Source organism: Arthrobacter sp. efr-133-R2A-120 (assembly GCF_030209835.1).
Lineage (GTDB): Bacteria > Actinomycetota > Actinomycetes > Actinomycetales > Micrococcaceae > Arthrobacter.
Map to the genome: position 1 here is coordinate 56660 of NZ_JARVRF010000003.1, position 57671 is coordinate 114330.

A 57671-nucleotide genomic window follows, 5' to 3' on the forward strand; every position below is an offset into this window, starting at 1 on the left:
GGCGCGGGCGGGCTTCACGAAGACAGGAAAGCCGAGGCGGTCCACGCGCTTGCGCACGGCTTCGGCGTCGTTGATCCATTCACGATCAGTGACGGCGACATACGGTCCCACGGTGAGCCCTGCGGCCTCGAAAACAACTTTCATGTAATGCTTGTCCATGCCGACGGCGGATGCGAGGACCCCGGCTCCCACATAAAGGGTGTCCGAGAGCTCCAGTAGGCCCTGGATGGTGCCGTCTTCGCCCCAAGGGCCGTGCAGGAGCGGAAACACGACGTCCACGGAGCCCAGTTCCTCGGGCACCGCATTCGGTGCCGTGACGATCAGCTGGTGGGCTCCCCCCACCTCAGCGAGGGTTACGGTCTTCCCGGAAGGCGCCACCTCAGGCAAGGCCGAGGCGCTCAGCGACCATTGGCTGATGTCAGCGGACGGGATCACCCACTGGCCAGACTTGGCAATCCCGATGGGGACGACGTCGTACTTGCTCTTGTCGATGGCGCCCATGACGCCGGCCGCCGTCACGCAGCTGACCGCGTGCTCGCTGGATCGGCCGCCAAAGAGCACGGCGACGCGCGGGCGCCGATGTTCGGCCGGCTTCGCGGACTCGGCAGTTCCGGCGGACTCAGCAGTTCCGGCGGACAGGGATTCTTCGGTCACAGTCAGTAATCGCCTTCGGACTTCAGGGAGCGGGCCAGGAGTCTGGGCCCAAGTTCATCAACGGACAGTTTGCCTTCGAGGACGGCTACCACGGCCGCGGTGATCGGCATGTCGACACCGAGTTTTCCGGCTAGTTCGTAGACAGCGTACCCGGATTTGATGCCTTCCGCCGTCTGCGTCATGTGCTCGGTGACCTGTTCAAGGGTCAAGCCTTCGCCGAGCAACCGCCCCGCGGTGTGGTTCCGGGACAGGGGCGAAGAACAGGTGGCCACGAGGTCTCCCAGTCCGGCAAGACCCGCCATCGTGCGCGCTTCGCCACCCAAAGCAAGGGCCAGCCGCGAGGTCTCCGCAAGCCCGCGCGTGATCACCGATGCTTTGGTGTTGTCGCCCATTTGCTTGCCTTCGCAGATTCCGACGGCAAGGGCAATCACGTTTTTCACGATTCCCCCGATTTCGACGCCGACCACGTCGTTGCTCGTGTAGGGGCGGAAGTACGGTGCGGTGCAGTAGAGCGCGAACGATGCGGCGGTGGCTTCGTCGCTGCATGCCACCACGGAAGCCGTCGGTTCCTGGCGCGCGATCTCCATTGCCAGGTTGGGTCCCGAAACAACGGCCACGCGTTCCTGCGGAATATCGAGTTCCTCGGAGATGACCTGGCTCATGCGGGAATCGGTGCCGAGTTCAAGGCCCTTCATGAGGGAAACGACCACGGCGCCCGGGGCCACGAGCGGTTTCCATTTGCGCAGTTGAAGCCGAAGGGACTGCGCCGGCACGGCGAGGATCACGATTCCCGCGCCCGCAAGGACCTCGGCCACATCTGTCGAGGCCGTGATGGAATCGGGCAGCGCGATGTCCTTCAAGTACTGGGGGTTGCGGTGCTCCGCGTTGATCTGGGCGACCACTTCGTCCCGACGGCCCCAAATGCGGATACTGCGCTCCGCACCGGTGGCGATTGCAGCATCCGCCAGGACCTTTGCGAACGTCGTGCCCCAGGATCCCGCGCCAAGTACGGCGACAACAGCTGTGTCGGCCACGAGTTCATCCCCCGAGGTCACTGCTGTCCGTCCGTGCCATTGGTGCCGGACGTTTCTTCAGTCGCTTGGAAGCGACCGTGCTTCGACTGGTTGTGGGCAACAGGGTCCCAGCGTTCCTTGGGCGGTTCTTCCCCGCGCAAGGTAGCAAGAAGCTCCGTGATGGCGTCCATGATGATGTCCGTCGCCTCAACCAGGGTGGCCCGGTCCAGCGGCCGGCCTTGGAAAGCACTGAGGTCCACGGGTTCGCCTACCAGGATGCGGGATGTCTTGCGTGGGAAGACATGCAGGCGTTTGGCATAGCGGGGGAACACCTCCTGGGCACCCCAATGGGCAATGGGAACCACGGGAGCTCCGGTCTGGATTGCCAGGCGTGCGGCTCCCGTGTGGCCCTTCATCGGCCACAAATCCGGATCACGGGTCAGGGTGCCCTCCGGATAGATGATGATGGCGCCGCCGGCATCCACCACTTCCTGGGCGGCTTGCAACGAACGGTTCGCCCCCGTCGTCGAGCGCTCCACTGGAATCTGGTTCGTGGCGCGCAACAGGCTACCCAGGACGGGGGCCTTGAAGAGGCCCGCTTTCGCGAGGAAGTGCGGAGGACGCTTCATGTTGTAGAGCATGTGGCCCACGACAATGGGGTCGATCTCGGTGCAGTGGTTCGGAGCAGCGATGAAGCCACCCGCGGGGAGCTTTTCGGTCCCCTCCCACTTCTTTGCCATGAGGATGTTCATGAGCGGTCGCGCCACTCCCGCAAGAACAGCGAACATGGCACGGCTCTGGGCCGATTCCTTCAAGGTGTTCCCCCGTTACTTGGATTCGGTGAGGTCGAAATCGGCGCCCAGGCCAGCGAGCTTTTCAGTGAAGCGCTCGTAGCCGCGGTTGATGATGTCGATCCCGGTCACCCTGGATGTGCCGGTCGCGGCGAGCGCCGCAATAAGGTGGCTGAATCCGCCACGGAGGTCGGGAATGTCGATATCGGTGCCCCTCAGCGGGGTGGGTCCTGAGACGACGGCGGAATGCAGGAAATTGCGCTGGCCGAAGCGGCATGGCACGCTTCCGAGGCATTCGCGGTGGACCTGGATGGTTGCGCCCATGCGGGTCAGGGCATCGGTGAAGCCGAAGCGGTTCTCGTACACGGTTTCGTGGACGATCGACACGCCTTCCGCCTGCGTCAGGGCGACCACCAGGGGCTGTTGCCAATCGGTCATGAAGCCCGGGTGCACATCCGTTTCAAGGACGAGCGGGCTCAGCTTTCCGCCGGGGTGGTAGAAACGGATGCCGTCCTCGCGGATATCCATGCCGCCGCCCACCTTGCGGTAGGTGTTAAGGAAAGTCATCATGTCCCGCTGGGAAGCGCCCTCTACGAAGATGTCCCCGCGGGTCACCAAGGCGGCCGAAGCCCACGACGCCGATTCATTGCGGTCCGCCAGTGCGCGGTGGTCGTAGCCACCCAAGTCCCGGACGCCCTCGATCCGGATGGTGCGATCGGTCTGGACGCTTATGATGGCACCCATCTTCTGCAGCACAGCGATCAGGTCGATGATTTCGGGTTCGGTGGCGGCACCGCTGAGTTCGGTGATGCCCTCGGCGCGCGTGGCGCTCAGCAGGACTTGCTCGGTGGCTCCCACCGACGGGTACGGGAGCGAGATCTTTGCGCCGTGGAGTCCCTTGGGAGCGGAGATGTGGATGCCGCCCGGGCGCTTTTCGACGACGGCGCCAAACTGGCGGAGCACGTTCAAGTGGTAGTCGATCGGCCGGTCGCCGATCTTGCAGCCGCCGAGATCGGGAATGAAGGCTTCGCCGATGGCATGGATCAACGGACCGCACAGCAGGATCGGGATACGGGAGTCCCCGGCGTGGGCATCGATCGCCGTGCTGGATGCCGTCTTCGCATTCTTGGGATCCAGGGTGAGATCGCCGGTGACGGGATCCTTCTCGACAGTTACGCCATGGAGCTGCAACAGGCTGGTGACCACCTCCACGTCCTTGATTTCCGGGACGTTCCGCAACACCGAAGGTTCGTTGCCGAGGAGGGAAGCCACCATGGCCTTGGGAACAAGGTTCTTGGCACCTCTGACGGTGACGCGGCCGGTCAAAGGGACGCCGCCGCGGATTGTCAGAACACTACTCATCTATACCGGTTTCCTCACGAGTTGATGCCCCCACACTTACGAAGGCTCCAGCTAAGCATAAAAGCTGGCGTTACCGATTCGAAATGCCGGGGCGCGGCGAAGGCTGGCTTTCAGCGACGCGGGGTCACTTACGGCCCATGTTGCCGCCGGCATGGGCCGTAAGTGACCCCGCGTTCGTGCCCGATCCATGGATAACCCCTCATTCCAACCCCAACGACGACCATGGAGGGCGCACAACGCCGGGATCAGGCCATGAAAATATCCCGCGAAATGCGCACGCACACGAAAAGGACCGGCGCACCCGTTCCATCGGGTGCGCCGGTCCTTTCAAGGTGCAGAAGCTACTCAGGCAGCCTCCGGCCGTGTGCCGCCGCCCTACTGGGTGCGCGCCGGCAAGGTTTTCGGCTTGAATGAAGGCCTTGTGGCCTCGTAGGCCGTGATGTCTTCCTCGTGCTGGAGCGTCAGGCCGATGTCATCCAGGCCTTCCAGGAGGCGCCAACGGGTGTAGTCATCGATCTCGAAGGGTGCCACGACGTTACCGCACTCAACGGTCTTGGACACGAGGTCCACTTTGACTTCGGTGCCGGGCGCGTTTTCGAGCACTTTCCAGATGAGCTCGATGTCGTCCTGGGCAAGCTCGGCCGCCAGGAGGCCTTGCTTTCCCGAGTTGCCGCGGAAAATATCGGCGAACCGGGAGGAGAGTACGGCCTTGAACCCATAGTCCTTCAATGCCCAGACTGCGTGCTCGCGGGAGGAACCGGTACCAAAATCGGGTCCTGCTACAAGTACGGAGCCGGTGCTGAAGGGCTCTTGGTTCAGGATGAACGATGCGTCCTTGCGCCATGCGGCGAACAGGGCGTCTTCAAAACCGGTGCGGGTAATCCGCTTCAGGTAGACCGCCGGAATGATCTGGTCCGTGTCCACATTGCTCTGGCGCAGCGGGACACCGATGCCGGTGTGGGTGGTGAACTTTTCCATGGGGATCCTCCTAGGCGGCGTCGGTGGTGGTGGATGCGGAAACAGAGGCAGGCTCCAGGTCCGAAGGCGAGCTCAGCGTTCCGCGTACTGCCGTGGCTGCAGCGACTACCGGCGACACCAAGTGGGTGCGGCCGCCCTTGCCCTGGCGACCCTCGAAGTTGCGGTTCGAGGTGGATGCGCAGCGCTCCCCCGGTTCCAGCTGGTCCGGGTTCATGCCCAGGCACATGGAGCAGCCGGCGAAACGCCATTCAGCGCCGAATTCCTTGAACACCTTGTCCAGGCCCTCGGCTTCGGCCTCAAGGCGGACGCGTGCCGAGCCGGGGACCACGAGCATCCGGACCTTGGGGTCCTTTTCGCGCCCTCGGATGACATCGGCGGCGGCACGGAGGTCCTCGATGCGGGAGTTGGTGCAGGATCCGAGGAAGACCGTGTCCACCCGGATGTCCTTCATGGGCGTGCCGGCTTCGAGGCCCATGTACTGCAGTGCGCGCTCGGCAGCCAGCTTGGCGTTCTCGTCACCGAAGTCCCCGGGGAACGGTACTGCTTCGTTGAGCGAAATGCCCTGGCCGGGGTTGGTCCCCCAGGTCACGAACGGCTCCAAGGTATCGGCGTCGAGATCAACCTCGACGTCGAAAGCGGCGTCGTCGTCGGTGTGCAGCGTGTTCCAGTATTCGACGGCGGCGTCCCACTCCTCGCCCTGCGGGGCGTGCGGGCGGCCGTACATGTAGTCGTAGGTCGTCTGGTCCGGAGCCACCAAGCCAGCGCGGGCACCGGCTTCGATGGACATGTTGCAGATGGTCATGCGGGCATCCATGGAGAGCGCCCGGATGGCCGAGCCACGGTACTCCAGGACGTAGCCCTGGCCGCCGCCGGTACCGATCTTGGCGATGACGGCCAGGATGATGTCCTTCGCCGAAACGCCCGGGCGCAGGGTGCCTTCAACGTTGATGGCCATGGTCTTGAAAGGCTTGAGGGACAGCGTTTGGGTGGCCATGACGTGTTCCACCTCGGAAGTGCCAATGCCCATGGCCAGCGCGCCGAACGCTCCGTGGGTTGAGGTGTGGGAATCGCCGCAGACCACCGTCATGCCGGGCTGGGTGAGGCCCAGCTGCGGGCCGACGACGTGCACAATGCCTTGCTCGGCGTCGCCGAGCGAGTGCAGGCGAACCCCGAACTCCTTGCAGTTGTTGCGCAGGGTCTGGATCTGCGTGCGGCTGGTCAGATCGGCAATCGGCTTGTCGATGTCCAGCGTCGGCGTGTTGTGGTCCTCCGTGGCTATGGTGAGGTCGGGGCGGCGCAAGGGGCGTCCGGCCAGGCGCAAGCCCTCAAAGGCCTGCGGCGAGGTCACCTCGTGCACGAGGTGCAGGTCGATGAACAGAAGATCGGGCTGGGCGTTGGCTCCTTCGCCTTCGCCCTTGCGCACCACGTGCGCATCCCAAACTTTCTCGGCCAGTGTCTTTCCCACGGCCTGCTCCCTTCACTGCGGTTGGCTTGACTACTTCCACTGAACATCAGCGATCCAAACTGCGCCAGTGAAACAACTTGCATCTCAGATATTGAGACGGCAATATCATTACATGGACAATTCTAGTGGAGTCGGCGTCATCGATAAAGCGGCCCAAGTGCTCGACGCACTTGAGGCGGGGCCAACCACCTTGGCCCAACTTGTGGCAGCAACAGGGCTGGCCCGTCCCACCGTTCACCGGCTGGCGCTGGCGCTCGTCCATCACCGCCTCGTGAGCCGGGACATCCAAGGCCGCTTTGTCCTCGGCAGCCGCCTTGTCGAGCTCGCTTCGGCGGCCGGGGAAGACCGGCTCATCGCTTCTGCGGGCCCGGTCTTGATCCAGTTGCGCGACGCCACCGGAGAGAGTGCTCAAATCTTCCGGCGCCAGGGCGACTGGCGCGTCTGCGTTGCCTCGGCCGAACGCCCGATCGGCCTGCGCGACACCATTCCCGTGGGCACCCAGCTTTCCATGAAGGCCGGCTCCGCCGCCCAGATCCTGCTGGCGTGGGAAGACCACGACCGCCTCCTGGACGGACTTCAGAACGCCCGCTTCACGCCGACGGTCCTGGCAGGAGTACGACGCCGGGGCTGGGCCCAGAGCCTCGGCGAACGCGAGCCTGGAGTCGCCTCGGTTTCCGCACCCGTGCGCGGCCCTTCCGGCCGGGTCATTGCTGCGGTGTCCATCTCGGGCCCCATTGAGCGCCTGACCCGCCAGCCGGGACGCCTCCACGCCGAAGTCGTCTGCAACGCCGCCCGGGTACTGACCGAGGCCCTGCGCAAGAACAACGACTAGGCGCTTCCCATTTCCCGCCTGCTTAGCAGTGGCACCCCTCCTGTAGACGGGCGCATGTAGGGTGGGCGCATGAACAGCTTTGCCGTATTCCTGCGCGGGATCAACGTGGGCGGGATCAACATCAAGATGGCCGACCTTAAAGCAGCCCTCAAGGCGTACCCCTTCACCGACGTCAAGACCCTGCTGGCCAGTGGCAACGTGGTGCTCCAAAGCGAGCTCGATTCGGCGGGAGTCAAGGAGCAGTTCGAGAAATGCTTGAGGGAAGCATTTGGCTATGACGCCTGGGTGGTGGTCCTGACCGCGGAACGCGTTGCCGAACTGGTGGAAGCCTGCCCCTATCCCGCCGACGACAAAACCACGCACAGCTACATCACCCTCGCCTCGGACACTGCCATGTTGGACGAGCTATTCGACGCCGGCACAGCCCTCGGCCCCCCAGGGCAGGGCGGCGTCGAGCACGTCCGGCTGGGTCCCGAGGCCTCGGCATGGCTCGCCCCGGCGGGAGGCACGTTGGACAGCCCCTTCAGCAAGCTCTCCGCAAAGACCCGCTACAAGGCGAGCACTACCACACGGAACCTGCGCACGCTCATCAAGGTCAGGGACGCCGCAGAAGCCCTCCAGAAGACCACCTGAGCTGCCCCGGTACCGTCCTCCCCCCTTTTGACACGGGGAACCGCCTTCGACACGGCAAGTCGCGTCATTGCTTAGCTTTCACGCTGCAAACAAGGGGAGAAAGGTACGCGGTCCGACGTCTCACCCGCACCTTGGGAAAGAAAAATCCCCCGGAACCTGGTGGTTCCGGAGGATTCATTTTGTGACCCCAGCGGGATTCGAACCCGCGTTACCGCCGTGAGAGGGCGGCGTACTAGGCCGCTATACGATGGGGCCTTGTACTTTGTTTTACTGCTTTATTGAATACCGCTTCCGGCATTCAAGCTGAATGAGTATTTCATACATTCAGCATTGTTTCAAATCGGCGAACCGTTTCGAAACTCCAAATTCCCGCACATATATGCGGATTATTCAGAGCTGGGATACCAGGACTCGAACCTAGAATGACGGTACCAGAAACCGTAGTGTTGCCAATTACACCATATCCCATTGGCACTTTTAGGCCGGATTCGAAGGCCTAAACCTTCGCTCCGTGCCCCTCAGCACGAGTAATTACTTTACCCGAGACTTTCGATGCACACAAATCGGCCGCGCACGCCCTCATCGCCCTGGCCGGCACCCCCGGCGATCGGCCGGCGTGGACAAAAAAACCCTTGCAATCGGCAGGGCCTTAGCTTTACTCTCGGTAAGTTACCAATCGGTAACCAACGTCACGCACTTGTTTCGTGGCGCAGCTGCAGGCCAAACCGCCTGTTAGCTGCGTCACATGGGGGGATCCCTGGCAGCAGCGCCGCTGCCGGGAAGTCATCGAGAGGAATTGCCCATGACACCGAACCCTGCCATTTCGACCAGTACACGAAGCCGTGCCCAGATAATCGCTATTGCCGTACTCGCACTCCTGCTGATCGCGCTCCTCGGTTTCTACACCTTGGTCATTGGGAAGATCGCGGCAGGGTCGGCGCAACTGGATGACGGCGCAGGTCAGGCATCCGCGGGCGCGGGCCAGCTCAGGGACGGCGCGGCGAGGCTTGCAGGCGGAGCCGCTGAAGCCGGGACGGGCGCGGCCAAGCTGGCTGATGGCGCGTCAAAGGTCCAAAACGGAATCCAAGGCAAACTTGCCCCGGGAGCCCAGCAGTTGAAGGACGGCGCCGACAAACTCGCTACGGGGGCCGTGAAGATCCAGAATGACGTCAACGCCAAGCTTGCGCCGGGAGTCTACAAAGTGGACGACGGCGCGCAGAAGCTCGCGGCAGGTGCCCTGCAACTTTCCGCAGCACTGACTCCGACGCCGGGCGGAGACGCCGAAAACAATCTCGGCGACGGCGCCACCCAACTAAACAACGGCGCGAACCAGCTCAACAACGGAGCCGCCCAGCTCGACGCCGGTGCTGCGCAACTCGACGCGGGCGCCGCCAGGCTCGCGGCAGGCACCGATCAGCTCAAGGGGTATCCGGGAGCCGGAGACGATCCCACCAAAGGAACAGGCTCGGCTGCGTTGGCCCAAGGGCTCCAGCAGCTCGCCGACGCCGCCAACGGCGTCCAGGGCGTGGTGCCCCTGGCGGCGCTGAAGGCGCAGATCAATGCCCTCAACGACGGCGCGCATCGCCTCGACGCCGGAGCCTCGCAATTGCAAGCCGGGGCGGGCCAGCTTTCGGCCGGAGCGGCGCAACTGCACGGCGGCACCGAACGGCTCGCCGATGGCACCGGGAAGCTGGCTGCAGGCACCGGGAAGCTGACGGCAGGTTTCGCCACTCTCGCCCAGAAACTCAACAGCCAGGATCCAGCGTCCCCGGGCGTGGTTCTGGGAACCCAAATGCTCGCCGATGGAACAGCAAAGATCCGCGTGGGCATGGACGGCGTACCGGGCGACCCTGAGCACCCAGGTCTCCTCAAGGCCACTGCCAGCATGACAGACGGAACGTCGCGCTTGGCGGCGGGCACGGACTCGTTGATGACGGGAATCAAGGGCAGCCCCGCTGATCCTTACTCCCCCGGCCTCTTGGACGGTTCCACTGCATTGGCAGCCGGTGCCTCCAAGTTGTCCGATGGAAATGCCAAACTGGCCGCCGGCTCGGCCCAGTTGTCCACCGGTGCCGACAAACTCGCGGACGGAAATGCGCGAATCGCCGCGGGCACCGCGGAACTGCATCAGGGTGCTGCGGCGGTGTCGCCGTCGAGCATAACCGAAAAGTCGGATACTGGCACGGCGATCGGAATTGTGGGCGTCCTTGGCGCCGGTTCCGTCGGAGCGTTCTTTTTCCTGCGGAAGTTCCGGCTGGAGGCGTAGCTGCGGCTCAGGCGAGCAGTCGCGTCAAGGAGTCTATTTGCCGGCCGGAAAAGTCGGAGGCGAGCTCGCCGGCGCGGTTCAGCCAGACGCCCAGCAACCCGGCGGCGTTAGCGCCGTCGGCATCGAGAAGGCGGTTGTCTCCCACGAAAAGGGTCTCAGCCGGAGTAGTGCCCAGGCGGCGGACCCCTTCCAGGTAAATGGCGGGGTCCGGCTTGGGCACGCCCACGGTGTCCGTGCCGACGAGGACCGAGACCCGTGCGAGTCCAGCACTGTCGAGCTTCACCCGCTGGTAGTCATGGACATTGTTGCTCACGGCGCCATACGGGATGCCCGCGGCGTCCAGGGCGTCGAGGACGGGCAGGACATCGCTGAAGGCCCTGACATAACTGGGCTGCAGGCGCGAATAGTCATTGAGCCAGGTATGGGAGTCCTCTCCCCCGAGTTCCACGCCGAAATGCCCCAGGGCCGCGCGGCCACGCAGGAGGCGCTGCTCGTTGAACGTCAATTCACCGGCGAGGTACCGGTCATAGAAATGCGTGGTTTCGTGCGTGAAGATCCGTCCGAACTTCTCCCACCCGGCCTGGTCCAGTCCGGGCAGGAGGTGTTCGCTCACGTCACGCAAAGCCGTGGTCATGGCGTACTCAAGGTCCACCAGGGTGTCGTCGATGTCGAACAGGACACCCCGGACCGTGCCGAATGACTCATGAAGTGCGTTGATCACGGCGTGCCTGAACTAGCCGCGGAAAGAGCGCAGGCGGGTGAGCGAGGAGTCCTTGCCCAGGATGACCATCGATTCGAACAACGGCGGCGAGATGCGGCGGCCGGAGATTGCCGTCCGCACGGGGCCGAACGCAAGGCGCGGCTTGATGCCGAGGTCCTCCACCAAGGCCTGCTTGAGCGCTGTCTGGATGCTTTCTGCCGTCCAGTCCGCGAGCGGTTCCAGCGCTGCCAGCGCAGCGTCCAGCACCTCGCCCAGGTTCTCCGGGAGACCCTTGCGGGCGTCGTCGGCAACGTCGATCGCGTCGTCGTTCTTGAACAGGAAGGCAAGCATCTCCGGAGCCTCGCCCAGCAGGGCGATCCGTTCCTGGACCAGCGGTGCGGCCTCGGCAAGGATCTCTTCCTGGCGCGGAGTCAGGATCTCCCCCACGAAGCCGGCAGCACGCAGGTAGGGAACGAGCCGCTGACGGAAATCCTCCGGCGTGAGCATCCGCACGTGCGTTCCGTTGATGGCTTCGGCCTTCTTGATATCGAAGCGCGCAGGGTTGCCCAGGACATCGTGGATATCGAAGTTCGCAACGAGCTGCTCCACGCTGAAGATGTCCTCATCGGCGCTCAGGGACCAGCCCAGGAGGGACAGGTAATTGAGCAAACCCTCACGGATGAAGCCGCGTTCACGGTGCAGGAACAGGCTGGATTCCGGATCGCGCTTGGAAAGCTTCTTGTTGCCCTGGCCCATGACGTAGGGAAGGTGGCCGAACTCCGGCATGTACTCGGCCACGCCGATCGCGTACAGGGCGCGGTAAAGGGCGATCTGCCGCGGAGTGGAGCTGAGCAGGTCTTCGCCGCGAAGGACGTGCGTGATACCCATGAGTGCGTCGTCAACGGGGTTCACCAGTGTGTACAGCGGGGCGCCGTTGGCACGGACCACGGCGAAGTCGGGCACGGATCCCGCCTTGAACGTGATCTCCCCCCGCACGAGGTCGTTGAAGGTCAGGTCTTCGTCCGGCATGCGCAGGCGCAACACGGCATTGCGGCCCTCGGCCTTGTACTGGGCGAGCTGCTCTTCGGTGACGTGGCGGTCAAAGCCGTCGTAACCGAGCTTGGGGTCCCGGCCGGCGGCGCGGTGCCGCGCCTCGATCTCCTCCGGAGTGGAGTACGACTCGTAGATGTGACCGCCGGCCTTGAGCTTGGCGATGACGTCCTGGTACATGTCGCTGCGCTGCGACTGGCGGTACGGTTCGTGCGGCCCGCCAACCTCGACGCCCTCGTCCCAGTCGATCCCGAGCCACTTCAGCGCGTCAAGCAGCTGGTGGTAGCTTTCCTCGCTGTCGCGGGCCGAGTCGGTGTCCTCGATCCGGAAAATCAGCTTGCCACCGGTGTGCCGCGCATAGGCCCAGTTGAAGAGGGCCGTACGGATCAACCCAACGTGCGGAGTTCCCGTGGGTGAGGGGCAGAACCGGACGCGGACCGGGGTTTCGGCGGTCACGGCAGGAATGGCGGCAGAGTTCGACGCAGCAACAGTAGTCATAGTGGTTCCAACTTTACCGCGTGGCGCTAGACGAAACGGCCAGTGCCGCTTGACCGGAAGCGGCCTGCGGGGCGGACCGCCAGACCTCTACCGGCGGACTACCGGGTTGGACAAGCGGCCGATGCCTTCGATCTCGATCTCGTAGCGGTCGCCCTCCTGGACCAGGCCGACACCGGCCGGAGTTCCGGTCATGATGACATCACCAGGAAGCAGGGTGAACGCCTGCGAAACGATCGATACCAGCTCGCGCACGCTGCGAATCATTTGGTTCGTGCTGCCGTCCTGGCGGAGTTCACCATTGAGCCAGCCCTTGATGGCAAGGTCCTCGGGGTCGAGTTCCGTCTCGATCCACGGGCCGAGCGGCGCGGAGGTGTCAAAGCCCTTGGCACGCGCCCACTGCAGGTCCGTCTTCTGGACGTCGCGGGCCGTGAGGTCGTTTCCGCAGGTGTAACCGAAAATGACATCGTCCACGCGGTCTTCGGGCACGTCCTTGCAAATACGGCCAATGACAACGCAGAGTTCCGCTTCAAAGGAAACTTCCTCCGAGAACTCAGGCAACACGATCGGATCGTTGGGGCCGACGACGGCGGTGTTCGGCTTCAGGAACAGCAGGGGATGCTGCGGTACCTCATTACCGAGTTCCCGGGCGTGCTCGGCGAAGTTCCGTCCCACGCCGATGACCTTGCTGCGCGGAATGATCGGTGCCAGCAGGCGCACGTCTTCCAGCTTGTGGCGGACCGAGGTCCGCTCGACGCCGTTGAAGAAAGGGTCGCCGTGGATGACAGTGATGACTTCACTGCCGGGCTCACCTTCGACGACGCCGTAGACGGGATCAGAATCAACAACAAACCGGGCGATACGCATGGGTTCTAGCGTACCGTCCGCCGGCGGGCACTATGCGCGCACTCCGGACGGGTCCGCTAGCCGCGCAGATAGTCCAATTGCGCCGCCACCGAAGTTTCAGCTGCCCACCGCACGGAAGGATCGACGTCGGGATACACCGCATCGGTGACAGCCTGGACCTCGGCCTGGGCGCCGAGCCGCGCCAAGGCTTCACGGATCTGATCCAGCCGCATCTCCCGGTGAGCCCTGTACTCGCGGCACACGGCGTCCACAGCCGGCAGGACGGGCCCGTGCGCGGGCAACAGCGTTGCCGGACCAAGGCTTTCGAGTGTGTCGAGGCTGGAAAGGTAGTCCCCCAGCCTTCCATCGGGATAGTCCAGGACGGTGGTGCCCCGCCCCAGGATGGTATCGCCCGTCAGCACCGAGCCATCCGGTCCGTCGCCCGGAAGGTGGAAGCAGACTGAATCCGAGGTGTGGCCCGGCGTGGCAAGCACGCGGATCTCAACGCCTGCAGCCTCGATGACCTCGCCACCGCGCAACGGTTCGCCGCCGTGGCAGTGCGCCGGATCCGCCGCGCGGACGGGCGCGCCGGTGAGTTCGTGGAAGCGCGCAGAGGCCTCGGTGTGGTCCTTGTGCCGATGGGTGATGAGAACGAGCTCCACCGTTCCGCTCGTGGCCAAGGCCGCGAGGTGCGATTCGACGCGCGGCCCGGGATCGACGACGACAACTCCGGCAGCGTCCGGGGCGGCAATGACGTACGAGTTGGTGCCGTCGAGGCTCATCGGACCCGGATTGGGCGCGAGCCGCGAGCGGGTGAATGGACTGGTGTTCTGGAAAGAGGCGTCATTGACCGGATTCACGTCTCCATCTTGGCACACGCCAAGGGGCCGGACCCGGGAACGGACCCCGGATGCCAAGAGTCAAAGAGGGCGCACGACGTAGCATGGTGCCAAGGCACTGGGACGGATGCATGTGGACAGTTGCGGAGGAGTGATCGGATTGCTGCGGAGTCAAACCCGGGGAAATGGACTTCTCCGGACGACGACGGCGATCGCCACCGTTTGCCTTTCCGTCCTTGCCGTCCTCAGCGCCTCTTCCTCCGACACTGGAGCACGGGCCGCGGGACCGGTCCAGCCCGCCGTGGTGATCATCGGAGACTCCCTCAGCACGGGACACGGCACCTCCCCTGCCGATGCCTGGCCCAATCTGGTGGAGAACGATCCCGGTTTTCAACAGTTCCACGCGACCATCGTCAATGCCGCGCATGATGGCAGCGGCTATGTCAGCGTCGGCGACAACGGATCGACTTTCGGTTCCCAAGTGGAAACGTCGGTAACGGACGGGACGCGCTTGGTGCTGTTCTTTGGTTCCGAAAATGACATGGGCACCACTCCCGGAGAAACCGAGCTTGCGGCCGCACGGGCGTTTGCCTCAGTCAAGTCCCGCGCTCCCGACGCCGACATCGTGGTGGTCGGGCCGCCGTCGTACACGAGCACCCCCGAGGCGGAAAGGCTCAACATCCGCGACCAGGACAGGGCCGCTGCCCAGAAAGCCGGCGCCGACTTCGTTGATCCGATCGACCTCGGCTGGATCATGGACGACGCCGCGGACCTCATTGGTCCAGATGGCGATCACCCGTCCGTCGCGGGCCAGCAGTATCTGCAGGCCAAGATGGAAGCGCTCATCGAACCGCGGATCCGGCAAGCCAGCCCCGGTAACACCCCGTTCGCGGGTTGAGTTCGCGGGTTAAACAGCGACGGCGACCCGCCCACCAAAGTGGGGGGCCGCCGTCGGGCGCTCTCAAAGACAGGGCCCACGCCGGCGAGGGACCCGAGCCGAGCTTGCGAGGCTTGGGAGGCGGTGGGGACTTAGGCCAGGCGGGTGAGCCAGCCGTGCTTGTCCTCGACCGTTCCGGTCTGGATGCCGAGCAACTGCTCGCGGATGGCCATGGTGGTTTTGCCTGCCTTGGCGTCCTCGGAGCCGATGAACTCGGTCTTGTCCTTGAGTACTCCGATGGGCGTGATGACGGCCGCGGTTCCGCAGGCAAAGACCTCGGCGATTTCGCCGGAGGCCACGCCGTCGCGCCACTCGGCGAGGGTGATCTTGCGCTCGGAAACCTCGCGGCCCATGTCCTTCGCCACCTGGATGACGGAAGAACGGGTCACGCCTTCAAGGATGGTTCCGGTAAGCGCCGGAGTGGCGAGTGAGCCATCCTTCATGACGAAGAAGACGTTCATGCCCCCGAGTTCCTCGACGGCGTCGTCGTTGAAGTGGTCCAGGAAGAGGACCTGCTTGCAGCCGTTCTCCTCGGCTTCCATCTGGGCAATCAAGGAAGCTGCGTAGTTTCCGCCGCACTTTGCCGCACCCGTTCCGCCTCGGCCGGCGCGCGCGTATTCACGGGAGATCCAGATGGATACCGGCTTGAGTTCGCCGCCGAAGTAGTTGCCTGCCGGAGAAGCGATGACCCGGAAGGAGACCTCGCGGGCTGCGCGGACACCCAGGAACGCCTCCGTGGCGATCATGAACGGGCGCAAGTACAGGGCTTCGCCGTCGCCGGACGGAACCCATTCCTTGTCTGCCTGCACGAGTTCGCGGATGGCGCCGAGGAAGTACTCCTCGGGCAGTTCCGGGAGGGCCAAGCGGCGGGCCGACTTGTTCAGGCGGGCGGCGTTGGCCTCGGGACGGAATGTCCAAACGGAGCCGTCAGCGTGGCGGTATGCCTTGAGGCCTTCGAAGATCTCCTGGCCGTAGTGCAGCACTGCCGCCGAAGGATCCAAGGAAATCGGTCCGTAGGCCTCGACGCGGGCACTGTGCCAACCGCCCTTGCCCTCTGTGTCAACGCTGTAGTCGACAATGACGGTGTTGTCGGTGAAGTAGTCGCCAAATCCCGGGTTTGCCAGGATAGCTGCACGCTCCTCAGCAGACTTCGGGGTCTCCGAGAGCTGCTGGCTGAATTCGACGCCGTGGGCAGTCTGAGTCATGTTTCCTCCAGTCGGCTACCTGGCAGAGCGAACCATCTCTTGGAGGATATGGTTCAGCGACGGACCACGGCAGCAGTAAATAATTCAAGTAAAGCTTACGCCCGGGCACAGGCCCTAAAGTGCCAGCACAGGCCCTAAAGTGCGGCAGCGATGGCGTCGCCGATGGCCGCGGTACTGCGGCTCTCGCCATTGCGGCTTTCGATATCGGCGACGACGGCGGCTTCGATCCTGCGGGCGGCGGTCGTGTAGCCGAGGTGGTCAAGCAGCAGGGCCGCGGACAGGATGGCGGCAGTTGGATCCGCTTTCTGCTGTCCGGCGATGTCCGGGGCGGAGCCGTGGACGGGTTCGAACATGGAGGGGGCTGTGCGGTCCATGTTGATGTTGCCCGAGGCCGCGAGACCGATGCCGCCGGTGATGGCCGCGGCAAGGTCAGTGATGATGTCGCCGAAGAGGTTGTCGGTGACAATCACGTCGAAGCGGGAGGGGTCGGTCACCATGAAGATGGTGGCAGCGTCGATGTGCAGGTAGTCATGGGTGACCTCGGGGAATTCCTTGGCCACGGCCTCGACAGTGCGCTTCCACAAGTGGCCTGCGAAGACCAGGACATTGTGCTTGTGGACGAGGGTGACATGCTTGCGGGGACGCTCGCTGGCGCGGCGGAACGCGTCACGGACAACGCGCTCGACGCCGTGGGCCGTGTTGAGCGACACCTCGGTGGCAACTTCATGGGGGGTCCCTCCGCGGAGCGTACCGCCGTTGCCGACGTACGGACCCTCGGTGCCTTCGCGGACCACGATGAAATCGATGGTGCCGGGGTTGGCCAGCGGGCTGCCTACTGTGCCGTAAAGCCGCGAGGGCCGTAGGTTCACGAAGTGGTCAAGGCTGAAGCGGAGCTTGAGCAGCATTTCGCGTTCGATGATGCCTGACGGAATGCGGGTGTCTCCCGGCGCCGCACCGACGGCGCCGAACAGGATGGCATCGCGGGTACGCAGATCGGCCAGGACCTCGTCCGGGAGTGTTTCGCCGGTTTCAAGCCAGTGCTGGGCCCCGAGCTTGTATTCGGTCTGCTCCAGGGTGACGCCTTCTTCGGCGACAATCTTTTCCAGGACCTTGAGGGCTTCGGCAATGACTTCGGGGCCAATGCCGTCGCCGGGGATGACAGCCAGGTTGATCGTTGCGGCGGGGTGCGTTGCGCTCATGTTTTCAGACTGCCAATGCATCCACATTCTGGTCAAAATCGTCTCACCATTTGGGCGGTCGAGGGTCTTCCCTCCGCGGGCAGCTACTTGCCGGAAACAGGTGAAGCGACCACGGCGACATTTTTGCCCCAGAGATCCTGGGTGTAGCAACTGATCAGGACCAGTCGGTTGGGCACCGCCGCCCAGACGGGACTGTCTTTCAAAGTCGATTTTGTGTACGTCGTAACGGATTCGACTTTGTATGTCATCGTTCCCCTTGCCGTGACGACTTTGAGCTCATCCCCGGGGGCCGCCGCATAGCTGAGATGGTTGAAGGGCGCATCGAGGCCCTCCCAACTGTGCCCGATCACGTAGGTGGTATTCGTCGAGCCCGCTCCGGGGGTTCCGAACGTACTGAGCCAATATGCATCCATCGTCTCCGGCGGCTCAATGCTCTGCCCGCCAGCGGGGTCCGGTCGCAGCGGGTGAACCGCCACATCCAGGCCGACGGCCGGGTACGTAATCTGCAATGGGGCCGACGCCGCAGGAAGAGGCGGCGTTCCAGGCGCAGTCGCAGGAGCGCCAACTGCCGCCCTGTTCCCCCCGGGCTTGTTCGCAGGAGCAGGCGACGAAGGCGCCCGGCTCCCCGGAACGGAATCGGGCGCGGAACTCCGGGGCGAAGCCGAGGGGACGGCCGGCGCGGCTACGAGGGATGTCCCTGCCGTTGGCCCCGCGCCGAACGCGGCCGGGTTCCCGGGCCCGGAGACGCCGTAGACCAGCCAGGACGCAAGCAGCCCCCCGACGCAGACCGCCAACACCAGAAGATCTCTGGAACTGATGAGCAGGCCACGGATACCGACTGCGCGGGACTGCCGCGCGTAGCGGTGACTGGCCATGATCACTCCTGGAGATAGTGGAGCAAGTGGCTGGGTGCCGCCCATCAGATTGCGGCACCCAGCCGGGTTTGCCTAGCGGTCTGCCTTGCGGGCCCGAACCCCGCTCCTCACGACGACAAACGCGGCCACTGCGCTGAAGAGAGCAGTCAGGCCGGCAAGCCATCCGGGGATACCTGCGTCCGCCTTACCGCCAACGGCCGTCTGGACGTTGTAGCCCACGTTGGTTACTGCGGGGTCCGGCGCGGTCGCGGCCGTGACCGGAGTGACGGCTGCAGGCACAGGCGCTGCCGGCACAGCGACGGGTGGAACCACAGGCGTGACGACCGGCGGCGTCACGGGCCCCACCTGCTCCACCGGCGGGTCGGTCACCGGCGGGCTCGTCACCGGGTCCGTCGGCGGGCTCGTCACCGGGTCCGTCGGCGGACTCGTCACCGGGTCCGTCGGCGGACTCGTCACCGGGTCCGTCGGCGGGGTGGTCACCGGCGGGCTCGCCACCGGCGGGGCCGCCACGACGCAGCCAGCGTTAAGGATGGCGATGTTCTCCGGAGTGAGGTTTTGCCCGTTGGGCATAAAGCTGCCGGCGTTTGCGGGAATGATGTCGGCGGTGTCTGCGATATGACCGGACAGCGCCGACAAGCTGAGGGTCACTGCTACATAAGGGTGCGACGCCGAATGGGTGGCGTGGCAGATGGTGATCTTGTCCGAGGGTGCGGCATTCGCCGACACTGTGGCACCTAGCAATCCCAGGCCCACAACCCCCATGGTGGCAATAGTTCGTTTCATTTCGGTCCCTCCAACCACAATCAGGTTCGAGCTGACCAGACTTTGCGGAGTAACCGTCTTCGAGACCCAGGAAAGACAAGTACGGGAGACCTCAACCAGCGAGATGAATCTTGACAGTTACTCCCCAGAAAGTGTCATCAGTTCGCTTGCCTTTCAGGCTAGGTTTCCGTCTCCTGATTAACGCGAGTGGCAGGTACGCGTTTGCAGGCGGCAAGCTGTGAGCCTTGTACCGGCCGCTACCTGCTCCGGATGGATCTCCACTCGCTGGCGGGAGGGCACCACTTGGAACTCATGTGACCGGCCGAACCCGCCTCCGGACACCGACCGGTCGTGGGACGGTAAAAGGAACACCCCCTCACCCGGCGGGGTGAGGGGGTGTCACGCACCGCAAAAGTGAGCGGGCGTTGGCCAAAAAGGCGGTGTAAGTGAGCGAGCGTCTAGGACTCGGCGGGCTCCTCGTAACGCGGAAAGACCGGGGCCGGGGCCGGGAGCTCCGTGCCGGGGACGATCGGAGCAGCGATGGCCGCGAACTGGCGGGCCTCGCCTTCCGGCTGTCCCAGCCCCTCAAGCAGCTTGGCGGCCGACGTCGGCATGACCGGCTGGGCGAGGATCGCCACGATCCGGACAACCTCCAGCGTGACGTAGAGGACGGTGTTCATGCGCTCGACGTCGGTCTTGCGAAGCACCCACGGGGCCTGCTCGGCGAAGTACGCGTTGGTGTCACCCAGCACGGCCCAGATCGCCTCGAGGGCACGGTTGAATTCCTGCTTCTCGAAAGCGGCCCGGGCCACGTCCAGCAGTTCGCCGGCCTGGGCCAGCAGCGCGGAGTCCTCAGCTGAGAATTCGCCGGGCACCGGCACCTTGCCTTCGCAGTTCTTGGCCACCATGGACAGCGAACGCTGTGCCAGGTTGCCGAAGTTGTTGGCGAGGTCTGCGTTCATGCGGCCCACGATCGCCTCGTGGTTGTAGCTGCCGTCGGCGCCGAAGGGCACTTCGCGGAGGAAGAAGAAACGCACCTGGTCCAGGCCGTACTGCTCGACGAAATCCTTGGGGGCCACCACGTTGCCGAGGGACTTTGACATCTTGACCCCATTGTTGGTCAGGAAGCCGTGGATCATGACGCGCTTGGGCAATTCCAGGCCGGCGCTCATCAGGAAGGCGGGCCAGAAGATCGCATGGAACCGGGAGATGTCCTTGCCAATGATGTGGACGTCCGCGGGCCAGAACTTACGGAACGCCTCCGAATCGGCATCCGGGTAGCCGACCCCCGTCAGGTAATTGGTCAGGGCGTCAACCCACACGTACATGACGTGCTTGTCGTTCCCCGGCACCGGGACGCCCCAGTCGAACGTCGTCCGGCTGATGGACAAGTCCTGCAGGCCCTGCTTGACGAAGCTGATGACCTCGTTGAAGCGGTACTGGGGGGCGCCGAATTCCGGCTGCTCCTCGTACAAGGCGAGCAACTTGTCCTGGTAGGCGGACAAGCGGAAGAAGTAGCTCTCCTCCGCGGTCCACGTCACTTCGGTGTCGGTACCGCGCGAGTAGCGGACGCCGTCGTCCTTCAGTACGGTCTCGTCCTCGGTGTAGTAGGCCTCGTCGCGGACCGAGTACCAGCCCTCGTACTTGGACAGGTAGATGTCCCCCTTGGCTTCCATCTTCTTCCAGATGGCCTGCGAAGCGGCGTAGTGATCGGCGTCCGTGGTGCGGATGAAGCGGTCGTACGAGATGCCCAAGGCAGCGTGGGCCGCCTTGTAGATTTCGGCATTCCGGTCCACGAGTTCCTTGGGCGTGATGCCTTCCTTCTCCGCGGCCTGGGCAATCTTCATGCCGTGTTCGTCCGTACCGGTCAGGAACATCACGTCGTAGCCGTCGAGGCGCTTGAACCGGGCCATCGCGTCGGTGGCGATGTACTCGTAGGCATGCCCGATATGCGGCTCGCCGTTCGGGTACGTAATGGCGGTGGTGATGTAGAACGGGGGTTTATCTGGAGACGTCACTCTACGAAGTTACCTTCTCTTGGAGATGGAAAGACCGGACCGGCCGCATATGACGGCCGGTCCGGAGGCATCGGCGGGGTCCACGCCGCCAGGGTTCCCTGGCCGTGGGCCCACAGCCGCCGGGTTCCCTGGCTGAGCTTGCGAAGCTAGGGGGCGGCTGGGGACTTGCGAGGCGAGGGTGGCGGGTGGGGACTAGTTCAATTCAGTCAGCGTATCGCTGAGCCTGACAAGCTCGTGGTCGTGCGAGGCCACCAACACGGCAATCCCGTCACTGGTGGTGTCCTTCAGGATGCTGATGATGCGGTTTGCCGAGGTGCGGTCGAGGCTGGCCGTTGGCTCATCCACCACGAGGACACGGGTGCCCAGGATCAGGGCGCGGGCGATGGCGACACGCTGGCGCTCACCGCCGGAAAGCTGCGCCGGACGGTGGCGCATGCGCCGGCCCAGCCCCACCAGGTCCAGCAGGTCCTTCGCCATTTCAGTGCGCTGCTCCACTTCGCCGTCGGGAACAGCCGGCAACAGCACGTTCTCCAAGGCGCTCATGCCGTCGATCAAGGCACCGCCCTGGTCCACATACCCGATCAGCGCGCGGCGGCGGTCGGCGATTTCGTCGTCGCCCATTTTCTCGAGGGAGTCGCCCTCCCAGAGGACACGGCCCGACGTCGGAAGCGTGAGTCCCGCGCCCACCGTCAGGATGCTGGTCTTGCCTGAGCCGCTTCGCCCGGCGACGCAGTGCATCTCACCGGCGTGCAGGGTCAGGTTGAAATCCTCGACGACGGTCACCGGCTCTGCGCCACCCTTGTCACCGCCGTAGCGGATGGTGATGTTGCTCAACTGGAGGGGCATACCGTGGTCCGCTGCCCGGACGATGGTGTTGGCGCGGGTCTGGAACGACTCGTCGGTGGATTCCGTGGTCGCGGTCAGATCGGGTTCGAGATTGTCAGTCATTTGACCACTTTCGTTGCAATGGGAATCCAGCAAATTACGGCCAACACTCCGGCCAAGGCGGCCCAAAGTGCGGCATAAGGAGCGAGCAACAGGCCCAGGCCCAGCGCCCCCAGGACGCCCAGGATCAGGGCCACGGCTCCGACCAAGGCATTTTCGAAGAATCTGACCTGCCCCAGCATGTCCGGGTTCCAGCCCATGGCCCGCAGCGTGCCGAGCTGCTCGCGCCTGGCCTGGAGTTCGAAGCGACCGGTGACCAAGGTCAGCACGAGGCCCACGAGCACCCCGGAGACCGCCAGGATGACGCTTGGCAGCGCGATGGTGGCGGAGGCGAGCCCGCTGAGGGCACTCGCTCCAGCCGCGCGCGGGATGTCGATGAGCAAGGCGATCAGGGCACCAACGGCCGCCCCGAAGACGCCCACGGCCACGGCCAGCGCCACTGAGCTGAAACGGTGCGTGACCAGTTGGCGGTACGCGAACGTCAGCGGCGAATCCACCGCGATCAGGCGTTCATCGTGTTGGGGTTCCTGGTCGACGACGTCCCGGTGCCGCAATTGCTGGGCCGCGATGTAGGCGGCAGCGCAGTAGATGAACAGCACGGATGCGGAAACAATGACCGTAGCCAGGTTCCAGCTCAGGAGGCTCAGCGCAATGCCTGCCACGGCAACGATCCCCGCACCGATACCGAACTCCTCAAGGACCCAACTGCGGATCTTCCTTTGGGTCCAGCCCATAGCGCGGAGGATCCCCGCCTCGCTGCGTCGCTGGCGGATATAGCTGACGGTGGAAGCGCCTGTCAGGAGTGTGGCCCCGCACAGCGTCAGGAAGAGGAGGGTGATGTTGGTGCCTGTCAGGGAGCCGGAAACGGCATCGGCGGCATCCTGCCGAACCCAGGACTGCTGGACGGTGCCCAGCGCGGATTCCTTGCCGGCGTCGTCCTTCGAGTATCCGGGCACGAAGATGTTGGCGTCTTCACGCGCGGAGCCGGCCACCACTGTGGCTTCGAGCCCCATGTCGCGGATCTGGGCCGCGAGCTTGTCGACCTCCGGTTGGGCTTGCTTCCAGTTGCCTGGCGCGCTGGCGCGGACCCGGATGGCATCGATCACGTTGGCGTTGGAATCGTAACCGCGCGCTGCGGCAAGGCCGTAGTAGTCGGTAATGGCACCGGCAGACTGGCTGACCAAGCCCGTGGCGCTCAGCGAGGGCTTGAGGCCCTTGGCCGCGGTGTCATTGCCCGAAGCGTCCTTCTGGAGCGTCATCGGGGCCGGGTCATAACCGCCCAAGGGCAGCTTGTTGACGTCGCCCGCCGCTTTCTGGACCTGGGCGGGATCAAATGTCCCGTAGACCATCGGCAGTGGGGTAGCGGGCTTCGATCCCGTGGCAAGGTTCTCCCGGTACGAGCGCTCGTCGACCGGCTTGCGCTGGCTCTGGTCCACCATCGCCCCGAAAGCCGATTTCTCGGGAAGCTTGTTGACCGTCACCCAGTCCCCCGGTGTGGCGGACTTGCCGACGGCTCCATTCGCGGAGGTTTCGCCGTCCTTGTACTTGGGTGCCGCGGCGAAGTCGGTGCTCCACTGGGCCGGCTGGTACAGGCCTTGGCTGAAGTTGCCCGTGTTGCCGAGCAACTGGCTGTGGTCCGTGGATCCGGGCCATTCGAGGGCGAAGGGCGACTTTGACACGAACGGCAGGTAGTCCTTGTCCAAGGAACGCGAGACAGTGCCGACGTCGTTGACGACCTTGCCCGAATCATCGATTTCCTGGATCTTGACCGAATACTTCAGATCCAATGAGGTTCCCTGCCGGACGATCAAAGGAATGGCCTGCGAGGCATCGGTGATCTGGCCGGACAGCTTTGCCTGTTGGTACTGGGTCATGAGGGGTGCCCAGTATTTGAGCTTGACGCCCATGAAATCCGGGCCCTGTTCGAGTTCCTGTTGCGTAGGGCTCTTGGCGAAGAGTTGTTCGAAGTAGCGACCGATGGCACCGGCGTTGCGGGTGTCGGCCGGCGGAGCCTTTTGCAGCGGTGCAAGGAAGTCTCCGGCCGAGCCCAACAGGGCGCGTTCAGCTGTCGGATCGACGGCGACGACAGACTCTGTGACCTGGGGAGCCATGGGCAGGGCCACCGAAAGGTTGAAGAGGTTGTGTTCCGAACCACCGGCAGGCGCAGGGAACTTGATGCCGGTCTCCCCTCCCGGGCCGGCGATGCGGATGCTCTTGCCCCCGGCAGTCTGCTGCTCTATGACCTGCCCCTTGCCGAGCGTGCCTTCAGCGCTGGTCTGGAAGAGGGTTTGCTGGGACACTCCATCGGAGCTCACGGCAGTGGCCGTCAGGCGGTACTTTTTGGGCTGCGCGGGAAGGACGGACTCTGGCGCGGGCCAGTTCTTCGAGTCAGTTCCGGTCGGATCTCCAGCGGTGGCCCCACCAGCCAGCCCCGCGTTGTAGCCAAGGTAATCCATGGCATCAAGCCGCGGGGTTTCCAAGTTCTGCGTCACCCGGGAAACGAGGCTGATCGGCGCCGCGACGGACGTACCGCTCAGCCCACGGATCTTCTCGAGTTGCGGGAAGCTGATGCCGCCCTGGCCGTTCGCGATGTCCGGCTGGAGGAGCGCCCCGCCGTCCTTGGTGTCCGCGGACTTGGCCTGGACCAGGATGTCGTACAGGCCGCGTGAGTTCTCATCCACTGTCCGGTTCAGCGCGGCCTGCGACTGGCTCTGGATGAATACGGACAAACACATGGCGACGATCAAAATGGCCGCGGTCAACAGAAGCACGCGGCTTCGGATGAACCTCTGGACGGCGTTCATAGGGCTCCCTGAGTCCTGGATTGCGGGTGTGCACACTGCTGTCCCTGGAACCATGCCGAGGCAATAGGAATCCACCGGGTGCGTGCAAAAGATATTGGCCGGCCTGCCGCCGGTTCCGAATTTCGGACCAAGCCATTGTAGGCAGACCGGCCAATAATATGTGGCCGATGTGAACTGCGGCACACGTTTCTAGCTCAAACGGTTCGGATGCTAGTCCTCCAGGTCGACTTCACGAACCATGTCGGCACCGATGCCGGCCTTGATCGCTTCAAGGACCTGCTGCGGCACCGAAGTGTCGATCGTGAGCAGCGCCAGGACCTGGCCGCCTTCGCTCTGGCGGGCCACCTGCATGCCGCCGATATTGATGTTGTTCATGCCCAGGATGTGGCCGATGGTGCCGATGACACCGGGACGGTCCGCGTAGGAAACAACCACCAAGTGCTCGCTGATCGGGATTTCGACATCGTAGCCGTTGACGCCCACGAGCTTCTGGACCTGCTTGGGCCCGGTGAGCGTGCCGGCTACGGAAATCTGGGAGCCGTCGCTAAGGGCCCCGCGGATGGTCAGGACGTTGCGGTAGTCCTCGGCTTCCGGCGTCGTGATCAGGCGGGTGTTGATGCCGCGCTGCTCGGCGATGACGGGTGCGTTGACGTAGGAGACCTGCTCGGTCACGACGTCGGCGAACACGCCCTTGAGCGCTGCCAGCTCAAGGACCTTCACGTCCAGGCTGGAGATTTCGCCCGCGACCTCGACGTCGATCTGCGTCAGGGATGCATGGGTCAGGGCCGTGAAGATCCGGCCGAGCTTCTCGATCAGCGGGATTCCGGGGCGGACGTCGGAGGCGATCACGCCACCGGCGACGTTGACGGCATCCGGCACGAGTTCGCCGGCGAGGGCGAGGCGCACGGACTTCGCCACGGAGACGCCGGCCTTTTCCTGGGCTTCGTCCGTGGAGGCACCCAGGTGGGGCGTCACGATGACATTGTCCATGCCGAAGAACGGAAGGTCGGTGCTCGGTTCCTTGACGAAGACGTCGATGCCTGCGCCGGCGATCTGTCCGTCTTCCAAGGCCTCGTGGAGGGCTTCCTCGTCGATCAGGCCGCCACGGGCGACATTGACCACATAGGCCGTTTCCTTCATCTTCTTGAAGGCGTCGGCGCCCAGCATGCCCACCGTTTCCGGGGTTTTGGGCATATGGATGGTGATGAAGTCCGACTTCTCCAGCAGCTCGTCCAGGGTGACGAGCTTGACGCCGAGCTGCGCCGCGCGTGCGGAGGTGATGTAGGGGTCGTAGGCGAGGATCTCGGTCTCGAAGCCCTGCAGGCGGGCAGCCACGAGCGCTCCAATGCGTCCGAGGCCGATGATGCCGATCTTCTTCTCGAAGAGTTCGATGCCCGTGTACTTGGAGCGCTTCCACTCGCCGCCCTTCAGGGCGGAACTGGCCTGGGGAATGTGGCGGGCAAGGCTGAGGATGTGGCCGACCGTGAGTTCGGCGGCGGACACAATGTTCGACGTCGGGGCGTTGACCACCATGACGCCGGCCTGGGTGGCGGCCTTGATGTCCACGTTGTCCAGGCCGACGCCTGCACGCGCGATGATCTTGAGGTTCTTGGCTGCGGCAATTGCCTCGGCGTCCACCTGGGTGGCTGAACGCACGAGGATGGCGTCGACGTCGACGATTGCGGAGAGCAGCTGGGACCGGTCCGCACCGTCGGTTTGGCGGATTTCGAAGTCCGGACCAAGGGCCTCGATCGTGGCGGGCGAAAGTTCCTCAGCGAGGAGTACTACTGGTTTGGTGCTAGTCACCGGTGACCTCTTTAGCTCTCTTTTTCAGGTGGGGTTTTGGTGAAACGATTCTTTGACGACGAAGGCCGGACCCGGTATACCGGGTCCGGCCTCCATGCCGGGCGGCTTCATTTCGAGCCTATCCCGAACGGCGTTCTGTGTTGAATTGCTACGGCTCCTGCCGCGGCCTCAACGGGTGCCTTGATTAGCGGGCTGCGGAGCCTTCGACGTAGTCCTCGTCCTGCTGCTGCCAGGAGAACAGGGAACGCAGCTCGCGGCCGACACCCTCGATCGGGTGCTGCTCTGCCTTGGCGCGCAGTTCCTTGAACTCGACTGCACCGTTGTCCTGGTCGTCGATGAAACGCTTGGCGAAAGCGCCGGACTGGATGTCGGCGAGGACGCCGGCCATGTTTTCCTTGACCCGGGGGTCGATGACGCGCGGGCCGGAGACATAGTCGCCGTATTCCGCGGTGTCGGAAACGCTCCAGCGCTGCTTGGCGATGCCGCCCTCCCACATGAGGTCAACGATGAGCTTGAGCTCGTGAAGAACCTCGAAGTAGGCGATCTGCGGCTGGTAGCCGGCTTCGGTCAGGGTCTCGAAGCCGTACTGGATCAGCTGGGAGACGCCGCCGCACAGGACAGCCTGCTCGCCGAAGAGGTCGGTTTCAGTCTCTTCGGTGAAGGTGGTCTTGATGACGCCGGCGCGGGTGCCGCCGATCGCCTTCGCGTAGGACTTGGCCAGTTCCCAAGCGGAACCGGAAGCGTCCTGCTCGACGGCGATGATGTCCGGGATACCGCGGCCGGCTTCGAATTCGCGGCGCACGGTGTGGCCCGGAGCCTTCGGGGCGATCAGGATGACGTCAACGCCCTCGGGCGCCTCGATGTAGCCGAAGCGGATGTTGAAGCCGTGGGCGAAGGCAAGGGCCTTGCCTGCGGTCAGCTTGTCCTTGATGGAGTCGTTGTAGATCGCACGCTGGTGCTGGTCCGGTGCCAGGATCATGATGACGTCGGCCCATTCGGCGGCGTCGGCAACGTTCTTGACCGTGAAGCCTACGTCCTCGGCCTTGGCGATCGACTTCGAGCCTTCCTTGAGCGCGATGACAACCTCGACGCCGGAGTCGCGCAGGTTCAGCGCGTGGGCGTGGCCCTGGGAACCGTAGCCGACAATGGCAACCTTGCGACCCTGGATGATCGACAGGTCTGCGTCGTCGTCGTAGAACATTTCAGTCACTTGCGTAACTCCTCTTGAGTGGTTTTGTAGATATTGTCTGTGGTTCGGTATCGGGCTACTACGCAGTACCTAGGACAGTGCCTAAGCGCTGCGCAAAGCCCTGTCACTCATGGAGCGGGATCCCCGCCCAACGGCCAAGGTGCCGGACTGCACTATTTCGCGGATGCCGAACGGCTCAAGCACTGAAAGCAGCGCTGCGAGCTTTTCCGGGGTACCGGTTGCCTCAATGACCACCGAGTCTGTGGAAACGTCAACCACTGAGGCACGGAACAAGTCTGCAGCTTGGGTGACCTGCAGGCGTGTCGCGGCATCCGCACGTACCTTGACCAGGATGTGGTCACGTTGCACGGAAGATTCTGAAGTCAGCTCGACAATCTTGATCACGTTGATCAGTTTGTTGAGCTGTTTGGTGACCTGCTCGATGAGGTCGCCATCGGCGTCGACGACGACGGTCATCCGGGAAATCCCGGAAACCTCGGTGGGGCCGACGGCCAGGGAGTTGATGTTGAAGGCCCGCCGGGCGAAGAGGCTGGCCACGCGGGTCAGCACGCCGGGCTTGTCTTCGACCAGAACGGACAGTGTGTGGCGGCTCATGGCTAGTCCTCCTCTTCCCATTCCGGGGTCATGTTGCGGGCAACCTGGATCTGGTCGTTCGAGACTCCGGAGGGGACCATCGGCCACACCATGGAGTTCGGGCTGACCACGAAGTCGATGACCACGGGACGGTCATTGATTTCCAAGGCCTTCTGGATGGTGGCGTCGATGTCCTCGTCCCGCTCGCAACGGAACGCGGCACAGCCGTAAGCGTCTGCCAGCTTGACGAAGTCCGGGATACGGACGGTGTCGTGGCCGGTGTTCAGGTCGGTGTTGGAGTAGCGGCCTTCATAGAAGAGGGTCTGCCACTGGCGCACCATGCCCAGCGAGGAGTTGTTGATGATGGCAACCTTGATGGGAATCTTGTTGATGGCGCAGGTGGCCAGTTCCTGGTTGGTCATCTGGAAGCAGCCGTCGCCGTCGATCGCCCAGACCACGCGGTCGGGTTCGCCGACCTTGGCGCCCATGGCTGCCGGCACCGCATACCCCATGGTGCCCGCACCGCCGGAATTCAGCCAGGCGTGGGGACGCTCGTACTTGATGAACTGCGCGGCCCACATCTGGTGCTGGCCAACGCCCGCAACGTAGATTCCTTCCGGACCCGTCAGCGCACCAATGCGTTCGATGACCCGTTGGGGGGCACTGAGTCCGTCTTCCGGTTCGGTCCAACCGAGGGGGTAGGTATCGCGGAGGTTGTTCAGGAACGCCCACCAACCGTCGAGGTCCGGAGTGCCGGATTGTTCGAAAGCGGTCCGGACGGCCTCGCTCAATTCCGGAATGATTTCCTTGACGGAACCCACGATCGGAACGTCTGCCACGCGGTTCTTGGAGATCTCCGCGGGGTCGATGTCCGCGTGGATGATCTTTGCATGCGGAGCGAAGGTGCTCAGGACACCCGTCACCCGGTCATCGAAGCGCGCACCAAGGGTGATCAGCAGATCGGACTGCTGCAGTGCGGTCACCGCGGAAACCGTGCCGTGCATGCCGGGCATGCCGACGTGCTGGGGGTGGGAATCCGGGAACGCGCCGCGGGCCATGAGTGTGGTCACCACGGGCGCTCCGGTGAGCTCCGCGAGTTCGCGCAATTCGGCCGAAGCATGCGCCTTGACCACTCCGCCACCCACGTACAGCACGGGCTTGCTTGCCGCGGCGATCAGCCGGGCAGCCTCGCGCACCTGCTTGTTGTGGCCGCGGACCACCGGACGATAGCCCGGCAAATCGATCTTGGGCGGCCAGGAGAAGGTCATGGTGCCCTGCTGGGCGTTCTTGGCGATGTCCACCAATACGGGACCGGGACGCCCGGTGCTTGCAAGGTGGAAAGCCTCGGCCATGACATGCGGAATGTCGTTGGGATCCGTCACCAGGAAGGAGTGCTTGGTGATCGGCATGGTGATGCCGACGATGTCCGCTTCCTGGAAGGCATCCGTGCCAATGACAGAAGCCGATACCTGGCCGGTGATGGCCACGAGCGGCACGGAGTCCATGTGGGCATCCATGATGGCGGTAACGAGGTTGGTGGCACCGGGGCCCGAGGTGGCGATGCAGACGCCAACCCGTCCGGTAACCATGGCGTAGCCTTGGGCTGCGTGGCCGGCTCCCTGTTCGTGACGGACCAGGACGTGATTCATCTTGGAGGCCATCAAAGGGTCATAGGTGGGGAGGATCGCGCCACCGGGCAAACCAAAAATATCGTCCACGCCGAGTTCTTCGAGCGAGCGGACAATAGCTTCCGAGCCGGTCATCACCGTTGGGGGTACAACGTTGTTCGGCCCGAGTACAGGAGAGAGAGTTGCAGCATTGTCGACGACGGCGTCTGCCGGACGGTCGACCTTTTCCGGAGCTTTGGGGGCTCCAGCGGACTTTGCAGCCATCAGCGAGGGGCTGATCGGCGATCCTTTGCTCATCGGACTCTTCCTTTGGGGATCTTCAATTAGTGAAAGTTACTGCTTGGGTACTGCGTTCATGCGGTTGTTGCTAAATGCGCCGTCCCCTGTGGGAAATAAAAAAACCCCTCAGCCTTGCGGCTCTTCGAGGGGTTGCGCGTGACGGTTCGTTACCAGTCGGGCTAGGAAGCCACGCGCTTGGTAAGTACGACAGTGCCCACGGTGGCGCCGACAGTAACGAATGCGATCATGCGTTCAGTGTTCCCTCTTTGTGAGATAAGTGTCAAACGGTGAAGATCTCATCTCACTATGTGGACCCCATTGTCCACGGGTTGGTCCTACCCCCACCCTCCGGCGTGAACGCCGTCCGGCCGGGGCCCCTCGGACCAGCCCTTATTAAGCCCTGCCGCATTAAGCCCTGCCGCCTCCAGCGGCCTTGTCACCGCTGGAGGCATGGGGTACTTAGCGTCAACCGCAATAGGCGCCTGTGGAGGCGCTGTGGACCAGCTTGGCGTACTTGGCCAGGACGCCCTTGGTGAATTTGGCCGGGAGGGGCTCCCAGCCGATCTTGCGGGACTCGAGTTCGGCTTCGTCCACCAGGAGGTCGAACGAACGGGCGGCAATGTCCACGCGGATCTTGTCGCCGTCCTTGACGAAGGCGATGGGTCCGCCGTCGACGGCTTCAGGCGCAACGTGCCCGATGCAGAGACCGGTGGTACCTCCGGAGAAGCGGCCATCGGTCAGCAGGAGAACATCCTTGCCGAGGCCCGCGCCCTTGATGGCGCCGGTGATGGCGAGCATCTCACGCATGCCCGGGCCGCCCTTGGGACCTTCGTAACGGATCACGACGACGTCTCCGGCCTTGATCTCGCCCTTGTCCAAAGCGTCGAGTGCACCCTGCTCGCGTTCGAACACGCGCGCGGTTCCTTCGAAGACATCGGCGTCGAAGCCGGCACTCTTCACGACGGCACCTTCCGGGGCCATGGAACCGTGCAGGATGGTGATCCCGCCGGTCTTGTGGATCGGGTTGTCCAGCGCACGCAGGATCTTGCCGTCGAGATCCGGCGGGTTGATGGAGGCCAGGTTCTCGGCGAGGGTCTTGCCCGTGACCGTCAGGCAGTCGCCGTGCAGCAGGCCGGCGTCGAGCAGCGCCTTCATGATGACCGGCACGCCGCCGATCTTGTCCACGTCGGTCATGACATAGCGGCCGAAGGGCTTCAGGTCACCCAGGTGCGGGATCTTGTCGCCGATGCGGTTGAAGTCGTCCAGGGTCAGTTCGACCTCGGCTTCACGGGCGATCGCGAGCAGGTGCAGGACGGCGTTCGTGGAACCACCGAAGGCCATGGTGACGGCGATGGCGTTCTCGAACGCCTTCTTGGTCATGATGTCCCGGGCGGTGATGCCGAGGCGGAGCAGGTTGACCACTGCCTCGCCGGACTTGCGGGCAAAGTCATCACGACGGCGGTCTGCGGAGGGCGGGGCTGCCGAGCCCGGGAGTGACATGCCGAGGGCTTCGCCGATGCACGCCATGGTATTCGCCGTGTACATACCGCCGCAGGCGCCTTCACCCGGACAGATCGCGCGTTCGATGCGATCCAGGTCACCCTTGCTCATCTTGCCGGCAGCACACGCGCCCACGGCTTCGAAGGCGTCAATGAGGGTGACTTCCTTCTCGGAGCCGTCCTCGAGCTTGACCCAGCCCGGCATGATGGAACCGGCGTAAAGGAAGACGCTGGCGAGATCCAGGCGGGCGGCTGCCATCAGCATGCCGGGGAGGGACTTGTCGCAACCGGCTAGCAGGACGGAACCGTCGATGCGCTCAGCCTGCATGACGGTTTCAACGGAGTCGGCAATGACTTCGCGCGAAACAAGGGAGAAGTGCATGCCTTCGTGGCCCATGGAAATGCCGTCCGAAACGGAGATGGTGCCAAACTGCATCGGGAACCCACCGCCGGCGTGAACGCCTTCCTTGGCGCCCTGGGCGAGTCGGTTCAGCGAGAGGTTGCACGGCGTAATTTCGTTCCACGAGCTCGCGACGCCGATCTGGGGCTTGGCGAAGTCGTCATCGCCCATGCCGACGGCCCGGAACATGCCTCGCGCGGGGGCGGCATGGATGCCGTCCGTTACGACCCGGCTGCGTGGCTTGATGTCCGGCTGGTTGTCTGTCGCAATTGGGGTGTGGTCACTCATGGGCACGAGTCTATGACTCTTGGACTGTGGCCAACGAACATGATCAGCGGTTAACGAGAATTCAGCGCTATTTCATTCAATATTTCATTCAAATAATGGACGGTCGTCTCGATATGTGAGATATCGGTCCCATTATCGGCTGCATCTCCGGCCGACAGGATCGCGCGAGTCCTAAAGGCCGCGAATCGATTGACTAACCTAGACAGCCTCGTGACGCGGACGTAACGTCAAATCACGACAACTGCGCCACTCGAACAGAAGGGCTCCACCCATGGAATGGTTGATCACGGTCATCGTCATCGTGTTGATCGTCGCGATTGTCTGGTGGCTCTTGAGCCGCAACCGCGCGAAGTCTTCCTCCGGCGTCATGGCTCCGTCCTCACCCTCGCCGACCGTTTCCTCTCCACAGATGGACGTCACAGCAGCCGCCTTGACGGGTTCGGCCCCTTTGGTGGCAGCGGCCGCGACCGCCGAACAAAACTTGGCCGAGTCGCGCGCGGCCGCACCCGAAGCCGAGCCCGAGCCGGAGCCGGAACCCGAGCCGGAAGCGGCAACCGAGGCGGGCGGCGTCGACGTCGACGACTGGGAGCGCCCTGTCCCTCCCCTCGAAACCGGAATGGCCGCCGAGGAAGAGTCCCCGGCGACCGGAGCCTCGGTGGAGGAGCCCGTGTTCGAGGAGCCCACGCTCTCGGAACCCGTGCTGTCCGAGGAGACGGTTTCCGAAGCCGCGGTTTCCGAGGACGCCGGGACGGTTTCCGCCGAGCCTGAACTTGAAGGGGGCGTGACGGCCGACGACGTTACGGCGGCCGACGCCGGACCCTCTGTTCCGGCCGCTACCGGCGTTCCGGCGTCGTCGGGCACCGAACCAGCCACCCCGGAACAGTTGGCCGATAGCGCCGAGTGGGAAGCGACCTGGAGCGAAGGCGGCGCACCTGTGCCCCCCGCTCCGATTCACCACCGCGAGTACACCGACGCCCATGCTCCCACGCTTCCCGGTGCGGAATCCGCCGCTGCGGAGGCAGCCGACGCTGCTGCGGAAGGGGTGCAAGAAGACCGGACCGAAACTCTCGCGGTCTCGACGCCTGAGTCAACCACCCCAGCCGAGGATTCAACCGGCGCGCCGCCGTTGGGCGGGCATCTCGCCGCCGAGCAGCCGTACGGTGAAGGCTCGGCCGCGGCCGGCGCGGACGGGAGCGGCCCAGATGGCTACACCGTCAAAGGCAACGCGGACACCATGACCTACCACGATGAAGACAGCCCGTCCTACGACGAAGTCAAGGCGGAGGTCTGGTTTATTTCGAGCGCCCACGCCGAGGCAGCAGGTTTCCGGCCGCCTCGCAGGAACCGCCGCTGAGGGCCCCAGGGACCTGAAGCCCCAGGGCACGGGCCTGGAACTCATGAATCAGGCAAAGGCGGGATCGGGGAGCATTCTCCGGTCCCGCCTTGCACTTGTCCGGACTGTGACAGCGGTGGCATGCCTCGCGGCCTTGCTGCTGAGCGCTTGCACAGGGGGCACCCCCGGACCAGGGCCTACGTCGTCCGCGAGCCAATCACGCGCGGCCCAGCCCCCCGGCACCCAAGGCAGCGGACCGGAGTTGCTTCGGAAGCTTGACCTCAATCTGACAATCCCGTGGTCCATCGTGTTCCTCGACGACGGCACTGCGATCATCTCCGAACGGGACACCAAGCTCGTCAAATCGGTCAGGAATGATCGGGCCACGACGGTCGGCGAGTTTCCCGGCGTCGTACCCGGCGGCGAAGGCGGCCTGTTGGGGCTGGCACTCTCCCCGGCATTCGCCAGCGACCGGCTGCTCTACGCCTATTTCACCGGCGAATCGGACAACAGGATTTCGCGCACCCGCCTTGAGCAGGCTGCGGACGGGCGGTTGAGCCTCGGCACACCCGAAGTCATCTTCGCCGGCATTCCGAAAGCATCGACCCACAATGGCGGGCGCATCCGCTTCGGCCCGGATGGGTTCCTCTATGTCGGCACGGGAGATGCGCAGCACCCGGAGCAAGCACAGGACCGCAATGCGCTTGGCGGCAAGATCCTGCGGCTTACCCCCGAGGGGAAGCCGGCGCCGGGCAACCCGTTCGGCAACAACCCGGTCTACAGCTACGGACACCGCAATGTGCAAGGGCTGGCCTGGGACAGCTCGGGAAGGCTCTGGTCGAGCGAATTCGGACCCGATGTCAACGACGAACTCAACCTCATCGAAGCGGGCGGCAACTACGGTTGGCCACAAGTGACCGGGGCGCCCGGCCGCGCCGGTTACATCGATGCCAAGGTGGTCTGGCCGTCGACGGCGGATGCCTCGCCGAGCGGGCTCGAAATCGTGAACGGAACTGCGTTCACGTGCGCGCTGCGCGGGCAGCGTTTGTGGACGGTACCGCTGAGCGGAGAAACGGCGGGGAATCCCGTGGCATACCTCACAGCCCAGTACGGACGACTAAGGGACGTGTCCCATGCTCCGGACGGCACACTTTGGGTCCTCAGCAACAACCAAAACCCTGATTTTGCGCTGGTCCTGAAGGCTGCCAGCTAGGGGCGAGCAGGACGCCCACGCCGATTTCACACTTCGGCAAGTGTCGTGTAGAGTTACATGTCGTTGCGGAGATCAACGAGGGAAGAAAAGCCCCCAGCTGATCGAAATCGACAAATGCACCTCTAGCTCAATTGGCAGAGCAATTGACTCTTAATCAATGGGTTCCGGGTTCAAGTCCCGGGGGGTGCACCAAAGGGAAGAACCCTTGAGCGGCAGCGGCCGCTCAAGGGTTATTTCTTTGCATCGCGGCAACAAACAATTGCACCTCTAGCTCAATTGGCAGAGCAATTGACTCTTAATCAATGGGTTCCGGGTTCAAGTCCCGGGGGGTGCACCAAAGGGAAGATCCCTGGATGGCTGAATGGCCGTCCAGGGATCTTTTTGCTTTTCGGCAGGCTTCACCCAGGCCGGGCCGGGGCACCGGAGCGAGCTGCGGAAGCTTAGTTGGAAACTTCGCCCGGGGCCGCGCCTGAATCCACTGCGGCCACAATGTCACTTACAACAGCCGAGGAATGGTTGTTCGCCAGTTCGCGTACGAGTGCTTGGAGTTCCCGCCGCAGTTTGGCCGTGTCCACCGGCACAGGTGCAAGCACTTCGCGTTCCAACTGCGTGGCTAGCCCGAGGGTGCGCTCCCCCGCTTCGGTCAAACTGACCACTTGGCTACGGCGGTCGGAAATGCTGCGGGCGCGGCTGACGTGGCCGTGGGTCTCCAGCCTGGTAAGCGTCTTCCCCATTGTCTGCGCCTGAACCCGGACAATCTGTGCGAGCATCGACTGGGTGGTCGGTCCGTTGACGGCAAGAACTTCCATGACAATGACCCCGGCATGGGTCAGATCCATACCGCGCAGTTTCTCGTTCCAGGCATGCTCCACGAGGCGCGCGGCCGTGGAGAGCAGGCGCCCGGTGGGCCACCGTTCCATATCAGGCATAAGGGCCAGTATATAGACCGCCCGGCGCAGATCAGGCCGGGGTTCAATTCGTGAAGCGGCCAACTCGTCACTAAGCTGAGTGGTCGCGGACGCTAGCAAGGAGCACAAATGGCTGAACGACTCATTCCAGGCGACACTGCCCCGGACTTCACCCTCAAGGACCACACGGGTCGCGAAGTCAGCCTGGCCTCGCACCGTGGCCGCAATACGGTCATCTATTTCTACCCCGCGGCTTCCACACCGGCATGCGCCAAGCAGGCCTGCGACTTCCGCGACTCCCTCGCGACCCTCCAGGCTGCCGGTTACGACGTCCTTGGCATCTCTCCGGACACCGTGAAGGATCTGGAAAAGTTTGTGGCCGAAGAGTCACTGACGTTTCCCCTTCTGTCCGACGAAGGGCACCAGGTCGCTGACGCCTATGCGGCTTGGGGCGAAAAGAAGAACTATGGGCGCACGTACCAAGGCCTGATCCGCTCAACGATAGTGGTGGATCCGGACGGCAAGGTGGTCGTGGCCCAGTACAACGTGCGGGCCACCGGCCATGTCGCAAAACTGCGCAGGGACCTCAAACTCGATTAGTAGGCACCGCGCGGCCGCGTAGGCGAGGCTGGAACGGCTGATGCAAAACCGCGGGTACAATAGAGGCCGGTATATGACCGGGGCAGGGTAACCTGAATCCCGGTCCGGGTACCAGCACCAGCGCGAGTGGTGAAATTGGCAGACACGCAGGATTTAGGTTCCTGTGCCTTCGGGCGTGGGGGTTCAAGTCCCCCCTTGCGCACATTCAGGAAGTGCCCCGGTCATTGGCCGGGGCACTTCCGTTTCCAGCCGGGACTCAGGGCCCTGAACTAGACTGGACTGCGGTCCGGCTGCCGCGGGCCCCAGCCCGTCCAACTGCCTTGAGGGGACAAGAGTGGTAAGCAGCAAGCTTCGCCGAGTCACGCTACAAATCGGCGCAGGCCTTCTGGCCGTGGCCTTGACTTCGTGCACGGTAAGTCCTGGACCGGTACCGTCCACATCGGCCGCAGGCGGCGCTCCGGCGGAGCCGAGCAAGACCTTCAACTTTGGCACCCCGTCGATGCCCCTTGGCCTGGATCCCGCCCTGACGAACGACTCCGAGGCGTATCGCATCACGCGGCAAGTGATGGAGGGCCTCGTGGGAGTCGACTCGTCCACCGGCCAACCGACTCCCCTGCTGGCCACGTCCTGGTCGCAAGGGAATGACGGACTCAGCTACGACTTCACGTTGCGGTCGAAGGTCACCTTCCACGATGGAACCGCCTTTGACGCCGCCGCTGTCTGCGGCAACTTCAACCGTTGGTTCAACTTCCCGGCAAGCGTGCGTCAGCAGGCACCGGGCATCGCATTCAAGAGCGTCTTCAAATCCTTCTCGGACGACGCTTCGCTTTCGCTCTTCAAGAACTGCAAGGTTGTCTCTCCCGACCACGTCCAAATCAACCTGACCAAGCCCTTCACGGGCTTCCTGCAGGCCTTGACGCTGCCGGCGTTCGCAATGTCGTCCCCGAAAGCGTTGGCCGACGGCAATGCCAACGTCCTGGACAGGAAACTGTCAGGACAACCGGCGTCGGCATACGCCTCCCACCCCGTGGGCACGGGCCCCTACGTTTTCTCCTCCTGGGGCAAGGACCGCATCACGCTCACCAGCTACAAGGGCTACTGGGGCGACCGCGGAGAGATAGCCACGGTCAACTTCATTCCGTTCGACTACCCGCAGGCCCGGCTCCAGGCCCTGCTCGCCGGAACCATCGACGGATACGACCTTGTCACCGCCGGCACCTTCGACCAACTGGTCAAGAAGGGCATGCAAATTGTCCAACGGGATCCGTTCTCCGTGATGTACCTCGGGATGAACGAGTCCGTGGCGCCCCTCCAGAACCTTGGGGTGCGCCAGGCAATCGAGATGGCCATCGACAAAGACACCCTCATCCACAAGTTCTTCATCGACAACACCTCACCGGCGTCCCAATTCGTTCCCCCCAAGCTAAGCGGCTTCAACAACAACGCACCGTCCTTGGGATACGACCCGGACAAGGCCAAGCAGCTGCTCGCCAAGTCCGGCTATAAAGGCGAGGAACTCAAGTTCTACTATCCGCTCAACGTCACGCGTGCCTACCTTCCCACTCCGGAGAAGATCTACGCGGAGATCAGCGCAGAGCTCACCGCCATCGGGCTGAACATCAAGCCCGTACCGGTGAATTGGGATGACGGCTACCTCCAGAAGGTCCAGTCCCCGGGTGACCATGCGCTCCATTTGCTCGGTTGGAATGGCGCCTACTCTGACCCGGACAATTTCGTGGGCACCCTCTTCGGAGAGAACAACGGCGAGTTCGGCTACAGCGATCCACAGGTGTTCTCAAAGATCGACCGGGCCCGGGGACTCCCCGACGGCGCCGACCGCAACTCCCAGTACCAGACCATCAATGCCCAGATCGCTGCGACCGTCCCTGCAGTACCCATCGCTTTCCCAATCTCGGCTTTGGCCCTTTCCGACCGCGTCGAGAAGTACCCTGCGTCGCCTGTCTTAAACGAAGTTTTTACAAACGTTCGCCTGAAGTCTTGACGTCCCGCCGCAATTTCAGTTATGTGCCCACGCGGGGATATTCTGTGACAGCCAGTGCCGCCGCTATCGGAGATAGATCGTGACCTTCATTTCCAAGACACACCACGCTGACGTCGTCCTTATTGGGGGCGGGATCATGAGCGCAACCCTGGGTGCGTTCATCAAGCAACTCGAACCCAGCTGGACCATCTCCCTCTTTGAGCGACTCGACGAAGCCGGCCTGGAAAGCTCCGGACCGTGGAACAACGCGGGAACCGGGCATGCAGCGCTCTGTGAGCTTAATTACTCGCCCGCAGCGAAGGACGGCTCGGTTGACCCGTCCAAGGCCCTCCACATCAACGAGCAATTCCAGCTCTCCCGCCAGTTCTGGTCCCACCTTGTGGACAATAAGTTGATCGGCTCCCCCAAGGGCTTCATCAACACCGTTCCCCATATGAGCTTCGTCATCGGCGACAAGCACGCAGACTTCCTCAAGACCCGCTACGAGGCACTCAAGCCCAAAACGCTCTTCCGCAGCATGGAATACACGGAAGACCAGGCACAGATCGCCAAGTGGGCCCCGTTGATCGTCAAGGGCCGCGACGCCAAGCAGCGCGTTGCCGCCACCCGCGCAGCGGAAGGCACCGACGTCGACTTCGGCGCTTTGACCCGCGAGCTGACCGGCTACCTCGCCGACAACGGCGTTGAAGTCAACTATGGCCACGACGTCACCAACGTGAGCAAAGCCTCCGACGGCGGTTGGGACCTTTCGCTCAAGCACCCCGCTTCCGGCGAGCACGGCCAGATCCACGCCAAGTTCGTCTTCGTCGGCGCCGGCGGTGGAGCACTCCACCTGCTCCAGGCATCGGGCATCCCGGAAAGCAAGGGCTACGGCGGTTTCCCGGTGTCAGGGCAGTTCTTCCGCTGCACCGACGAGGCCATCGCCGGCCAGCACAGCGCCAAGGTTTACGGCCAGGCCTCCGTGGGCGCCCCGCCCATGTCCGTGCCGCACCTTGATACCCGCTACGTTGACGGCAAGCGTTCACTTCTTTTCGGCCCGTACGCCGGTTTCTCCACCAACTTCCTCAAGACGAGCAGCTACCTTGACCTGCCGCTGTCCATCCGCCCCAGCAACATCATCCCGATGCTTGCGGTGGCCAAGGACAACATGGACCTGACTGCGTACCTGATCAAGGAAGTGGCCAAGCGCCACGACGCCAAGGTGGAGTCCCTCCGCGAGTACTACCCCCAGGCCGACGGCGGCAACTGGGAGCTCATCACCGCAGGCCAGCGGGTGCAGATCATCAAGAAAGACTCCAAGAAGGGCGGAGTGCTGCAGTTCGGCACCGAAGTCATCACGGCTCGTGACGGCTCCATCGGAGCACTGCTCGGCGCATCTCCCGGCGCATCCACCGCCGTCCCCATCATGATCGAGATGCTCCAGCGGTCCTTCCCGAAGAACTTCAAGGGCTGGCAGTCCAAACTCAAGGAAATGATGCCCGGCTACGGCGTCAAACTGAACGACAATCCGGAACTTGCGGCCGAGCTGGAAGCGAGCACCTCCCGTTCTCTCCAACTTGAGCCTGCAAACGCCGTCCAGCACTAGCAACCGTCCGGGCTGCGGCCGGTTCGAGACAAGAAACAGACCGTAGATCCCAGGAGACAGTGCAATGTTCCGTCTGGCAAAACTTTCACTGGCGAACAGGGCACTGATCGCGCTGATCACCGTCTTCGCGGCGGTGTTCGGCGTGATCACCATGTCGTCCCTCAAGCAGGAGCTCATTCCTTCGATCGAGTTCCCGCAGATCTCAGTGATCACGGCCATGCCGGGCGCGTCACCGGAAGTTGTCGACAAGCAACTCAGCCGCCCGCTCGAAACAGCGCTGAACAGTGTCGAGGGCCTGGAATCGACCACGTCGACGTCGCGGAATGGTGTTTCGCAGATCACCATGGTGTTTACGTACGCTTCGAACCTGGACCGCGCACGGAACCAGATCGATCGCGCCATCTCCAACGCCAAGCGCGTGCTGCCCGCCGACGTCGAGCCCCGGTCTTTTGCGGGCAGCATCAGCGACTTCCCGATCGTGTACCTGGCAGTGTCTTCGGACAAGCCCCTCAGTGAGCTGAATACAGACCTGCAGCGCTTGAGCGTGCCCCGACTCCAGAAACTGGATGGGGTCCGCAGCGCCGACGTGACAGGTGGAGCCACGCAGCACATCCTGATCCAGCCCAAAGCCCAGGCCATGGCCGCGAACGGCGCCACAGTCCAGTCGCTCACGAGCGCCCTCAAGAACAACGGGACGCTGGTCCCGGCCGGAACCATCGATGATCAGGGCAAGACTCTCTCCCTGCAGATCGGCAGCCCCGTGGACTCCCTCGACGTCATCAAGGGCCTGCCGCTTACCGGGGCGAAGGCCGGTACCACAATCGGCGGCGTTGCCGACGTGAGCATCCAGGACGACGCCGCAACCTCGATTACCCGGACCAACGGGAAGCCGACGCTCGCCCTGTCCATCACGAAAAAGCCCGACGGCGACACGGTCGCCATTTCGCACGCCGTCAAGGATTCCATTCCGCAGATGGAAGCCGAACTCGGCTCCAATGCGCACTTTACGCCGGTGTTCGACCAAGCCCCGTACATCGAAAAATCCATCAAGGACCTCACCACGGAAGGCCTTCTTGGACTTGGCTTCGCGGTGGCGGTCATCCTTGTGTTCCTGATGTCCGTGCGCTCCACGCTCGTGACGGCCGTCTCCATTCCGTTGTCGCTCCTGATCACGTTCATTGGAATATCGGCGACCCACTACTCGCTCAACATCCTCACCCTCGGCGCGTTGACCATCGCGATCGGCCGCGTGGTGGACGACTCGATCGTGGTGATCGAGAACATCAAACGGCACCTCAGCTACGGCGAGCACAAGCTCGGGGCCATCCTCAATTCCATCCGCGAAGTTGCCGGCGCCATCACAGCGTCCACCCTCACCACGGTTGCCGTCTTCCTGCCGATCGCCTTTGTGGGCAACCTGGCGGGCGAATTGTTCCGGCCCTTCGCCCTGACGGTGACCATCGCACTGTTGTCCTCGTTGCTCGTCTCCCTCACCATCGTTCCGGTCCTGGCTTACTGGTTCCTCAAGTCGCCGTCGCCGGCCGCGGACGCGGAGGACGTGCGTGCCGCGGAAGACACCCGAACCAAGGCACACGAGGCCGAGCAGCGCAGCCGCCTGCAGCGCGGGTATTTGCCCATCCTGCTCAAAACCCAGAAGCACCCGGTCATGACGATCGTCGCCGCCGTCCTGGTGTTGGGCGGAACCGCTGCCATGTCCCCGCTGCTCGCCACGGACTTGCTCGGTGACTCCGGCCAGAACAGCATGACCGTGCGCCAGCCTGGCGCAGACCGGCGAAGCCGCGGCGCAAGTGGAATCGGTCCTCCGCGGGATCGACGGCATCAAGGACGTCCAGGTCACTTCGGGCAACGCCCAAACGGGTTTCGCCGCGCTCACCTCAAGTGGCGCTTCCAACTCGACGTTCACCGTGGTGACGGACGACAAGGCTGACCAGCAGAAACTGCAGGACACGGTCCGGTCCCGGCTCGCGGGCGCCGCGGCTGCCGGGAAGGTCACTGTTGGCGCGCAGCAAGGTGGTCTGGGCACCTCTTCCAGTGTGGACATCACCATCAACGCCGCCAACTCGGCGGATCTCAAGACCGCGAGCGACGCCGTGGCGAAAGCCATGGACGGCGTGCCCGGGAGCGCCGAGGTAGCCACCAACCTGGATGCCAGCCAGTCCGTGGTCCAGGTGAAGGTCGATCGCGCCAAGGCCGTCGCCGCCGGGCTGAACGAGGAGCAAGTTGCCGGCGTCCTGGCGTCCACGGTCAGCCCCATCCCCGCAGGCACTGTCCGCATCGACACCACGGACTTCCCGGTGCAGATCGGCGAAGGCACGCACTTCACCAGCATCGCCGACGTCAGGGGCATCAATCTCCCGACGCCGGCCGGGCCCGTCCCGCTGTCGAGCATCGCGTCGGTGGAGCAAGTGGACACTCCGGTATCCATCACCAGCAGCAACGGCCAGCGGAGCGCGAAGGTGACCGTCACGCCGTCGGGCTCCAACCTTGGTGCCGTCAGCACGGCAGTCAGTGAACGGCTCGCCTCCGTGCAGCTGCCGGCAGGCGTTACCGCTACGATCGGCGGCGCCACGTCGCAGCAGGCGGACTCGTTCCGGCAGCTCGGCCTCGCGCTCCTGGCAGCCGTCGCCATTGTCTACGTCATCATGGTGGCCGCGTTCAAGTCCCTCATCCAGCCCCTCATCCTCTTGGTGTCCGTGCCTTTTGCGGCAACGGGCGCCATCGCTTTGCTCCTGGTCACGGGTGTTCCGCTCGGACTGCCTTCCCTGATCGGCATGCTGATGTTGGTGGGAATCGTCGTGACCAATGCGATCGTCCTGATCGACCTCATCAACCAGTACCGCAAACCACACGATGGCCGCCCGGGAATGAGCGTGGCGGATGCCATCACCCACGGCGCCAGGCAGCGGCTGCGCCCGATCCTCATGACGGCGCTTGCTACCGTATTCGCGCTGACGCCCATGGCTTTGGGCCTCACGGGCGGCGGCGGGTTCATTTCCCGCCCGCTCGCGATCGTTGTCATCGGTGGCCTTGTTTCGTCCACGGCTTTGACGCTTGTCCTGGTGCCCGTCCTCTACAAGCTGGTCGAGGGCCGTCGGGAGAAGAAGTCGCTGCTCAGGGCACTCACGCAACGCCCCGACGTCGTGAAGGACGGCATCGCCGGCCATGGCGCGGGCGACCACTTGGACTGGACCACCGGAATGATTCCCAAAGTCTCGGGCCGCCGATCCACTTCCAGCCCCGCCGAGTAGGGCGACACACCGGGAACAAAATGATGCCGTACCCTGTTGCAGGCAGTGATACATGCAAATGCATCTATTTTAGGATAGACTGTTGGCAGAGCCCGGACACCAATCGGGCAGGCAGAAAGGTACATCATGGAGATCGGCGTATTCAGCGTCAGCGACATCACCACTGACCCCACCACGGGCCACACCCCCACGGAGAACGAGCGCATCAAGGCCGCCGTGGCCATCGCCAAGAAGGTCGAAGAGATCGGCATGGACGTCTATGCGATCGGCGAGCACCACAACCGCCCCTTCTTCTCATCGTCCCCCACCACCACACTGGCGTACATCGCAGCGCAGACTGAACGCATCACGCTGTCGACGTCCACCACGCTGATCACCACGAACGATCCTGTCAAGATCGCCGAAGACTTCGCGATGCTCCAGCACCTGGCGGATGGTCGAGTGGACCTCATCATGGGCCGCGGCAACACCGCCCCCGTCTACCCCTGGTTCGGCAAGAACATCCAGGACGGGATCGAGCTCGCTATCGAGAACTATTCCCTGCTGCGCAAGCTCTGGGATGAGGACACCGTCAATTGGAGCGGCAAGTACCGCACCCCGCTGCAGAACTTCACCTCCACGCCCCGCCCGCTCGACGGCGTCGCGCCCTTCGTCTGGCACGGCTCCATCCGCAGCCCGCAGATCGCGGAACTTGCCGCCTACTACGGCGACGGCTTCTTCGCCAACAACATCTTCTGGCCCAAGGAGCACTACCAGCAGCTGATCGGCCTGTACCGCGAACGGTATGAGCACTACGGCCACGGCAACGCTGACCAGGCCATCGTGGGCCTCGGCGGGCAGTTCTTCATGCGCAAGAACTCCCAGGACGCCGTGAAGGAGTTCCGCCCCTACTTCGACAATGCACCGGTGTACGGCCACGGTCCCTCGCTCGAGGACTTCACGTCCCAGACGCCGCTGACCGTCGGCAGTCCACAGGAAGTCATCGAAAAGACCCTGACTTTCCGCGAGTACTTCGGCGACTACCAGCGCCAACTGTTCCTGGTGGACCACGCCGGCCTGCCGCTCAAGACCGTCCTGGAGCAACTGGATCTCTTCGGCGAAGAAGTCCTGCCGGTCCTGCGCAAGGAATTCGAGGACCGCAAGCCGGCCCACGTCCCTGACGCGCCCACCCATGCATCCCGGTTGGCAGCCTCCGTGATCGCCTCGGCCAAGGACGACGCAGCCGATGCTGTCAGTGGCGGCGTAGGGCGGACCCCGTGACCACCACGGCGCCCACCTCGTCCGCCGTGCGCCTCGCCGCCGAAACCTGGGAGTCCTTGTTCCGCTCCCAGGTGGCGGTGATGCGCCGGCTCCAGGCCGGGCCGGCCTTCAAGAAGTTGCCCATCAAGGAGTATGACGTCCTGTTCACTCTGTCCCGCTGCCCCACGGGCAAGCTGCGGCTGAACGAGATCAACGATCACGTCCTGCTCAGCCAATCCAGCCTGAGCCGGCTGGTTGACAGGCTGGAGAAGCGTGGGCTCGTGGAGCGCAGCATCGCTCCCGACGACGGCCGCGGGATCCTGCTGGGGCTCACCTCGGCCGGGCAGGAACTACAGAAGGAGATCGGCCGCGAGCACGTCCGCGACATCGCCGAACTTGTGGCGCCGGCCCTGACGGCCGACGAACAACGTGAGCTTCTGCGCCTGACGGATAAGCTGCAAGCGTTCGTCGCAAGCAAATAGCCGCGCGAGAACTAGCGGAGGACGACGAGCTTTGCCGGATCCTCATCCGGCAGCTCGTCGGCCACCACAGCGGTGACCTTCAAGCTCTTCAACGACAGGCTGCCGCCCACCGTGGACAGGAACGCGGTGTCCGAGGAATCGCGTCCGGCGGTGATGCGCAGCATGGATTCGCGCGGGGCCAGGCCTGTGGGATCGATCACGTACCAGGTTCCGTCGATGTGGGCCTCAGCCACGGCGTGGAAGTCCATGGGGCTCAACCCGGGCGCATAGACCGCCGCGAGCCGGGCGGGGATGTCTTTGGAGCGCAGGAGGGCAATGGCAAGGTGGGCGAAATCCCGGCAAACACCTTTGCGGTGCAGGAGCGTTTCCACCGCTCCATCCGTTCCCCGCGAGGAACCGCTGATGTACCGGAGTTCATCGTGGACCCAGTTCCGGACTGCCTGCAATAGCTCCTCGCCGTGCAGACCGCCGAACTCGGCATACGACGTCGGAAGGAGTCGATCGGACTCGGCATAGCGGCTGGGGCGCACATAGCGGATGAGCTCCATCCGGGAGGACTCATCCGGGACACCAAAACCTTCCACCGAGGCACGGTAGTCAACCGTTACTTCGCTCGGTTCGGCGAACTCCATGTAGTGGAAACGCCCACCGTGATGGTCCGTCAGCTCGGTGAGCGGAACAGCTTCGCCTTCCACCGTGACTGACAGCTCTTCGGTCAACGAGTCGTAGCCTGGATTGCTGGCCACGGCGATCGCCATTGCCACCTTGGTGTTGGCGACGGTCTTGAAAACGAGCTGGGCAGCCACGTTGCGTTCCATGGATCTCCGGAGTGTTGCGGCTGGACAACCCCCCGATGTCGCCGATCTGTTGGTGTCAATCGTCGTTCTACAGATTGACCTTCAGAGACAATAGCATCCGCTGGACGTTGGCGAATTCCGAACTCTGGTCAACGTACTTGGCGGCCTGGTCCAAGGTGTCAAAGGACTTCGCGGGAGCAACTACTTCGTCAGTGGCGAAAGCATGCACCGCGGGCATGTCCCCGAAGTAGTAGTTGCCCTTTCCTGCCGGCCCCACCACAAGGTTCCGGAGCTGGCAGGCCTGGCCATCAGTTCCGGCCACCAAGTTGGTGATGCCGTACGAACCGAAGAATTTGTAGCCCTGGATGACCCGGAACACCACGTGCGGAGGGATCGTGGAATCGCCGTCGGCATGGGGAAGGTCAATGGGCACGCTGCTGACCACCACGTAGGGACGCTTGGCGGCCGGATTGCAGTCGGCCGGACTCGCCGAGGCCAGTCCGGTGTGAAGGGTCGCGAGGTACCCTCCCTTGGCGTCTTTGACCTCGATCTTCAGGGCGCCGGGCATGGAACCGGCGTCGGGCGTGACCGATTGCGCAATCCAGTCACTCGGAAGATCGAAGCTGACCTTCTTGGACGCATCCGAGTACGTCTTCCACGCCGAGGCCGTGGCCCCCGCCGTCGCTGTAGTTCCTGCGGAGGGGCTCCCCGTGGAGCCGCCCGACGGCGGGGCCGCACTGGAGCCCGACGGCGTCGCGCTCCCGGGTGCCGCGCTGTTGGACCCGGCCGTCCAGACCGGTCCGCCCTTGCCCTCGGAACTACAGCCAGCCGCGGCGACCACGATGAGTGCACCCAGGACGGCGACTGAAAACTTCGACGGGATCCGCTTTGCTCTCATGCGCACCAGCCTAACGGCGCGGAGCCGCCGCCTGCCCGTCCGGATCGGCGTTTCGCACCTGAAAACCCCGCCGGTGCACTCCGGGCCGCCGCTTCAGCCCGCATCGTAGGACTAGGCTGGACGCATGGCTCCCGATCAGCTTGATGAGGACGAAAACAATGTGGAGGGCATCTCCGCCGTGGACATCGCGGACTGGCGCTTGCGCACGTTTGCCTTGTACGACGACGTCCGCAAGATCGCGGTGGACGATCCCTTCCAAGCCCACGTTTACTGGCGCCAGGAACGGGACCGCATGTTCGGAACCCACCCGGCATCGGCACTGACTCCCGCCAGCAAGAGGTCCTTCTCGGGCTTGCGCACCGCGGACTACGATCCCCGGTTCCGCCGCTATGCTGCCCTCTCTCCGGAAGGAGCGGGCCAGGAGATGAACGTGCACACCGGAACTGACGGCGTGGTGCCGTTTGTCCGGCTCGGTACCTTCGACCTCGACGAGCTTGGCTCTCTGGCTGTGTGGCGCCTCCGCAGCTACGGCGGCGGCATCTTCGTGCCTTTCCGCGACGCCACAGCCGGCAAACCAGGAGGAAGCTACGGCGCCGGCCGGTACTTGCTTGACACCATCAAAGGCGCTTTCCACGGCCTTCGCGGATCCGGGCAACAGGAATTCGTGCTCGACTTCAACTTCGCCTACAACCCGTCCTGCGCCTACAACGAGGCCTGGGCGTGCCCCTTGGCCGGGCCGGCAAATCGTTTGGCCGCGGATATCCCGGTGGGGGAGCTCTACCTGCCCGTCTAAACCTCCGTCCAAACAGGCGCGAGGACATAGGATGTCTTCATGACTTCCTCACGTGCACGCCGGATCGCCCGCGTCCGCCCGCTCTCCCCCACCTCGCCGGACGAACACTTCTTCGTCGCGAATTACGCCGTCGACTTCGCTTCCGCGGAAGGCCGGAGCTGGACTGTGGTGGACAGCCCGTTCCCAGGCTCGCCGGCAAATGGCAGCAGCGCAGGGCGGCCGGGTTGGGTTACAGGCTCTCAGGTCTCCGAGGATGCGTTCATGTTCCTTGCGCCGTCCGTTCCCGCCAACGTCTTCGGCATGGCGCACAACACGGGCCAGCCGGGCCGGGACTTGCCTGCGCAGGCGTTCCACAAGGCCGCCACGAGCGTCATTGGACCAGGCGACGCCATCGAGCTCGCCTCGGACGTCGGCTACGTGGACCCCGAAGCGGAACTGACCGTCGTCGTCGGGCGCAAAGTCCGCGGGCTCACACTCGACAACGCGCGCGACGCCATCCTCGGTTTCACGATCGGCAACGATGTCTCAGCGCGCGACCTGCAGAAGACCGACGAACTGTGGATCAGCGCGAAAAGCCAGGACACGTTTACTCCTGCGGGACCGTGGATCGTCACGGACCTCAATGACGATGATCTTTCGATCGGCATAGTGCACAACGGCCGGGAATTGGGCACGGCCAGCACCGCGGACCTCGGGTGGAAGGTAGACGAGATCCTTGTCTACCTCAGCTCCTTCATGACCTTGCACCCGGGCGACCTGGTCCTCACCGGCTTCCCGGCCGAGTGCACCAGGATCGAGCCCGGAGATACCGTGACCTGCCGCATTGACGGCATCGGAGAGCTCAGCAACCCCGTCATAGCAGCAACTTGGGAGAAAATTCCCAGCTTGATATGACAGGCTTGAGCCATGGAGCCTCCTGCCGTGCCGGCAATTGAGACGCGGCAGACGTCCCTTCCCAGGCCAAATACAAGTAAGCGCCGCAAAGGCGTGCTGCGCTATCCGGTGGTCAGGCAACTCATCCGTTTCACCGGCGTCGGGATCATCTGTACCGTCACCTCGCTGGCACTGTACGCGCTGTTCCGCCCGTGGATGGGACCCCAACCCGCGAACGCCGCGGCACTGATTATCACCTCGCTCATGAACACGGCCCTGAACCGGCGGCTGACCTTCAAGATCACAGGCAACCGGAAGAGAACGCAGGATCATCTGAACGGGCTGATCGTGATCGCCGTGGCGCTGATCATCACGGGCGGTAGCCTGGGCGTGCTCCATGCGTTGCGCCCCGAAGCCACCCTCGCCGAGGACCTTTGGACAACCACGCTGTCCGGGTTCGTCGCGACGGCCGTGCGGTTCACGATGCTGCGGCACTGGATTTTCCGCAGGGCCCGCCACGTCTGACTCCCAACTGACTCGCATTTGTTGTCGTTTTGAGGGCTCAGAACGACAACAAATGCGAGTTACTTGGGGTGGGGACAGTCAGCGGCGACCGAGCCCCTGCACACTCCCGACGGCGGCAGCCACGGCTTCCGCGGCTTGCTCAAGTTCCGCTGACGTCACCGTGGAGTCGAAGCTGAAGCGCACTGCAGTGTGGGCCACCTCGGGCTCGATTCCCAAGGCCAGCAGGACCGGCGAGGGAGCGTCGGATCCAGCGGCGCAGGCCGAGCCGCTCGAACAAACCACACCAAGCCGCTCAAGCTCAAGCAACACGGACTCCCCGCTGGTGCCGGGGAAACAGAAAGACGCGACGGACGGCAAGCGCTGCGAAGGGTGGCCGGTCAACACGGCACCCGGCACGGCCCCAAGGACACCGCGGATGAAGGCATCCCGCAACGCCGAGACACGTACGGCGAGTTCCGACTGCGCGTCATGGGCGAGCGTGAGTGCCGTGGCCAGCGCGACAGCTCCCGCCACGTTTTCGGTCCCGGAGCGCTTGCCCCGCTCCTGGCCGCCGCCATGGACGAGCGGCTCCAGCTTGAGCCTTCCCTTGGCATAGAGCACGCCGCTACCCTTGGGCGCGCCGAGTTTGTGGCCGGAAATGCTGAGGGCATCGACCCCCAGTTCCTTGACGCCTATAGGCAACCAACCCGCGGCCTGGACGGCGTCCGTGTGGAACGGCACGCCGTGTTCCGCGGCGACCTCCGCGAGTTGCCGCACGGGTTGCACGGTGCCGATCTCGTTGTTGGCGTACATGATGCTGACGAGGGCCGTCTCCGGACTCAGGCCAGCCCGGAGCGCCTCAACCGTCACCACACCGTGCCCGTCCACGGGGACCACGTCCACCTCGAAGCCATGGACCCGTTGCAGGTAGAGCGCGGATTCCTCCACGGCGGGGTGCTCTATGGCGCTGACGACAATCCGGTTCAGGGCGGGATCCGCGGCTCGCCGTGCGAGGGCGATCCCCTTCACGGCCAGATTGTCGGCTTCGGTACCGCCGGAAGTGAAGGTAATTTCCCCCGGCCGGCAGCCCAGGACCTTCGCGACTGCCGCGCGTGCCCGGGACAACGCGTTCGCAGCCGCTTCGCCAAGGCCGTGATGGCTCGAGGGATTGCCGAACTCCCCCGTCAAATACGGCCACATCGCTTCGAGGACTTCCTTACGGACGGGTGTGGTCGCCGCCGCGTCGAGGAAGATCATGGCGTCAGCCGATACCTGAGGTTGGGTCCGGTGCCACGTCGAGCGTCACGTCCAGGCCGAGATCCAGCGCGTTGACGCTGTGGGTGAGTCCGCCGATGGAAATGACGTCGACTCCCGCGGCGGCGATGTCCGCCACAGTGTCCACGTTGACGTTGCCGCTCGCCTCAACGACGGCGCGGCCGGCCACCTGCTTCACACCGGCACGGAGCTCCTCAAGGGAAAAGTTGTCCAGCATGATCGTGTCTACCCCGGCCGCGAGCACGGGTTCGATCTGCTCGGCGCGGTCCACTTCCACCTCGAAGTGCGTGGTGTGGCCCAGCTGGGACTTGGCGGCCTTGAGCAGTGCGGTGAGCTTGGCGGAATCGCCACCGGTCATCACTGCAAGGTGGTTGTCCTTGGCCAGAACGGCATCGGACAGGCTGTAACGGTGGTTGGCTCCCCCGCCGCAGCGTACGGCGTAGCGTTCCAACACCCGCAGCCCGGGGGTTGTTTTCCGGGTGTCCGTGATGCGGGCCTTGGTTCCGTCGACGAGCTTGACGAACTCTGCGGTCTTTGTGGCAATGGCGCTCATGCGCTGGGCAAGGTTGAGCCCGACGCGTTCGGCGAGCAACACCGAGCGGGCGCGGCCGCTGACCCGCGCCAGGTGGGTTCCGGCGTCGAACGCTTCACCGTCCTCGAGCAACAGTTCCACCTCGGTGTCCGGGTCGACGAACAGCATGGCGTCACGGAACACCGTTCCTCCGCTGAAGACCCCGGGAACCCTGGCGTTGAGCACGGCGGTGGCCCGGGCTTCGGCGGGAATGAGCAGCTGCGAGGTGATGTCGCCGCTCGGCGCGTCCTCCGCGAAAGCCCGCTCCAGGATGTCCCGGACGGGTGCTGCGGGGAGGGTCAGGCTAGTCATTGACGAGGCTCGCTTTCCGGCGGATCGTGTATCTCTGAACAATTTCTTCGCGTTGGGTTTCGACCGCATCACTCCGATAGTGCGCCCCCAGCGACCCCCGCCGCGCGCCCGCAGCCCGCACCAACAACTGCGCGGCAAGGAGCAAATTGGCATCCTCATGAACCAAGGAATCCACTGAGTCCGGCACACTCTCAGGAAGCACGACGTCGGCCCAAGCGTTGAGTCCCTCAGCAGCCTCCCGGAGCAACCCCCCGGTCCGAAGCACCCCCGCCTTGGCAGTCATAAGCCGCCGAAGGGCGGTCCGTGAGAAAGGCTCCGGGACGAGCTCAGGCTGCCACGGGGTGAGACGGCTTTCGTCTGAAGGTGTCCCTGCAGCGTTGGTGCGCTGAGCGCCGTCGTGCGGTGTCCCGGCAGCGTGCGTAAAAGCGAGGCCGCCCGCGGCCGAGTTAGCACGCAGAGGGATGCCATTCGGCGGCGCCCACCCAAGGAACCCTTCAACAGCCCGCCGTCCAAAGACAAGCCCTTCGAGCAGCGAGTTACTAGCCAAGCGATTGGCGCCCTGCACCCCGGTACAAGCAACTTCGCCGGCGGCAAGCAAGCTAGGTACAGACGTCCGGCCGTGGAGATCCGTGACCACCCCACCCATCCAGTAGTGGGCGGCAGGGGCAACCGGAACTGGCTCCAGGGTCCAGTCGACGCCGGCTTCGCGGGTCCGGGCGCTGAGCGTGGGGAAGCGCTTCTCAAGGAAGCCTTGCCCTTTGTTCGCTTCCACGACCCGGGCGTCAAGGAAGACGTGGCCGTTGGGATCACCGAGTGACGCCAAGTGGAGGGCGATGCTGCGGGAGACGACGTCGCGCGGGGCGAGTTCGGCGTCGGGGTGGTAGCGGGGCATGAATCGTTCGCCGTTCGCATCCACCAGGATGGCGCCTTCGCCGCGGACGGCTTCGGAAATGAGGAGCGGATCGGTGCCGAGGGAAGTTGGCTTTCCGGCAGCGGAAAGGACCATGCTCGTGGGGTGGAACTGGAAGAACTCCAGGTCCGCGAGCTCGGCGCCTGCCCGCCATGCGAGCGCGAGCCCGTCGGCCGTTGCCACCGAGGGGTTGGTGGTCTGGGCAAACAGCTGCCCCGCCCCACCGGTGGCAAGCAGCACGGCGTCGCCGAACACGCTCTCGAGGCGGCCGTTGCGTAGGAATTCGACGCCCGTGACACGCCCCTCGGACTGGAGCAGGGAAGTCGCCTGCGCATGTCCCAGCACCTGGATTTTCCCGGCGTCCTGCGCGTCAAGGACCGCCAGGATGAGTGCGTTCGCGACCCCGGCACCGGTGGCGTCTCCTCCGGTGTGCAGGATCCTCGGCGCGGAGTGGGCGGCTTCGAGCCCCAAGGCGGGATCGCCGTCGTCGTCCGCGTCGAAACGGACACCGAAACGCTCCAGCCCCCTGATGTCGAGGCGCGCTTCTGTGCACAGCACCCGCACGGCCTCCTCATTGCAGTGCCCGGCGCCGGCCTTGAGGGTATCCATGATGTGCGCGGCGACGGTATCGCCGGGGGCGGGTTCCTCCAGCACTGCCGAAATCCCGCCTTGGGCGAAGAAGGTGTTGCTGTCCGCCAGCGCCCCCTTGCTGAGCAGGACGACCTCCGCACCGGCCTCGGCGGCCAGCAGCGCGGAGTAGAGGCCGGCGATGCCGCTTCCGACGACGACGAGTCGCCGCAGCGCCGGAGCGCCGGGAATGCGTTCTGCAGTCATGTGAGGCTCGATTCGACTGGTTGGTACTGGGTGTGACCTAGAGCGGCCGTGCTGCAAGCATGCGTTCGAGGGCGATCTTGGCGTTGTCCTTGACCGAGTCGTCCACCGTGATGCGGTTGACCACACGGCCTTCCACCAGTTCCTCGAGTACCCAGGCGAGGTAGCCGGGGTGGATGCGGTACATCGTGGAGCAAGGGCAGATCACCGGGTCGAGGCAGAAGATGGTGTGCTGCGGGTTCTCCGCGGCCAAGCGGTTCACCATGTTGATCTCGGTACCGATCGCGAAGGTGGTGGGCTCGGTTGCGGCGGCGATGGCCTTCTTGATGAAGTCGGTGGAGCCTGCGCCGTCTGCCGCGTCGACAACCTCCATGGGGCATTCGGGGTGCACAATGACGTTCACGCCCGGGAATTCGGCGCGGGCCTTCTCGATCTGGCCCACGTTGAAACGCTTGTGGACGGAGCAGAAGCCGTGCCAGAGGATGACACGGGAATCCAGCAGGGTCTGTTCGTCGTTTCCGCCGAGTTCCTTGCGCGGGTTCCACATGGGCATCTGTTCCAGCGGCACGCCGAGCGCCTTTGCGGTGTTGCGGCCAAGGTGCTGGTCGGGGAAGAAAAGCACCCGCTGGCCGCGTTCGAAGGCCCATTCGAGCACCGTCTTGGCGTTGGAGGACGTGCAGACGATGCCACCGTTGCGTCCGCAGAAGGCCTTCAATGCGGCCGAGGAATTCATGTAGGTCACCGGGATGACCGGCGCACGGCCATCGGAATCGGGGGCGGTCCCGAAGAGCTCCTCGAGCTGCTCCCAGCATTCCTCCACCGAGTCCTCGTCTGCCATGTCCGCCATGGAGCAGCCGGCGGCCAGGTTCGGCAGGATCACGGCCTGGCCCTCGCTGGACAGGATGTCGGCGGTCTCTGCCATGAAATGCACGCCGCAGAAGATGATGGCCTCGGCATCAGGCTTGGTCAGGGCAGCGTTGGCGAGCTGGAACGAGTCGCCCACGAAATCCGCGTACTGGACAACTTCGTCGCGCTGGTAGAAGTGGCCCAGGATGACAGCCCGGTCCCCCAGCGTCTCCTTGGCGGCGCGGATCCGGGCGTCGAGCTCGGCGTCGCTGGCCAACTTGTACTCTTCGGGCAACTGGCCTTGGCGGGGTGTGGCTTTCGGAGCGTCGTCGGAACTGGACGCGCCGGGACCGTAAGCGGGGATGCCTGCGAGGGCTTCGGCGAGGTCGTACTCCCACGGGCCCTTCGCCAGGGCGGGGCTGCACGTCGACCCGGCCGCGGAACGGCCGCTTTCGGCTTCTTCCCGCGTGATCAGCTGGATAGCTGTGTTGACGCTGCTCATGGTGTACTCCTGTTGTCTGGCCCGAGTCCGGGCGTGCCGGTGAAGCGGTAGAGGCGGGGCGGGCGGTGTTTTCCGCCCTGGAGGTATTCACCGGTTTCTTCGATTTCCGGTGTTCCCTTGATTTGCCGGCGGAAGTTCGCCGGATCGAGCTGGCGGTCCAGGACAGCCTCGTAGACTTCGCGGACCTGTGCCAGGGTGAAGAATTCACCCAGCAAGTGATAGGCGATGGACCCGTAGGCCATCTTGTTGCGCAGCCGCCACAAGGCGTAGTCCACGATCGCGTTGTGGTCGAACGCCAGTTCCGCGAGCCGGTCTGCCCGGAACCAACGAACGTTCTCGGATTCGTCGGCGAGAGCGGCTTCCGTGGGCTGCACCAAGGCCCAGTAGACAATCGAGACAACCCGCTGGGCAGGCGAGCGATGCAGGCCGCCGAAGGCGTAGAGCTGCTCGAGGTATTGGGGAGCCAGCCCCGTGGTCTCGCGCAGGTTCCGGGACGCGGCGTCCTGGAGGGATTCGTCGTGCTGCAGCGGTCCGCCGGGCAGCGCCCACATGTCCTTGAACGGTTCGCGGATGCGACGCACCAGCGGCAACCACAGCGTGGGGCGGCCGGAGCTTTCGCTCGGGCGGAGGGCGAAGATCACCGTTGATATGGCCAACGACGGCGGCGCGAGCCTGCGCTCTTCGACATTGGCGGAGGTGGCGTACACGGTATTCACCCCGCTTCTTTGCCGTAGGGACCGGAAAATTAGTTATAGTCAAGATGACTAGAACTAATGGTACGACTGTTAGAGGACAGTGTCCAAATGTTTCAGCCCGCATTCTCCTTGGCGGCAGCTTCCAGGAGCGGCAAGGTGCGGCCTTGGAAATGAGTATTCAGGACAATCACCGAGGACGAACGGAGCACGGTCTTGGTGGCAATGAGCTTGTCCAGCACGCGCTGCAGGTCCGAGTTCGACTTGCCCACCACCCGCACCATGAGATCCGAACTGCCGGAAACGGTATGGACCTCAATGAGCTCGGGAATGGCAGCCAGGGCTTCGACGACGGCGTCGTGCCCCAAATCCTGGTTGATGGTCAGGGAGCAAAAGGCGACCACGGGATAGCCAAAGCCGGCGGGATCGGGCTGCGGAACCCAGGGTGCCACCACCCCGCGCTCAGCCATCCGGTCCAGCCGGGACTGGACCGTGGCGCGGGCGACCTTCAAGACCCTGGATGCCTCCAAGACAGACGCCCGCGGGGAGTCGGTGAAAAATCGGACAATCTTGGCATCCAATTCGTCCACAACCATCAGTTTTTCCTACTTCCGCCCATGAGCTGTACAAATCGGCACTCCATGCCCAGATGTCACACCAGCTTGTAACCATCCTCTCACGAGTGTTTTTCGCCACTTTCCTTTGGAAGCGGTAAATTCGATAAGTCCTACAAGGACCAGTCGACAAACCATCCACAAGAAGGCAAACACGAATGACAACGAAGTCCACCGCTGTTCGACCCTCCATTACTTCGCGAGGCCTTGGCCACTCGATGAAGCCGCGCCAGCTCACCATGATGGGCCTGGGCAGCGCCATTGGCGCGGGACTCTTCCTTGGCTCAGGCGCCGGAATCCACGCGGCCGGCCCGGCAGTACTCATCTCCTACCTTGTGGCAGGCACCCTGATCATCGTCGTGATGTGGGCGCTCGGCGAGATGGCAGCCGCGAACCCCAACAGCGGCGCCTTCTCGGTCTACGCGGAAAAGGCCATGGGCAAGACGGCCGGATCCACGGTCGGCTGGCTTTGGTGGCTGCAGCTGGTGGTGGTCATCGCCGCGGAGGCGCTCGGTGCAGCAGGGCTGCTGTTCTCCGTCTGGCCGGTCATTCCCGTGTGGGCGCTGGCTTTGGTGTTCATGGTGGCCTTTACCGCGATCAACCTCGCCGGGGTCCGGAACTTCGGTGAGTTCGAATTCTGGTTTGCCATCCTGAAGGTCGCAGCCATTGTCGCTTTCCTCGTCATCGGCGCGGCCTTGCTGTTCGGCTGGCTCCCCGGCGTAACTTCCCCCGGCCTCGGGAACCTCACGGGCAACTTTGCACCGTCCGGCTGGTCTGGAATTGCCGCGGCGCTCTTCGTGGTGATTTTCGCCTTCGGCGGCACCGAAATTGTGAGCGTGGCCGCGGCGGAAACGCAGAATCCCGCACACAGCGTCGGCAAGGCCATCCGCACGGTGGTGTGGCGCATCCTGGTCTTCTACATCGGTTCGGTCTTCGTCATCGCAGCAGTGCTGCCCTCCGATTCCGAAGGCTTGAAGTCGCCGTTCGCCGGTGTCCTGGACCTTGCCGGCATCCCGGGAGCCAGCACGGCCATCACCCTCGTTGCCGTCGTGGCGTTGCTTTCCGCGCTCAACGCAAACCTTTACGGTGCCTCGCGCATGGTCTTCTCCTTGTCTGAACGCGGCGAAGCACCTGCTTTCCTGTCGCGGCTGCGCGGCGCCCAGGTGCCCATGGCCGCCGTCGGGGTTTCCGTTGCTTTCGGTTTCATCGCCACGATCCTGGAACTGCTCTTCCCCGACCATGTGCTTCCGGCCTTGCTCAACCTCGTAGGCTCCACCTGCCTCGTGGTCTGGGGAACGGCACTCGTGTCCCAGTTCATCCTGCGCCGCCGCGCCGACCGCGAAGGAACCGAACTGCCGCTTCGCATGAAGGGATTCCCCTTCCTCACGGTATTCGGACTGGCATTGCTTGCCCTGATCTTCGCGGTGGGCTTCTCGAACGCCGAGAGCGCCGGCCAGTTGATCGGCACGTTCCTGTTGATCGCGTGCATCGCCGTGGCCTGCAGGATCGGTGCCAAGGTCAAGTCCGCACGAAACGCCTAGGCAAACCCAACTAGCCCCACCGCCACCCTCGCCTCGCAAGCTCGGCCAGGGAACCCTGGCGGCGTGGGCCCAGCAGTTGTTGTCGTTTTGACGCCTCATAACGACAACAACTGCGAGCTACTTGGGTGGGCAAGAGGTGCACAAATTGCTATGTGCCCCCTAGCGAAGACTGACAGTTCTTGGCAGTTTGACTAGGCCTGAATAGGCGGATTGCCTACGTTCCGAACAGTGACTACGGTCACGTCCATGGACTCATCTCTTCCCGTCGTGGCCGCAGCCGACGCCGCACCCCTGTCCCCCGGACAGCTCAGGGAGCTCTATTCCCTGATGGCTGCCGTTCGATACCTCGATACCTCGGCCGTTGCCTGGCAGCGCCAGGGAATCATCCCCGGCTACGCTCCGGAACTCGGCCAGGAAGCCGCCCAGGTCGGCAGCGCCTACGCCCTCGACACTGCTCGCGACTTCGCCTTCCCGACGTACCGCGAGATGGGTGTCGCCAGGACCATGGGCGTGGACATGGTGGCGTACATGTCCACCCACAAAGCAACGTGGCACGGCGGCATGTACGATCCCCTGGCAAGCCGTCTCGCTCCCATCCAGGCCGTCGTGGCAGGCTCGGTACTTCATGCCGTCGGCTGGGCCCATGGCCAGACCCTGAGCGGTGGGCACGGAGTGGCCCTCAGCTACTTCGGCGACGGCGCTTCCTCCCAAGGCGATGTCCATGAGGCC

47 protein-coding genes, 5 tRNA genes and 1 pseudogene (2 of these 53 running past the window's edge) are annotated in these 57671 nt (G+C 64.0%); 20 read left to right on the plus strand and 33 right to left on the minus strand.

Annotation, left to right across the window (positions count from 1 at the left end; all coding sequences use genetic code 11):
• The 6 genes from QRN52_RS02140 to leuC all read right to left on the minus strand — a co-directional run.
• Positions 1 to 639 carry the 5' portion of a D-alanine--D-alanine ligase family protein gene (locus tag QRN52_RS02140; protein ID WP_502869682.1) on the minus strand. 528 nt of this gene lie to the left of the window's left edge, so 639 of the gene's 1167 nt are visible here — the first part of the coding sequence; it begins with the start codon at positions 637 to 639; its stop codon lies off the left edge, out of view.
• A 17-nt stretch (positions 640 to 656) separates the two neighbouring features.
• Positions 657 to 1688 (minus strand): NAD(P)H-dependent glycerol-3-phosphate dehydrogenase, encoded by a 1032-nt coding sequence (locus QRN52_RS02145; protein ID WP_284751145.1) that lies wholly within the window; start codon positions 1686 to 1688, stop codon positions 657 to 659.
• Positions 1689 to 1705: 17 nt separating this feature from the next.
• Positions 1706 to 2482 (minus strand): lysophospholipid acyltransferase family protein, encoded by a 777-nt coding sequence (locus QRN52_RS02150; RefSeq protein WP_284751146.1) that lies wholly within the window; start codon positions 2480 to 2482, stop codon positions 1706 to 1708.
• Between the two features lie 12 nt (positions 2483 to 2494).
• Positions 2495 to 3820 (minus strand): UDP-N-acetylglucosamine 1-carboxyvinyltransferase, encoded by a 1326-nt coding sequence (murA, locus tag QRN52_RS02155; RefSeq protein WP_284751147.1) that lies wholly within the window; start codon positions 3818 to 3820, stop codon positions 2495 to 2497.
• 375 nt (positions 3821 to 4195) lie between these two features.
• The gene (leuD, locus tag QRN52_RS02160; RefSeq protein ID WP_284751148.1) at positions 4196 to 4798 is read right to left on the minus strand and encodes a 3-isopropylmalate dehydratase small subunit; all 603 of its coding nucleotides are present in this window, start codon (positions 4796 to 4798) and stop codon (positions 4196 to 4198) included.
• A 10-nt stretch (positions 4799 to 4808) separates the two neighbouring features.
• Positions 4809 to 6263, minus strand: a complete 1455-nt coding sequence (gene leuC / locus QRN52_RS02165; protein ID WP_284751149.1) for a 3-isopropylmalate dehydratase large subunit — start codon at positions 6261 to 6263, stop codon at positions 4809 to 4811.
• A gap of 112 nt (positions 6264 to 6375) precedes the next feature.
• Between leuC and QRN52_RS02170 the strand changes: the two genes are divergently transcribed.
• Both QRN52_RS02170 and QRN52_RS02175 read left to right on the plus strand, forming a co-directional pair.
• Positions 6376 to 7095 (plus strand): IclR family transcriptional regulator, encoded by a 720-nt coding sequence (locus QRN52_RS02170; RefSeq protein ID WP_028264661.1) that lies wholly within the window; start codon positions 6376 to 6378, stop codon positions 7093 to 7095.
• A gap of 69 nt (positions 7096 to 7164) precedes the next feature.
• Complete coding sequence (locus tag QRN52_RS02175; protein WP_284751150.1) at positions 7165 to 7728, plus strand: DUF1697 domain-containing protein; 564 nt, start codon at positions 7165 to 7167, stop codon at positions 7726 to 7728.
• Positions 7729 to 7910: 182 nt separating this feature from the next.
• Here the strand turns inward: QRN52_RS02175 and QRN52_RS02180 are convergent.
• Together QRN52_RS02180 and QRN52_RS02185 are read right to left on the minus strand one after the other, a co-directional pair.
• A tRNA-Glu gene (locus tag QRN52_RS02180) sits at positions 7911 to 7983 on the minus strand.
• A 141-nt stretch (positions 7984 to 8124) separates the two neighbouring features.
• A tRNA-Gln gene (locus QRN52_RS02185) sits at positions 8125 to 8196 on the minus strand.
• Between the two features lie 334 nt (positions 8197 to 8530).
• On the opposite strand from QRN52_RS02185, the gene QRN52_RS02190 reads away from it, so the two are divergent.
• Positions 8531 to 9994, plus strand: a complete 1464-nt coding sequence (locus QRN52_RS02190; RefSeq protein ID WP_284751151.1) for a hypothetical protein — start codon at positions 8531 to 8533, stop codon at positions 9992 to 9994.
• Between the two features lie 7 nt (positions 9995 to 10001).
• On the opposite strand, the gene QRN52_RS02195 is transcribed toward QRN52_RS02190, so the two are convergent.
• The 4 genes from QRN52_RS02195 to QRN52_RS02210 form a co-directional block, all read right to left on the minus strand.
• Positions 10002 to 10715: an HAD family hydrolase gene (locus tag QRN52_RS02195; protein ID WP_284751152.1), complete on the minus strand. Its 714-nt coding sequence runs from the start codon at positions 10713 to 10715 to the stop codon at positions 10002 to 10004.
• A 12-nt stretch (positions 10716 to 10727) separates the two neighbouring features.
• On the minus strand, positions 10728 to 12242 hold the full coding sequence (gene gltX, locus QRN52_RS02200; RefSeq protein WP_284751153.1) for a glutamate--tRNA ligase: 1515 nt from the start codon (positions 12240 to 12242) through the stop codon (positions 10728 to 10730).
• A gap of 87 nt (positions 12243 to 12329) precedes the next feature.
• A complete protein-coding gene (locus QRN52_RS02205) occupies positions 12330 to 13106 on the minus strand; it encodes a fumarylacetoacetate hydrolase family protein (RefSeq protein ID WP_241707477.1) in 777 nt (258 codons plus the stop codon).
• A 56-nt stretch (positions 13107 to 13162) separates the two neighbouring features.
• Complete coding sequence (locus tag QRN52_RS02210; RefSeq protein WP_284751154.1) at positions 13163 to 13945, minus strand: MBL fold metallo-hydrolase; 783 nt, start codon at positions 13943 to 13945, stop codon at positions 13163 to 13165.
• A gap of 139 nt (positions 13946 to 14084) precedes the next feature.
• On the opposite strand from QRN52_RS02210, the gene QRN52_RS02215 reads away from it, so the two are divergent.
• Complete coding sequence (locus QRN52_RS02215; RefSeq protein ID WP_284751155.1) at positions 14085 to 14822, plus strand: SGNH/GDSL hydrolase family protein; 738 nt, start codon at positions 14085 to 14087, stop codon at positions 14820 to 14822.
• A gap of 131 nt (positions 14823 to 14953) precedes the next feature.
• On the opposite strand, the gene QRN52_RS02220 is transcribed toward QRN52_RS02215, so the two are convergent.
• The 12 genes from QRN52_RS02220 to ilvD all read right to left on the minus strand — a co-directional run bounded on the left by QRN52_RS02220 (position 14954) and on the right by ilvD (position 32352).
• Positions 14954 to 16066, minus strand: coding sequence for a branched-chain amino acid aminotransferase (locus QRN52_RS02220; RefSeq protein WP_284751156.1), 1113 nt, complete (start codon positions 16064 to 16066; stop codon positions 14954 to 14956).
• 134 nt (positions 16067 to 16200) lie between these two features.
• A complete protein-coding gene (locus QRN52_RS02225) occupies positions 16201 to 17265 on the minus strand; it encodes a 3-isopropylmalate dehydrogenase (protein ID WP_390283151.1) in 1065 nt (354 codons plus the stop codon).
• Between the two features lie 83 nt (positions 17266 to 17348).
• Positions 17349 to 18140, minus strand: a complete 792-nt coding sequence (locus tag QRN52_RS02230) for a class F sortase (protein ID WP_284751157.1) — start codon at positions 18138 to 18140, stop codon at positions 17349 to 17351.
• A 72-nt stretch (positions 18141 to 18212) separates the two neighbouring features.
• Entirely contained in the window at positions 18213 to 18923 is a 711-nt protein-coding gene (locus QRN52_RS02235) for a hypothetical protein (RefSeq protein ID WP_284751158.1), read from the minus strand.
• A gap of 437 nt (positions 18924 to 19360) precedes the next feature.
• Positions 19361 to 20920 carry a methionine--tRNA ligase gene (gene metG / locus QRN52_RS02240; RefSeq protein WP_284751159.1) on the minus strand — a complete coding sequence of 520 codons (1560 nt, stop codon included), beginning with the start codon at positions 20918 to 20920 and terminating at the stop codon, positions 19361 to 19363.
• 192 nt (positions 20921 to 21112) lie between these two features.
• Positions 21113 to 21868 (minus strand): ABC transporter ATP-binding protein, encoded by a 756-nt coding sequence (locus tag QRN52_RS02245; RefSeq protein ID WP_078108578.1) that lies wholly within the window; start codon positions 21866 to 21868, stop codon positions 21113 to 21115.
• Positions 21865 to 24669, minus strand: a complete 2805-nt coding sequence (locus tag QRN52_RS02250; protein WP_284751160.1) for an ABC transporter permease — start codon at positions 24667 to 24669, stop codon at positions 21865 to 21867. Before QRN52_RS02250 ends, QRN52_RS02245 begins: the two co-directional genes overlap by 4 nt.
• A gap of 210 nt (positions 24670 to 24879) precedes the next feature.
• Positions 24880 to 26475 (minus strand): phosphoglycerate dehydrogenase, encoded by a 1596-nt coding sequence (gene serA / locus QRN52_RS02255; protein WP_284751161.1) that lies wholly within the window; start codon positions 26473 to 26475, stop codon positions 24880 to 24882.
• Between the two features lie 184 nt (positions 26476 to 26659).
• Positions 26660 to 27685, minus strand: coding sequence for a ketol-acid reductoisomerase (ilvC, locus tag QRN52_RS02260; protein WP_284751162.1), 1026 nt, complete (start codon positions 27683 to 27685; stop codon positions 26660 to 26662).
• Between the two features lie 81 nt (positions 27686 to 27766).
• Positions 27767 to 28279, minus strand: coding sequence for an acetolactate synthase small subunit (gene ilvN, locus QRN52_RS02265; protein ID WP_028264679.1), 513 nt, complete (start codon positions 28277 to 28279; stop codon positions 27767 to 27769).
• A 2-nt stretch (positions 28280 to 28281) separates the two neighbouring features.
• Complete coding sequence (locus QRN52_RS02270) at positions 28282 to 30183, minus strand: acetolactate synthase large subunit (RefSeq protein ID WP_284751163.1); 1902 nt, start codon at positions 30181 to 30183, stop codon at positions 28282 to 28284.
• A 447-nt stretch (positions 30184 to 30630) separates the two neighbouring features.
• Positions 30631 to 32352, minus strand: coding sequence for a dihydroxy-acid dehydratase (gene ilvD, locus QRN52_RS02275; RefSeq protein WP_284751164.1), 1722 nt, complete (start codon positions 32350 to 32352; stop codon positions 30631 to 30633).
• A 271-nt stretch (positions 32353 to 32623) separates the two neighbouring features.
• Here ilvD and QRN52_RS02280 point away from each other — a divergent pair, with 271 nt between their 5' ends.
• The 4 genes from QRN52_RS02280 to QRN52_RS02295 all read left to right on the plus strand — a co-directional run bounded on the left by QRN52_RS02280 (position 32624) and on the right by QRN52_RS02295 (position 35235).
• A complete protein-coding gene (locus QRN52_RS02280) occupies positions 32624 to 33706 on the plus strand; it encodes a sunset domain-containing protein (protein WP_284751165.1) in 1083 nt (360 codons plus the stop codon).
• Between the two features lie 43 nt (positions 33707 to 33749).
• The gene (locus QRN52_RS02285) at positions 33750 to 34898 is read left to right on the plus strand and encodes a PQQ-dependent sugar dehydrogenase (protein WP_284751166.1); all 1149 of its coding nucleotides are present in this window, start codon (positions 33750 to 33752) and stop codon (positions 34896 to 34898) included.
• Between the two features lie 116 nt (positions 34899 to 35014).
• Positions 35015 to 35090: transfer RNA gene (locus QRN52_RS02290), tRNA-Lys, on the plus strand.
• A gap of 69 nt (positions 35091 to 35159) precedes the next feature.
• A tRNA-Lys gene (locus QRN52_RS02295) sits at positions 35160 to 35235 on the plus strand.
• 103 nt (positions 35236 to 35338) lie between these two features.
• Here QRN52_RS02295 and QRN52_RS02300 read toward each other — a convergent pair.
• Positions 35339 to 35827, minus strand: coding sequence for a MarR family winged helix-turn-helix transcriptional regulator (locus QRN52_RS02300; RefSeq protein ID WP_284751167.1), 489 nt, complete (start codon positions 35825 to 35827; stop codon positions 35339 to 35341).
• 108 nt (positions 35828 to 35935) lie between these two features.
• Between QRN52_RS02300 and bcp the strand changes: the two genes are divergently transcribed.
• From bcp to QRN52_RS02335, 7 genes and pseudogenes are all read left to right on the plus strand, one after another.
• Entirely contained in the window at positions 35936 to 36406 is a 471-nt protein-coding gene (bcp, locus tag QRN52_RS02305) for a thioredoxin-dependent thiol peroxidase (RefSeq protein WP_284751168.1), read from the plus strand.
• Positions 36407 to 36526: 120 nt separating this feature from the next.
• Positions 36527 to 36608: transfer RNA gene (locus QRN52_RS02310), tRNA-Leu, on the plus strand.
• A 132-nt stretch (positions 36609 to 36740) separates the two neighbouring features.
• Positions 36741 to 38408 carry an ABC transporter substrate-binding protein gene (locus tag QRN52_RS02315; RefSeq protein WP_284751169.1) on the plus strand — a complete coding sequence of 556 codons (1668 nt, stop codon included), beginning with the start codon at positions 36741 to 36743 and terminating at the stop codon, positions 38406 to 38408.
• Positions 38409 to 38487: 79 nt separating this feature from the next.
• Positions 38488 to 39993, plus strand: a complete 1506-nt coding sequence (locus QRN52_RS02320; RefSeq protein ID WP_284751170.1) for a malate:quinone oxidoreductase — start codon at positions 38488 to 38490, stop codon at positions 39991 to 39993.
• A 64-nt stretch (positions 39994 to 40057) separates the two neighbouring features.
• A pseudogene (locus QRN52_RS02325) lies at positions 40058 to 43262 on the plus strand (efflux RND transporter permease subunit).
• Between the two features lie 126 nt (positions 43263 to 43388).
• Positions 43389 to 44522, plus strand: coding sequence for an LLM class flavin-dependent oxidoreductase (locus QRN52_RS02330; protein ID WP_284751171.1), 1134 nt, complete (start codon positions 43389 to 43391; stop codon positions 44520 to 44522).
• Positions 44519 to 44983, plus strand: a complete 465-nt coding sequence (locus tag QRN52_RS02335) for a MarR family winged helix-turn-helix transcriptional regulator (protein WP_284751172.1) — start codon at positions 44519 to 44521, stop codon at positions 44981 to 44983. The genes QRN52_RS02330 and QRN52_RS02335 overlap by 4 nt, the downstream gene beginning before the upstream one ends.
• Before the next feature lie 11 nt (positions 44984 to 44994).
• Here the strand turns inward: QRN52_RS02335 and QRN52_RS02340 are convergent, their stop codons facing one another.
• Together QRN52_RS02340 and QRN52_RS02345 are read right to left on the minus strand one after the other, a co-directional pair.
• On the minus strand, positions 44995 to 45801 hold the full coding sequence (locus QRN52_RS02340) for a transglutaminase-like domain-containing protein (protein WP_284751173.1): 807 nt from the start codon (positions 45799 to 45801) through the stop codon (positions 44995 to 44997).
• A gap of 67 nt (positions 45802 to 45868) precedes the next feature.
• Positions 45869 to 46678 carry a hypothetical protein gene (locus tag QRN52_RS02345; protein WP_284751174.1) on the minus strand — a complete coding sequence of 270 codons (810 nt, stop codon included), beginning with the start codon at positions 46676 to 46678 and terminating at the stop codon, positions 45869 to 45871.
• A gap of 124 nt (positions 46679 to 46802) precedes the next feature.
• Between QRN52_RS02345 and QRN52_RS02350 the strand changes: the two genes are divergently transcribed.
• From QRN52_RS02350 to QRN52_RS02360, 3 genes are read left to right on the plus strand one after another with little or no spacing between them, the layout of a single operon-like run.
• On the plus strand, positions 46803 to 47471 hold the full coding sequence (locus tag QRN52_RS02350; protein ID WP_284751175.1) for a DUF1684 domain-containing protein: 669 nt from the start codon (positions 46803 to 46805) through the stop codon (positions 47469 to 47471).
• A gap of 39 nt (positions 47472 to 47510) precedes the next feature.
• On the plus strand, positions 47511 to 48365 hold the full coding sequence (locus QRN52_RS02355; RefSeq protein ID WP_284751176.1) for a fumarylacetoacetate hydrolase family protein: 855 nt from the start codon (positions 47511 to 47513) through the stop codon (positions 48363 to 48365).
• Positions 48366 to 48377: 12 nt separating this feature from the next.
• Entirely contained in the window at positions 48378 to 48869 is a 492-nt protein-coding gene (locus QRN52_RS02360; protein ID WP_284751177.1) for a GtrA family protein, read from the plus strand.
• A gap of 78 nt (positions 48870 to 48947) precedes the next feature.
• Here QRN52_RS02360 and QRN52_RS02365 read toward each other — a convergent pair whose 3' ends face one another.
• The 6 genes from QRN52_RS02365 to QRN52_RS02390 form a co-directional block, all read right to left on the minus strand.
• Positions 48948 to 50105, minus strand: coding sequence for a cysteine desulfurase family protein (locus QRN52_RS02365; RefSeq protein WP_284751178.1), 1158 nt, complete (start codon positions 50103 to 50105; stop codon positions 48948 to 48950).
• 4 nt (positions 50106 to 50109) lie between these two features.
• Positions 50110 to 51006, minus strand: coding sequence for a carboxylating nicotinate-nucleotide diphosphorylase (gene nadC / locus QRN52_RS02370; protein ID WP_284751179.1), 897 nt, complete (start codon positions 51004 to 51006; stop codon positions 50110 to 50112).
• A complete protein-coding gene (locus tag QRN52_RS02375) occupies positions 50999 to 52750 on the minus strand; it encodes an L-aspartate oxidase (RefSeq protein ID WP_284751180.1) in 1752 nt (583 codons plus the stop codon). Before QRN52_RS02375 ends, nadC begins: the two co-directional genes overlap by 8 nt.
• A gap of 37 nt (positions 52751 to 52787) precedes the next feature.
• Complete coding sequence (nadA, locus tag QRN52_RS02380) at positions 52788 to 54095, minus strand: quinolinate synthase NadA (protein ID WP_284751181.1); 1308 nt, start codon at positions 54093 to 54095, stop codon at positions 52788 to 52790.
• Positions 54092 to 54802, minus strand: a complete 711-nt coding sequence (locus tag QRN52_RS02385) for an NUDIX hydrolase (protein WP_284751324.1) — start codon at positions 54800 to 54802, stop codon at positions 54092 to 54094. Before QRN52_RS02385 ends, nadA begins: the two co-directional genes overlap by 4 nt.
• Before the next feature lie 101 nt (positions 54803 to 54903).
• On the minus strand, positions 54904 to 55383 hold the full coding sequence (locus QRN52_RS02390; protein ID WP_059387632.1) for an Lrp/AsnC family transcriptional regulator: 480 nt from the start codon (positions 55381 to 55383) through the stop codon (positions 54904 to 54906).
• A 176-nt stretch (positions 55384 to 55559) separates the two neighbouring features.
• On the opposite strand from QRN52_RS02390, the gene QRN52_RS02395 reads away from it, so the two are divergent.
• Both QRN52_RS02395 and QRN52_RS02400 read left to right on the plus strand, forming a co-directional pair.
• Positions 55560 to 56942, plus strand: a complete 1383-nt coding sequence (locus QRN52_RS02395; protein WP_284751182.1) for an amino acid permease — start codon at positions 55560 to 55562, stop codon at positions 56940 to 56942.
• Between the two features lie 246 nt (positions 56943 to 57188).
• Positions 57189 to 57671: the 5' end (the start) of a thiamine pyrophosphate-dependent enzyme gene (locus tag QRN52_RS02400; RefSeq protein ID WP_284751183.1), read on the plus strand. The gene runs 555 nt beyond the window's last position; 483 of the gene's 1038 nt are visible here — the first part of the coding sequence; the start codon lies at positions 57189 to 57191; its stop codon lies beyond the right edge, outside the window.

Coding starts and splice junctions, on each gene's coding strand:
- QRN52_RS02170 (WP_028264661.1), top strand. CDS start 6,376: ATGGACAATTCTAGTGGAGTCGGCGTCATCGATAAAGCGGCCCAAGTG.
- QRN52_RS02230 (WP_284751157.1), bottom strand. CDS start 18,140: ATGGCCAGTCACCGCTACGCGCGGCAGTCCCGCGCAGTCGGTATCCGT.
- QRN52_RS02300 (WP_284751167.1), bottom strand. CDS start 35,827: ATGCCTGATATGGAACGGTGGCCCACCGGGCGCCTGCTCTCCACGGCC.
- QRN52_RS02245 (WP_078108578.1), bottom strand. CDS start 21,868: ATGACTGACAATCTCGAACCCGATCTGACCGCGACCACGGAATCCACC.
- nadC (WP_284751179.1), bottom strand. CDS start 51,006: ATGACTAGCCTGACCCTCCCCGCAGCACCCGTCCGGGACATCCTGGAG.
- bcp (WP_284751168.1), top strand. CDS start 35,936: ATGGCTGAACGACTCATTCCAGGCGACACTGCCCCGGACTTCACCCTC.
- QRN52_RS02355 (WP_284751176.1), top strand. CDS start 47,511: ATGACTTCCTCACGTGCACGCCGGATCGCCCGCGTCCGCCCGCTCTCC.
- leuD (WP_284751148.1), bottom strand. CDS start 4,798: ATGGAAAAGTTCACCACCCACACCGGCATCGGTGTCCCGCTGCGCCAG.
- murA (WP_284751147.1), bottom strand. CDS start 3,820: ATGAGTAGTGTTCTGACAATCCGCGGCGGCGTCCCTTTGACCGGCCGC.
- QRN52_RS02345 (WP_284751174.1), bottom strand. CDS start 46,678: ATGAGAGCAAAGCGGATCCCGTCGAAGTTTTCAGTCGCCGTCCTGGGT.
- ilvN (WP_028264679.1), bottom strand. CDS start 28,279: ATGAGCCGCCACACACTGTCCGTTCTGGTCGAAGACAAGCCCGGCGTG.
- QRN52_RS02360 (WP_284751177.1), top strand. CDS start 48,378: ATGGAGCCTCCTGCCGTGCCGGCAATTGAGACGCGGCAGACGTCCCTT.
- QRN52_RS02220 (WP_284751156.1), bottom strand. CDS start 16,066: ATGACTCAGACTGCCCACGGCGTCGAATTCAGCCAGCAGCTCTCGGAG.
- QRN52_RS02365 (WP_284751178.1), bottom strand. CDS start 50,105: ATGATCTTCCTCGACGCGGCGGCGACCACACCCGTCCGTAAGGAAGTC.
- QRN52_RS02205 (WP_241707477.1), bottom strand. CDS start 13,106: ATGCGTATCGCCCGGTTTGTTGTTGATTCTGATCCCGTCTACGGCGTC.
- nadA (WP_284751181.1), bottom strand. CDS start 54,095: ATGAGCAGCGTCAACACAGCTATCCAGCTGATCACGCGGGAAGAAGCC.
- QRN52_RS02280 (WP_284751165.1), top strand. CDS start 32,624: ATGGAATGGTTGATCACGGTCATCGTCATCGTGTTGATCGTCGCGATT.
- QRN52_RS02175 (WP_284751150.1), top strand. CDS start 7,165: ATGAACAGCTTTGCCGTATTCCTGCGCGGGATCAACGTGGGCGGGATC.
- QRN52_RS02330 (WP_284751171.1), top strand. CDS start 43,389: ATGGAGATCGGCGTATTCAGCGTCAGCGACATCACCACTGACCCCACC.
- QRN52_RS02270 (WP_284751163.1), bottom strand. CDS start 30,183: ATGAGCAAAGGATCGCCGATCAGCCCCTCGCTGATGGCTGCAAAGTCC.
- QRN52_RS02250 (WP_284751160.1), bottom strand. CDS start 24,669: ATGAACGCCGTCCAGAGGTTCATCCGAAGCCGCGTGCTTCTGTTGACC.
- QRN52_RS02235 (WP_284751158.1), bottom strand. CDS start 18,923: ATGAAACGAACTATTGCCACCATGGGGGTTGTGGGCCTGGGATTGCTA.
- QRN52_RS02395 (WP_284751182.1), top strand. CDS start 55,560: ATGACAACGAAGTCCACCGCTGTTCGACCCTCCATTACTTCGCGAGGC.
- gltX (WP_284751153.1), bottom strand. CDS start 12,242: ATGACTACTGTTGCTGCGTCGAACTCTGCCGCCATTCCTGCCGTGACC.
- QRN52_RS02350 (WP_284751175.1), top strand. CDS start 46,803: ATGGCTCCCGATCAGCTTGATGAGGACGAAAACAATGTGGAGGGCATC.
- QRN52_RS02285 (WP_284751166.1), top strand. CDS start 33,750: ATGAATCAGGCAAAGGCGGGATCGGGGAGCATTCTCCGGTCCCGCCTT.
- QRN52_RS02225 (WP_390283151.1), bottom strand. CDS start 17,265: ATGAGCGCAACGCACCCCGCCGCAACGATCAACCTGGCTGTCATCCCC.
- QRN52_RS02340 (WP_284751173.1), bottom strand. CDS start 45,801: ATGGAACGCAACGTGGCTGCCCAGCTCGTTTTCAAGACCGTCGCCAAC.
- QRN52_RS02375 (WP_284751180.1), bottom strand. CDS start 52,750: ATGACTGCAGAACGCATTCCCGGCGCTCCGGCGCTGCGGCGACTCGTC.
- QRN52_RS02190 (WP_284751151.1), top strand. CDS start 8,531: ATGACACCGAACCCTGCCATTTCGACCAGTACACGAAGCCGTGCCCAG.
- ilvD (WP_284751164.1), bottom strand. CDS start 32,352: ATGAGTGACCACACCCCAATTGCGACAGACAACCAGCCGGACATCAAG.
- QRN52_RS02390 (WP_059387632.1), bottom strand. CDS start 55,383: ATGGTTGTGGACGAATTGGATGCCAAGATTGTCCGATTTTTCACCGAC.